Annotated in this window: 50 protein-coding genes and 2 tRNA genes (1 of these 52 cut by a window edge); 20 read left to right on the top strand and 32 right to left on the bottom strand. The window is 67.5% G+C overall.

The window, feature by feature from the left end; all coding sequences use genetic code 11:
• On the bottom strand, nt 1-56 hold the beginning of the coding sequence (locus DIE02_RS17975) for an AraC family transcriptional regulator (protein ID WP_044847827.1). It extends 889 nt beyond the left edge of the window; only the first 56 of its 945 coding nucleotides appear in the window; its start codon is at nt 54-56; its stop codon lies beyond the left edge, outside the window.
• 228 nt (nt 57-284) lie between these two features.
• Here DIE02_RS17975 and DIE02_RS17980 point away from each other — a divergent pair, with 228 nt between their 5' ends.
• Entirely contained in the window at nt 285-1,337 is a 1,053-nt protein-coding gene (locus DIE02_RS17980; RefSeq protein ID WP_124486697.1) for an NAD(P)-dependent alcohol dehydrogenase, read from the top strand.
• Nucleotides 1,338-1,441: 104 nt separating this feature from the next.
• On the opposite strand, the gene DIE02_RS17985 is transcribed toward DIE02_RS17980, so the two are convergent.
• The 5 genes from DIE02_RS17985 to gatC form a co-directional block, all read right to left on the bottom strand.
• Nucleotides 1,442-2,215: an exodeoxyribonuclease III gene (locus DIE02_RS17985; protein WP_044847825.1), complete on the bottom strand. Its 774-nt coding sequence runs from the start codon at nt 2,213-2,215 to the stop codon at nt 1,442-1,444.
• Between the two features lie 49 nt (nt 2,216-2,264).
• Nucleotides 2,265-3,104: a polyphosphate kinase 2 family protein gene (locus DIE02_RS17990; RefSeq protein WP_124486698.1), complete on the bottom strand. Its 840-nt coding sequence runs from the start codon at nt 3,102-3,104 to the stop codon at nt 2,265-2,267.
• 126 nt (nt 3,105-3,230) lie between these two features.
• Nucleotides 3,231-4,706, bottom strand: a complete 1,476-nt coding sequence (gatB, locus tag DIE02_RS17995) for an Asp-tRNA(Asn)/Glu-tRNA(Gln) amidotransferase subunit GatB (protein ID WP_044847823.1) — start codon at nt 4,704-4,706, stop codon at nt 3,231-3,233.
• Between the two features lie 3 nt (nt 4,707-4,709).
• A complete protein-coding gene (gene gatA, locus DIE02_RS18000) occupies nt 4,710-6,200 on the bottom strand; it encodes an Asp-tRNA(Asn)/Glu-tRNA(Gln) amidotransferase subunit GatA (RefSeq protein ID WP_124486699.1) in 1,491 nt (496 codons plus the stop codon).
• A gap of 69 nt (nt 6,201-6,269) precedes the next feature.
• Nucleotides 6,270-6,569, bottom strand: coding sequence for an Asp-tRNA(Asn)/Glu-tRNA(Gln) amidotransferase subunit GatC (gatC, locus tag DIE02_RS18005; protein WP_006407213.1), 300 nt, complete (start codon nt 6,567-6,569; stop codon nt 6,270-6,272).
• Between the two features lie 367 nt (nt 6,570-6,936).
• Here gatC and DIE02_RS18010 point away from each other — a divergent pair, with 367 nt between their 5' ends.
• From DIE02_RS18010 to rodA, 5 genes are all read left to right on the top strand, one after another.
• Entirely contained in the window at nt 6,937-7,980 is a 1,044-nt protein-coding gene (locus DIE02_RS18010; RefSeq protein WP_004189550.1) for a rod shape-determining protein, read from the top strand.
• A 128-nt stretch (nt 7,981-8,108) separates the two neighbouring features.
• Complete coding sequence (gene mreC, locus DIE02_RS18015) at nt 8,109-9,191, top strand: rod shape-determining protein MreC (RefSeq protein WP_124486700.1); 1,083 nt, start codon at nt 8,109-8,111, stop codon at nt 9,189-9,191.
• Entirely contained in the window at nt 9,188-9,700 is a 513-nt protein-coding gene (mreD, locus tag DIE02_RS18020) for a rod shape-determining protein MreD (RefSeq protein ID WP_009687274.1), read from the top strand. Before mreC ends, mreD begins: the two co-directional genes overlap by 4 nt.
• A gap of 109 nt (nt 9,701-9,809) precedes the next feature.
• On the top strand, nt 9,810-12,095 hold the full coding sequence (mrdA, locus tag DIE02_RS18025; protein ID WP_124486701.1) for a penicillin-binding protein 2: 2,286 nt from the start codon (nt 9,810-9,812) through the stop codon (nt 12,093-12,095).
• Between the two features lie 11 nt (nt 12,096-12,106).
• A complete protein-coding gene (rodA, locus tag DIE02_RS18030; protein WP_044847360.1) occupies nt 12,107-13,255 on the top strand; it encodes a rod shape-determining protein RodA in 1,149 nt (382 codons plus the stop codon).
• 101 nt (nt 13,256-13,356) lie between these two features.
• Here the strand turns inward: rodA and DIE02_RS18035 are convergent, their stop codons facing one another.
• From DIE02_RS18035 to def, 14 genes are all read right to left on the bottom strand, one after another.
• Entirely contained in the window at nt 13,357-14,136 is a 780-nt protein-coding gene (locus DIE02_RS18035; RefSeq protein ID WP_124486702.1) for a tetratricopeptide repeat protein, read from the bottom strand.
• Complete coding sequence (locus DIE02_RS18040) at nt 14,133-14,918, bottom strand: HpcH/HpaI aldolase/citrate lyase family protein (protein WP_044847358.1); 786 nt, start codon at nt 14,916-14,918, stop codon at nt 14,133-14,135. Before DIE02_RS18040 ends, DIE02_RS18035 begins: the two co-directional genes overlap by 4 nt.
• A gap of 306 nt (nt 14,919-15,224) precedes the next feature.
• The gene (queD, locus tag DIE02_RS18045) at nt 15,225-15,677 is read right to left on the bottom strand and encodes a 6-carboxytetrahydropterin synthase QueD (protein ID WP_044847357.1); all 453 of its coding nucleotides are present in this window, start codon (nt 15,675-15,677) and stop codon (nt 15,225-15,227) included.
• 18 nt (nt 15,678-15,695) lie between these two features.
• Nucleotides 15,696-16,328 (bottom strand): 7-carboxy-7-deazaguanine synthase, encoded by a 633-nt coding sequence (queE, locus tag DIE02_RS18050; protein WP_044847356.1) that lies wholly within the window; start codon nt 16,326-16,328, stop codon nt 15,696-15,698.
• A gap of 75 nt (nt 16,329-16,403) precedes the next feature.
• The gene (gene queC, locus DIE02_RS18055) at nt 16,404-17,138 is read right to left on the bottom strand and encodes a 7-cyano-7-deazaguanine synthase QueC (protein ID WP_044847355.1); all 735 of its coding nucleotides are present in this window, start codon (nt 17,136-17,138) and stop codon (nt 16,404-16,406) included.
• A 350-nt stretch (nt 17,139-17,488) separates the two neighbouring features.
• A tRNA-Phe gene (locus DIE02_RS18060) sits at nt 17,489-17,564 on the bottom strand.
• Nucleotides 17,565-17,624: 60 nt separating this feature from the next.
• On the bottom strand, nt 17,625-18,326 hold the full coding sequence (gene esaR, locus DIE02_RS18065) for a response regulator transcription factor EsaR (RefSeq protein WP_124486703.1): 702 nt from the start codon (nt 18,324-18,326) through the stop codon (nt 17,625-17,627).
• A complete protein-coding gene (esaS, locus tag DIE02_RS18070; protein ID WP_044847353.1) occupies nt 18,327-20,741 on the bottom strand; it encodes a sensor histidine kinase EsaS in 2,415 nt (804 codons plus the stop codon). It lies immediately after the preceding gene.
• Nucleotides 20,731-21,321 carry a DUF4390 domain-containing protein gene (locus DIE02_RS18075; protein WP_124486704.1) on the bottom strand — a complete coding sequence of 197 codons (591 nt, stop codon included), beginning with the start codon at nt 21,319-21,321 and terminating at the stop codon, nt 20,731-20,733. Before DIE02_RS18075 ends, esaS begins: the two co-directional genes overlap by 11 nt.
• Nucleotides 21,318-22,706: a 16S rRNA (cytosine(967)-C(5))-methyltransferase RsmB gene (gene rsmB, locus DIE02_RS18080; protein WP_124486705.1), complete on the bottom strand. Its 1,389-nt coding sequence runs from the start codon at nt 22,704-22,706 to the stop codon at nt 21,318-21,320. The genes DIE02_RS18075 and rsmB overlap by 4 nt, the downstream gene beginning before the upstream one ends.
• Before the next feature lie 175 nt (nt 22,707-22,881).
• Nucleotides 22,882-23,739 (bottom strand): zinc metalloprotease HtpX, encoded by an 858-nt coding sequence (gene htpX / locus DIE02_RS18085; protein WP_006485774.1) that lies wholly within the window; start codon nt 23,737-23,739, stop codon nt 22,882-22,884.
• Nucleotides 23,740-23,838: 99 nt separating this feature from the next.
• Entirely contained in the window at nt 23,839-24,480 is a 642-nt protein-coding gene (locus DIE02_RS18090) for a LysE family translocator (RefSeq protein ID WP_044847351.1), read from the bottom strand.
• A gap of 110 nt (nt 24,481-24,590) precedes the next feature.
• Nucleotides 24,591-25,583, bottom strand: a complete 993-nt coding sequence (gene fmt / locus DIE02_RS18095; protein WP_124486706.1) for a methionyl-tRNA formyltransferase — start codon at nt 25,581-25,583, stop codon at nt 24,591-24,593.
• A 34-nt stretch (nt 25,584-25,617) separates the two neighbouring features.
• Nucleotides 25,618-26,121: a peptide deformylase gene (def, locus tag DIE02_RS18100; protein ID WP_057924826.1), complete on the bottom strand. Its 504-nt coding sequence runs from the start codon at nt 26,119-26,121 to the stop codon at nt 25,618-25,620.
• Between the two features lie 185 nt (nt 26,122-26,306).
• Here def and dprA point away from each other — a divergent pair, with 185 nt between their 5' ends.
• From dprA to DIE02_RS18115, 3 genes are all read left to right on the top strand, one after another.
• The gene (gene dprA / locus DIE02_RS18105; protein ID WP_260427282.1) at nt 26,307-27,629 is read left to right on the top strand and encodes a DNA-processing protein DprA; all 1,323 of its coding nucleotides are present in this window, start codon (nt 26,307-26,309) and stop codon (nt 27,627-27,629) included.
• Between the two features lie 36 nt (nt 27,630-27,665).
• On the top strand, nt 27,666-28,046 hold the full coding sequence (locus tag DIE02_RS18110) for a thioredoxin family protein (protein WP_044847347.1): 381 nt from the start codon (nt 27,666-27,668) through the stop codon (nt 28,044-28,046).
• 203 nt (nt 28,047-28,249) lie between these two features.
• Nucleotides 28,250-30,847, top strand: a complete 2,598-nt coding sequence (locus tag DIE02_RS18115) for a DNA topoisomerase III (protein ID WP_124486708.1) — start codon at nt 28,250-28,252, stop codon at nt 30,845-30,847.
• A 135-nt stretch (nt 30,848-30,982) separates the two neighbouring features.
• Here DIE02_RS18115 and DIE02_RS18120 read toward each other — a convergent pair whose 3' ends face one another.
• On the bottom strand, nt 30,983-32,032 hold the full coding sequence (locus DIE02_RS18120; protein WP_044847345.1) for a LysR family transcriptional regulator: 1,050 nt from the start codon (nt 32,030-32,032) through the stop codon (nt 30,983-30,985).
• A 425-nt stretch (nt 32,033-32,457) separates the two neighbouring features.
• On the opposite strand from DIE02_RS18120, the gene DIE02_RS18125 reads away from it, so the two are divergent.
• On the top strand, nt 32,458-33,471 hold the full coding sequence (locus DIE02_RS18125) for a D-2-hydroxyacid dehydrogenase family protein (RefSeq protein ID WP_044847344.1): 1,014 nt from the start codon (nt 32,458-32,460) through the stop codon (nt 33,469-33,471).
• 79 nt (nt 33,472-33,550) lie between these two features.
• Here the strand turns inward: DIE02_RS18125 and DIE02_RS18130 are convergent, their stop codons facing one another.
• Both DIE02_RS18130 and DIE02_RS18135 read right to left on the bottom strand, forming a co-directional pair.
• A complete protein-coding gene (locus tag DIE02_RS18130) occupies nt 33,551-34,417 on the bottom strand; it encodes a patatin-like phospholipase family protein (protein ID WP_124486709.1) in 867 nt (288 codons plus the stop codon).
• 8 nt (nt 34,418-34,425) lie between these two features.
• Nucleotides 34,426-34,830, bottom strand: a complete 405-nt coding sequence (locus DIE02_RS18135; RefSeq protein ID WP_044847342.1) for a PaaI family thioesterase — start codon at nt 34,828-34,830, stop codon at nt 34,426-34,428.
• A gap of 191 nt (nt 34,831-35,021) precedes the next feature.
• Between DIE02_RS18135 and DIE02_RS18140 the strand changes: the two genes are divergently transcribed.
• Both DIE02_RS18140 and DIE02_RS18145 read left to right on the top strand, forming a co-directional pair.
• Nucleotides 35,022-35,097, top strand: a tRNA-Lys gene (locus tag DIE02_RS18140).
• A 190-nt stretch (nt 35,098-35,287) separates the two neighbouring features.
• Nucleotides 35,288-36,337 (top strand): DUF3592 domain-containing protein, encoded by a 1,050-nt coding sequence (locus tag DIE02_RS18145; RefSeq protein ID WP_124486710.1) that lies wholly within the window; start codon nt 35,288-35,290, stop codon nt 36,335-36,337.
• A 42-nt stretch (nt 36,338-36,379) separates the two neighbouring features.
• On the opposite strand, the gene DIE02_RS18150 is transcribed toward DIE02_RS18145, so the two are convergent.
• Complete coding sequence (locus DIE02_RS18150) at nt 36,380-36,994, bottom strand: CGNR zinc finger domain-containing protein (protein WP_124486711.1); 615 nt, start codon at nt 36,992-36,994, stop codon at nt 36,380-36,382.
• Nucleotides 36,995-37,075: 81 nt separating this feature from the next.
• Here DIE02_RS18150 and DIE02_RS18155 point away from each other — a divergent pair, with 81 nt between their 5' ends.
• The gene (locus DIE02_RS18155; protein WP_124486712.1) at nt 37,076-37,891 is read left to right on the top strand and encodes an alpha/beta fold hydrolase; all 816 of its coding nucleotides are present in this window, start codon (nt 37,076-37,078) and stop codon (nt 37,889-37,891) included.
• 29 nt (nt 37,892-37,920) lie between these two features.
• Here the strand turns inward: DIE02_RS18155 and DIE02_RS18160 are convergent, their stop codons facing one another.
• The 3 genes from DIE02_RS18160 to DIE02_RS18170 are packed head-to-tail and all read right to left on the bottom strand — an operon-like array spanning nt 37,921 to nt 40,153.
• Entirely contained in the window at nt 37,921-38,679 is a 759-nt protein-coding gene (locus tag DIE02_RS18160; protein ID WP_124486713.1) for an amino acid ABC transporter ATP-binding protein, read from the bottom strand.
• Nucleotides 38,676-39,356, bottom strand: a complete 681-nt coding sequence (locus tag DIE02_RS18165; RefSeq protein ID WP_059534893.1) for an amino acid ABC transporter permease — start codon at nt 39,354-39,356, stop codon at nt 38,676-38,678. Before DIE02_RS18165 ends, DIE02_RS18160 begins: the two co-directional genes overlap by 4 nt.
• 14 nt (nt 39,357-39,370) lie before the next feature.
• Nucleotides 39,371-40,153, bottom strand: coding sequence for an amino acid ABC transporter substrate-binding protein (locus DIE02_RS18170; protein ID WP_124486714.1), 783 nt, complete (start codon nt 40,151-40,153; stop codon nt 39,371-39,373).
• A 326-nt stretch (nt 40,154-40,479) separates the two neighbouring features.
• Between DIE02_RS18170 and DIE02_RS18175 the strand changes: the two genes are divergently transcribed.
• Nucleotides 40,480-40,755: a hypothetical protein gene (locus DIE02_RS18175; RefSeq protein ID WP_124486715.1), complete on the top strand. Its 276-nt coding sequence runs from the start codon at nt 40,480-40,482 to the stop codon at nt 40,753-40,755.
• A gap of 90 nt (nt 40,756-40,845) precedes the next feature.
• Here DIE02_RS18175 and phnY read toward each other — a convergent pair whose 3' ends face one another.
• Nucleotides 40,846-42,300: a phosphonoacetaldehyde dehydrogenase gene (gene phnY, locus DIE02_RS18180; RefSeq protein WP_124486716.1), complete on the bottom strand. Its 1,455-nt coding sequence runs from the start codon at nt 42,298-42,300 to the stop codon at nt 40,846-40,848.
• Between the two features lie 27 nt (nt 42,301-42,327).
• A complete protein-coding gene (gene phnA / locus DIE02_RS18185; RefSeq protein ID WP_124486717.1) occupies nt 42,328-43,566 on the bottom strand; it encodes a phosphonoacetate hydrolase in 1,239 nt (412 codons plus the stop codon).
• Between the two features lie 217 nt (nt 43,567-43,783).
• On the opposite strand from phnA, the gene DIE02_RS18190 reads away from it, so the two are divergent.
• The 5 genes from DIE02_RS18190 (at nt 43,784) to DIE02_RS18210 (ending at nt 50,467) form a co-directional block, all read left to right on the top strand.
• Nucleotides 43,784-44,839: a putative 2-aminoethylphosphonate ABC transporter substrate-binding protein gene (locus DIE02_RS18190; RefSeq protein ID WP_124486718.1), complete on the top strand. Its 1,056-nt coding sequence runs from the start codon at nt 43,784-43,786 to the stop codon at nt 44,837-44,839.
• A gap of 111 nt (nt 44,840-44,950) precedes the next feature.
• Nucleotides 44,951-46,042, top strand: a complete 1,092-nt coding sequence (locus DIE02_RS18195; RefSeq protein WP_124486719.1) for a putative 2-aminoethylphosphonate ABC transporter ATP-binding protein — start codon at nt 44,951-44,953, stop codon at nt 46,040-46,042.
• The gene (locus DIE02_RS18200) at nt 46,039-47,766 is read left to right on the top strand and encodes a putative 2-aminoethylphosphonate ABC transporter permease subunit (RefSeq protein ID WP_124486720.1); all 1,728 of its coding nucleotides are present in this window, start codon (nt 46,039-46,041) and stop codon (nt 47,764-47,766) included. The genes DIE02_RS18195 and DIE02_RS18200 overlap by 4 nt, the downstream gene beginning before the upstream one ends.
• A 48-nt stretch (nt 47,767-47,814) precedes the next feature.
• Nucleotides 47,815-48,945, top strand: a complete 1,131-nt coding sequence (locus DIE02_RS18205) for a 2-aminoethylphosphonate--pyruvate transaminase (protein ID WP_124486721.1) — start codon at nt 47,815-47,817, stop codon at nt 48,943-48,945.
• A gap of 133 nt (nt 48,946-49,078) precedes the next feature.
• A complete protein-coding gene (locus tag DIE02_RS18210; protein ID WP_124486722.1) occupies nt 49,079-50,467 on the top strand; it encodes an FAD-dependent oxidoreductase in 1,389 nt (462 codons plus the stop codon).
• A gap of 291 nt (nt 50,468-50,758) precedes the next feature.
• Here DIE02_RS18210 and DIE02_RS18215 read toward each other — a convergent pair whose 3' ends face one another.
• Both DIE02_RS18215 and DIE02_RS18220 read right to left on the bottom strand, forming a co-directional pair.
• The gene (locus tag DIE02_RS18215) at nt 50,759-51,484 is read right to left on the bottom strand and encodes a phosphonate utilization associated transcriptional regulator (RefSeq protein WP_124486723.1); all 726 of its coding nucleotides are present in this window, start codon (nt 51,482-51,484) and stop codon (nt 50,759-50,761) included.
• Between the two features lie 195 nt (nt 51,485-51,679).
• Nucleotides 51,680-53,851, bottom strand: coding sequence for a phosphocholine-specific phospholipase C (locus DIE02_RS18220; protein WP_124486724.1), 2,172 nt, complete (start codon nt 53,849-53,851; stop codon nt 51,680-51,682).
• Nucleotides 53,852-54,080: 229 nt separating this feature from the next.
• Here DIE02_RS18220 and DIE02_RS18225 point away from each other — a divergent pair, with 229 nt between their 5' ends.
• Nucleotides 54,081-54,989, top strand: a complete 909-nt coding sequence (locus tag DIE02_RS18225) for a LysR family transcriptional regulator (protein ID WP_124486725.1) — start codon at nt 54,081-54,083, stop codon at nt 54,987-54,989.
• Between the two features lie 233 nt (nt 54,990-55,222).
• Here the strand turns inward: DIE02_RS18225 and DIE02_RS18230 are convergent, their stop codons facing one another.
• Complete coding sequence (locus tag DIE02_RS18230; protein ID WP_124486726.1) at nt 55,223-56,863, bottom strand: L-lactate permease; 1,641 nt, start codon at nt 56,861-56,863, stop codon at nt 55,223-55,225.
• Nucleotides 56,864-56,988: the final 125 nt, after the last annotated feature.

Genomic DNA, 56,988 nt, shown 5'->3' on the forward strand with positions numbered 1-56,988 from the left:
ATCATGCGGCGCCGCACACGGTCGCCCGTGTCGTCGAAAAGGGGTTGGAAGCTCACGGGCGTCGTCATGTCCGGCAAGAGAATCAGGCTCGCAATGTAGCACCTTGAAAGCGTTTTGACGGCCGTTCGCGTGCACTTCGAGAGGAATAGGCAAATCTTCGAGACCTTCGTGTATTTCGCCGACGCGGCCCGCTCCTTACGATGGGCACCTGTCTCGCCGCGTCGCCACATGATGCGGCGGCAGTCTGATTCGCCGGACTTTTTGCCGGACAAGGAGCCCCCTGCATGAGCACAACCTACGCTTACGCGGCGACCGACGCGCGCTCGCCGCTCGCCCCGTTCGAATTCCAGCGCCGCGCGCTGCGCGACCTCGACGTCCAGATCGAGGTGCTCTACTGCGGCGTCTGCCACTCGGACCTGCACCAGGCCCGCAACGAATGGCGCAACACGATCTACCCGGTCGTGCCGGGCCATGAAATCGTCGGCCGCGTGACCGCGACCGGCCCGCAAGTGTCGCGCTTCAAGGTCGGCGAGCTGGTCGGCGTCGGCTGTCTCGTCGATTCGTGCCGCACCTGCCCGAGCTGCGCGGAAGGCCTCGAGCAGTATTGCGAGAACGGCTTCGTCGGCACCTACAACGGCCAGGACCGCGTGACCGGCGACATCACCTACGGCGGCTATTCGACGCAGCTCGTCGTCGACGAGGCATTCGTGCTGCGCGTGCCCGAGACACTCGACCCGGCCGGCGCCGCGCCGCTCTTGTGCGCGGGGATCACGACCTATTCGCCGCTGCGCCAGTGGAACGTCGGGCCCGGCAAGAAGGTCGGGATCGTCGGCCTCGGCGGCCTCGGTCACATGGGCGTGAAGCTCGCGCGCGCGATGGGCGCGCACGTCGTGCTGTTCACGACGTCGCCGTCGAAGATCGAGGACGGCAAGCGTCTCGGCGCGCATGAGGTCGTGATCTCGAAGGACGAAGCGCAGATGAACGCGCACCTGAACAGCTTCGACTTCATCCTGAACACGGTCGCCGCGCAGCACGACCTGAATCCGTTCCTGCACCTGCTGAAGCGCGACGGCACGATGACGCTCGTCGGCGCGCCGGAGCACGACCATCCGTCGCCGCAGGTGTTCAACCTGATCTTCAAGCGCCGCCGCCTCGCGGGCTCGCTGATCGGCGGGATCGCGGAAACGCAGGAAATGCTCGACTTCTGCGCGGAGCACGGCATTACGTCGGATATCGAAACGATTCCGATGCAGCAGATCAATGCCGCTTACGAGCGGATGCTGAAGAGCGACGTGAAGTACCGGTTCGTGATCGACATGGCGTCGATCAAGCAGTAAGCGACGCACCAAACGAAACGGGGCCGCATGTTCGACATGCGGCCCCGTTTTGCGTCCGGTGACCGGACGACTTGGCAGCGACGCGAAGCGCGTCGCGCCGACGCTCACTTCTTGTAGTCGTAATCGACCGTCAGCGGCGCGTGATCGCTGAACTTGATGTCCTTGAAGATCGACGTGCGCTTCGCGGTGCCGGCCACGCCCGGTGTCGCGATCTGGTAATCGATCCGCCACCCGACGTTCTTCGCGTACGCCTGGCCGCGATTGCTCCACCACGTGTACTGCTCGGGGCGCGGATCGAGCGTGCGGAACACGTCGACGTAGCCGACATCGTCGAACAGCTGCGTGAGCCACGCGCGCTCTTCCGGCAGGCAGCCCGAATTCTTCTGGTTGCTCTTCCAGTTCTTGATGTCGATTTCCTTGTGCACGATGTTCACGTCGCCGCACAGGATCACCTCGCGCTTCTTCTTCAGCTCGGCGAGGTGCGGCATGAACTCGTCCATGAAGCGGTACTTCGCCTGCTGGCGCTCTTCGCCGCTCGAGCCGGACGGCACATACACCGACACGACCGACAGCTTGCCGTAGCGCGCCTCGACGTAGCGCCCCTCGGAATCGAATTCGCTGCTGCCGAAGCCGATGATCACGTCATCGGGCTCGTGGCGGCTGTACACGCCCGCGCCGCTGTAGCCCTTCTTCTCGGCGTGATGGAAGTAGCTCCTGAAGCCGTGCGGCTCGACGAATTCGGCCGGCAGGTCGTCGGCCGATACCTTGATTTCCTGCACGCACACGCAGTCGGCATTCTGTTCGCCGAGCCATTCGAAGAAGCCCTTCTTCGCGGCGGAGCGGATGCCGTTCAGGTTGGCGGTAATCACTCGCATCATGTCGGGTTCCGTTGTTCAGTTCAGTTCGATGTGGTTGCAGGTTCGCAGCCTAGCGGATCTTCACGCCTTCGAGTTCCGGCTTCGGCGGCGGGAATTCGAGCTTCATGTCGGTCATCGTGCGCAGCAGCAGCTCGGCGATCATCACGTTGCGGTGCGTCTTCGAGTTCGCCGGGATCACGTACCACGGCGCATGCTCGGCCGACGTCGCGGCGAGCGCATCGCGGTACGCCGACTGGTACGCCTCCCAGTGCTTGCGCGCGTCGAGATCGGCGATGTCGAACTTCCAGTGCTTGGTCGGATCGTCGATGCGCGCCTGCAGCCGCTCGCGCTGCTCGTCCTTCGAGATGTGCAGGAAGCACTTGACGATCGTCGTGCCGTTCTCGAACAGCATCGTCTCGAAATCGCGGATCTGCCGGTAGCGGCGCTCGCATTCCTTGTCATCGATCGCGCCGATCACGCGCGGCACGAGCACGTCTTCGTAGTGGCTGCGGTTGAAGATCGCGAGCTCGCCCGCGGCCGGTACCTGCGCATGCACGCGCCAGAGGAAGTCGTGCGCGGCCTCGATCGGCGTCGGCGCCTTGAACGACACGACGCGCAGGCCGAGCGGATCGACCTCGCGGAACACGGCGCGCACGGTGCCGTCCTTGCCGCTGGTATCCATCCCCTGCAGCACGAGCAGCACGCGCTTCTTTTGCTGCGTGTGCAGGCGCTCCTGCTGGACGTCGAGCTCGGTCGACACGGCCGACAGCCGTTCGCGGTCGGCGTCCTTCGACCCCGACGAAAACGGCTTCGCGGCCGGATCGAACGCATCGAGCTTGAATGCGGCAGCTTCCTTCTCGCGCGTGCTGTACGGCACGCGGAAATCGTCGAGCGACGGTTGTTTCGCCATTCGTTCCTCCGTTGGACGGTGCGATGCACACGCGCACACGATAACGCATGCACCAAAACGACGGGCCGCCCCGAACAGGTTCGGCGGCGGCCCGTGGTCAGGCGCGGTTCAGGCGCGCGGCCATGCTCAGCCGAGTTTCTTCTTCAGCAGCTCATTGACCTGCTGCGGATTGGCCTTGCCCTTGGTCGCCTTCATCGCTTGGCCGATCAGCGCGTTGAACGCCTTTTCCTTGCCGGCGCGGAACTCCTCGACCGACTTCGCGTTCGCCGCCAGCACCTCGTCGATGATCGCTTCCAGCGCGCCGGTGTCGGAAATCTGCTTCAGGCCCTTCGCGTCGATGATGCGGTCGGCCGCGCCTTCGTCGGTCGCCTTCTCGTCCCAGATCGTCGCGAAGATTTCCTTCGCGATCTTGTTCGAGATCGTGCCGTCGGCGATGCGCTGCAGCACCAGCGCAAGCTGCGCGGCCGACACGGGAATCGCGTCGATCTCGATGCCGTCGCGGTTCAGCTGCGACGACACGTCGCCCATCAGCCAGTTCGCGGCGATCTTCGCGTTCGCCGCGCCGGCCTTCGCGACCACCGCCTCGAAGTACGCAGCCATCGCCTTGCTCGACGTCAGCACGCCCGCGTCGTACGCGGACACGCCGTACTGCTCGACGAAGCGCTGCTGCATCGCGGCCGGCAGCTCGGGCATGCCGGCCTGCACGCGCTCGACCCAGTCACGGCCGATCACGAGCGGCATCAGGTCGGGGTCGGGGAAGTAGCGGTAGTCGTGCGCGTCTTCCTTGCTGCGCATCGAACGCGTCTCGCGCTTGTCCGGATCGTAGAGGCGCGTTTCCTGCACGACTTCGCCGCCGTCCTCGATCAGCTCGATCTGGCGGCGCACTTCGTAGTTGATCGCCTCTTCAAGGAACCGGAACGAGTTCAGGTTCTTGATCTCGGCACGCGTGCCGAACTTTTCCTGGCCGACCGGGCGCACCGACACGTTCGCGTCGCAGCGGAACGAGCCTTCCTGCATGTTGCCGTCGCAGATGCCGAGCCACACGACGAGCGCGTGCAGCGCCTTCGCATACGCGACGGCCTCGGCCGCGCTGCGCATTTCCGGCTCGGTGACGATCTCGAGCAGCGGCGTGCCCGCGCGGTTCAGGTCGATCCCGGTCATCCCGGCGAAGTCTTCATGCAGCGACTTGCCCGCATCTTCCTCGAGGTGCGCGCGGGTCAGGTTGACGGTCTTCTCGTACGCTTCCTTGCCGGCCTTTTCGTTGGCGGGCACCTGGATCGTGATCTGGCCGCCCTGCACGACCGGAATCTCGTACTGGCTGATCTGATAGCCCTTCGGCAGATCGGGGTAGAAGTAATTCTTGCGCGCGAAGATGCTGCGCGGCGCGATGGTCGAGCCGATCGCGAGGCCGAAGCGGATCGCGCGCTCGACCGCGCCGCGGTTCAGCACCGGCAGCACGCCCGGCAGCGCCAGGTCGACCGGGCAAGCCTGCGTGTTCGGCTCCGCGCCGAACTGCGTCGACGCGCCCGAGAAAATCTTCGAGACGGTCGACAGTTGCGCGTGCGTCTCGAGACCGATGACGACTTCCCATTGCGTAGTCATTGCTTACACCCCTGCCGGAACTTGCTTGTGCCAGTCGGTCGCGCGCTGGAACGCGTCGGCGACCTGCAGCATCCGGGCTTCGTTGAAATAGTTGCCGATGATCTGCAGGCCGACCGGGCGCTTCGCGTTCGCGCCGGCGCCGAAGCCGCACGGCACGCTCATGCCGGGCAGACCGGCGAGGCTCACCGACAGCGTGTAGATATCCGCGAGATACATCTGCACCGGATCGTCGCCCTTCGCGCCGAGATCCCATGCGACCGTCGGCGACGCCGGGCCCATGATCACGTCGCACGACTTGAACGCTTCCTGGAAATCGTTCGCGATGATGCGGCGGATCTTCTGCGCCTGCAGGTAGTACGCGTCGTAGTAGCCGTGCGACAGCACGTAGGTGCCGACCAGGATCCGGCGCTTCACCTCGGGGCCGAAGCCTTCGGCGCGCGACTTCTTGTACATGTCGAGCAGGTCGCCGTACTGCGCGGCGCGGTGGCCGAAGCGCACGCCGTCGAAACGCGACAGGTTCGACGACGCCTCGGCCGGCGCGATCACGTAGTACACGGGGATCGACAGTTCCGTCTTCGGCAGCGACACCGGCACGAGGGTCGCGCCGAGCGCTTCATACTGCTTGAGCGCCGCGTCGATCGACGCGCGCACGTCGTCGGCCAGACCATCACCGAAATACTCGTTCGGCAGGCCGATGCGCAGCCCCGCGAGCGGCTTGCCCGCATCGTTGCCGGCCGCCCACGGCTGGCCGAGATGACGCGTGAAATCCTCGTCGTCGCGCTCGAGGCTCGTCGAGTCGCGCTCGTCGAAGCCGGCCATCGCGTTCAGCAGCAGCGCGCAGTCGGACGCGCTCTGCGCCATCGGGCCGCCCTGGTCGAGCGACGACGCGAACGCGATCATCCCGTAGCGCGACACGCGGCCGTAGGTCGGCTTGATGCCCGTTACGCCCGCGAACGACGCGGGCTGGCGGATCGAGCCGCCGGTGTCGGTGCCGGTCGCGGCCGGCGCGAGGCGCGCGGCGACGGCCGCCGAGCTGCCGCCCGAGCTGCCGCCCGGCACGGCGTTCGTGTCCCACGGGTTCTTCACCGCGCCGAACGCCGAGTTCTCGTTGGACGAGCCCATCGCGAACTCGTCCATGTTGGTCTTGCCGAGCGTGACCATGCCGGCCGCCTGCAGGCGGGCGACGACGGTCGCGTCGAACGGGCTTTCGTAGTTCGCGAGCATCTTCGAGCCGGCGGTCGAGCGCCAGCCGCGCGTGACGAACACGTCCTTGTGCGCGATCGGCAGGCCGGTCAGCGCGCCGCCCGCGCCGCGCGCGAGCTCGGCGTCGGCGGCCTTCGCCTGCGCAAGAGTGAGGTCGGCATCGACATGGACGAACGCGTTCAGGTCGCGTGCCGCGTCGATCCGTTTCAGGTAGAGCTGCGCGAGCTCGACGGCCGAGCATTCCTTGGCGGCGAGCGCGGCGCGCAGTTCGGTCAGGCTTTTTGCGTGCATTGAGTGGTTTTCCTGGGAATTCTGGGTGGCGCGCGGCGCAGGCCGGCCGGCGCGCTTCTCATCGAATGCTTACTCGATCACCTTCGGCACGAGATAGAGGCCGTCCTGGACGGCCGGCGCCGGACGCTGGTTGTCGTCGCGATTGACGACTTCCGTCACGGCGTCGTCGCGCAGGCGCTGCGCGACTTCCTGGATCTGTTCGATCGGGTGGGCGAGCGGCGCGATGCCGGCGGTGTCGACCGCCTGCATCTGCTCGACGAGGCCGAAGAATTCATTGAGCTGGCCGAGCGTATGCTCGGCGTCGGCGTCGGCCATTTCGAGTCGCGCGAGGTGCGCGATGCGTTTCACATCGGTCAGGGTCAGGGCCATGCGATCACCGGAAAAACAAGGCGGCGCAGCGCATTGAAAACCGCGCTGCGGCGGGGGTTGGAGGGTACGATCCCACCCTCAAAAATCAGGGCCGAAGCGGCAAAAATACCGTCCGTTTCGATTCAAATACCGCGAAATTATAAGGTATCATTACGCGTTCGACCCAAACCCGGCAGCCTTTTCCCGCACCGTTTCGCCCCGCTTCGGCAAGCCGTGCGTGCTTCGTGCGATTCCCGGTAGACATCACTCGCAGCTTCGTGCGCCGCGGCGGCCGCTTCCGCCACGCTTCCCGAGGCTGTTATTTTTTCCGCTGCCCGCCCTCAGCGTTCGCTATGCAGGGCCGGCCCAGAGCGAAACAGGATTCTGAATGTTCGGTTTTTTGCGCAGCTACTTCTCCAACGATCTGGCGATCGACCTCGGCACCGCAAACACCCTGATCTACATGCGCGGCAAGGGCATCGTGCTCGATGAGCCGTCGGTCGTGTCGATCCGCCAGGAAGGCGGCCCCAACGGCAAGAAGACGATCCAGGCAGTCGGCAAGGAAGCCAAGCAGATGCTCGGCAAGGTGCCGGGCAACATCGAGGCGATCCGCCCGATGAAGGACGGCGTGATCGCCGACTTCACCGTCACCGAGCAGATGATCAAGCAGTTCATCAAGACGGCGCACGAGTCGCGCATGTTCTCGCCGTCGCCGCGCATCATCATCTGCGTGCCGTGCGGCTCGACCCAGGTCGAGCGCCGCGCGATCAAGGAAGCCGCGCACGGCGCCGGCGCATCGCAGGTCTACCTGATCGAGGAGCCGATGGCGGCCGCGATCGGCGCCGGCCTGCCGGTGTCGGAAGCCACCGGCTCGATGGTCGTCGACATCGGCGGCGGCACCACGGAAGTCGGCGTGATCTCGCTCGGCGGCATCGTCTACAAAGGCTCGGTGCGCGTCGGCGGCGACAAGTTCGACGAAGCGATCGTCAACTACATCCGCCGCAACTACGGGATGCTGATCGGCGAACAAACCGCCGAGGCGATCAAGAAGGAAATCGGCTCCGCGTTCCCGGGCTCCGAAGTCAAGGAAATGGAAGTGAAGGGCCGCAACCTGTCGGAAGGCATTCCGCGCAGCTTCACGATCTCCAGCAACGAAATCCTCGAAGCGCTGACCGATCCGCTGAACCAGATCGTGTCGTCGGTGAAGATCGCCCTCGAGCAGACGCCGCCGGAACTCGGCGCCGACATCGCCGAGCGCGGGATGATGCTGACGGGCGGCGGCGCACTGCTGCGCGACCTCGACCGCCTGCTCGCGGAAGAAACCGGCCTGCCGGTGCTCGTCGCCGAAGATCCGCTCACCTGCGTCGTACGCGGTTCGGGCATGGCGCTCGAACGCATGGACAAGCTGGGCAGCATCTTCTCGTACGAGTGATCGCCTAAGCAGTCCCGTTTGATATGGCGCACCCGCGGCGTGGCCGGATCGCTCGTTCAGAACGAACCGCCACGCCGTTCGCGCGTCTGAGCATTATTTAACCGATCGCCACGCGCCCGGCGCCGACCATGGAATACAGTCCGCCGCCCCTCTTCAAGCAAGGTCCGCCCGCGCTCGCGCGGCTCATCTTCTTCGTCGCCCTCGCCATCGCGCTTCTCGTATCGGACGCGCGCTTCAGCACGCTCGAAATCGTCCGCGGCGTGCTCGGCACCGTGCTGTACCCGCTGCAGCGCGCGGCGCTCGTGCCGCGCGACCTGTTCATGGGCGCGGCCGACATCGCCGTCACCGGTGCGTCGCTGCGCCACGAGAACGACGCGCTGCGCAAGCGCAACCTGCAGCTGTCCACGCAGGCCAACCAGGCCGCGGTGCTCGCGCAGGAGAACACGCATCTGCGCGCGGTGCTCGAGCTGCGCCAGCACATCGCGACGCATTCGACGCCGGTCGAGATCCAGTACGACACCAGCGACCCGTTCACGCAGAAGATCGTGATCGGCCAGGGTTCGCAGCAGGGCATCCAGAACGGCGCGCCGGTCGTCAGCGAGGACGGCGTGATCGGCCAGGTCACGCGCGTGTTCCCGCTGCAGGCCGAAGTCACGCTGATCACCGACCGCGATCTCGCGATTCCCGTGCAGGTGCTGCGCACCGGCCTGCGCAGCGTGATCTACGGCACGCCGAAGGGCGATTCGCTCGACCTGCGCTTCGTGCCGACGAGCTCGGACCTCGTCGCGGGCGACGAGCTCGTCACGAGCGGCCTCGATGGCGTCTATCCGCCGGGCCTGCCGGTCGCGAAGGTCGCGAAGGTCGACAAGCTCGCCGATACCGCGTTCGCGCGCGTGACCTGCGCGCCGGTCGCCGCCGTGCGCGGCGCGCGGCAGATGCTCGTGCTGCATTACCAGAACGATGTCCCGCCGCGCCCGGCCGAGCCCGAGCCGGCCGACAAGAACGCGAAGGGCAAGAAGGGCGCGAAGGCCGCCGCGAAGAGCGACAAAGCCGACAAGGCCGAGAAGGCCGACGCGAACGCGAAGCCGGCCGCCGCGGCCGCACCCGGCGCGAAACCGGCGCCGGCTGCACCTGCCGCCCCCGCCGCTCCGGCCAAGCCCGCCGCCGCGCCCGCGAAGCCCGCGGCCGGGCAACCAGGAGCCCAGCGATGAACCGCCCGCAATACATCCTGCAGCCGGTCAACCCGTACTTCATCGTCTTCAGCCTCGCCGCCGCGTTCCTGCTGAACCTGATGCCGTGGGGCCGCCTGCCCGGCGTGCCCGACTTCGTCGCGCTCGTGCTGCTGTTCTGGAACATCCACCAGCCGCGCAAGGTCGGAATGGGCGTCGCGTTCGCGCTCGGCATCCTGATGGACGTGCATGACGCGGGGCTGCTCGGCGAGCATGCGCTCGCCTATACGCTGCTGTCGTACGGCGCGATCACGATCCACCGCCGCGTGCTGTGGATGCCGATCGGCGTGCAGGTGCTGTACGTCACGCCGCTGCTCGTCGTCGCGCAGCTGGTGCCGTTCGTGATCCGCCTCGTGATGGGCGCCGCGTTTCCCGGCTGGCGCTATCTGGTGGACGGCTTCGTCGAGGCCGCGCTGTGGCCGATCGCGAGCCACCTGCTGCTGATGCCGCAACGCCGTCCGGTCGACCCGGACGATACGCGCCCCATCTGAGCCGGACCGACCTTGAATACCCGCCGCCCCCACGCCCGCGCGCCGCGCTCCGGGGCGGCTCCTCGCCCGCGCGCGCTCGCCGCGCACGGGCCAGATCGATCGTAACCGCATGACCGAATTCAACGACACCCAACAGCAGCTCTCGAAGTTCCGCCTGCGCGTCGCGGCGGCGGGCGTGTTCGTGTTCGTCTGCTTCGGGCTGCTCGCGAGCCGCTTCTTCTACCTGCAGCTGATGCAGCACGGCAAATACGCGCTGCAGGCCGAGGAAAACCGCATCTCGGTCGCGCCGATCGTGCCGAACCGCGGGATCATCACCGACCGCAACGGCGTGGTCCTCGCGAAGAACTATTCGGCCTACACGCTCGAGATCACGCCGTCGAAGCTCGACGACACGCTCGACAACACGATCGACAAGCTGTCCGAGATCATCCCAATCGACGCGCGCGACCGCCGCCGCTTCAAGAAGCTGCAGGAAGACTCGAAGAACTTCGAGAGCCTGCCGATCCGCACGCGCCTCACCGACGCGGAAGTCGCGCGCTTCACCGCGCAGCGCTTCCGCTTTCCCGGCGTCGACGTGCGCGCGCGGCTGTTCCGCCAGTACCCGCTCGGCATGACGGCCGCGCACGTGATCGGCTACATCGGCCGGATCTCGAAGCGCGACCAGGATCGCATCGACGCGATGAGCGACGACAACGACAGCGACCAGGAACACTACGATCCGCGTCGCGACGCGAACAACTACAAGGGCACCGACTACATCGGCAAGATCGGCGTCGAGCAGAGCTACGAAACCGAGCTGCACGGCCTCACGGGCTTCGAGGAAGTCGAGGTGACGGCCGGCGGCCGGCCCGTGCGCACGTTGTCGCGCACGCAGGCGACGCCCGGCAACAACCTCGTGCTGTCGCTCGACATCGCGCTGCAGCAGGTCGCCGAGCAGGCGTTCGCCGGCAAGCGCGGCGCGCTCGTCGCGATCGAGCCGAAGACGGGCGACGTGCTCGCGTTCGTTTCGTCGCCAAGCTTCGACCCGAACTCGTTCGTCGACGGCATCGACCAGCAGACCTGGGACGAACTGAACAACTCGCCCGACAAGCCGCTCCTGAACCGCCCGCTGCACGGCACCTACCCGCCCGGCTCGACGTACAAGCCGTTCATGGCGCTGGCCGGCCTGACGCTCGGCAAGCGCACGCCGGGCTGGGGCTTCCAGGATCCCGGCTACTTCACGTTCGGCGGGCACACGTTCCGCAACGACGTGCGCTCGGGCCAGGGCTGGGTCGACATGAACAAGGCGATCATGGTGTCGAACGACACCTACTTCTACATGCTCGCGCGCGATCTCGGCGTGAACGCGATCGCGAACTTCATGAAGCCGTTCGGCTTCGGCCAGATCACCGGCATCGACATCCAGGGCGAGGCGCGCGGGATCCTGCCGTCGACCGACTGGAAGAAGAAGGCGTTCAAGAAGGCCGCGCAGCAGAAGTGGTTCGACGGCGAGACGATCAGCCTCGGGATCGGCCAGGGCTACAACTCGTACACGATCCTGCAGCTCGCGCATGCCACCGCGACGCTCGCGAACAACGGCGTCGTGATGAAGCCCCACCTCGTGAAGGAAGTCGAGGATCCGATCACGCGCGGGCGCCACCTGACCGTGCCGAAGGAAAGCGAAACGATCCCGCTCAAGCAGGCCGACATCGACGTCGTGAAGCGCGGGATGGAGAACGTGATCGAGAATCCGTCCGGCACCGCGTACAAGGTGTTCCGCGGCGCGTCGTACCTCGCGGCCGGCAAGACCGGTACCGCGCAGGTGTTCTCGCTGCAGGGCTCGAACTACAAGGGCCACCTGCTCGCCGAGCACCTGCGCGACCACGCTCTGTTCATCGCGTACGCGCCGGTCGACCATCCGCAGATCGCGCTCGCGCTGGTCGTCGAGAACGGCGGCTGGGGCGCGCAGGCCGCGGGCCCGATCGCGCGCCGCGTGCTCGACTTCTATCTCGTCGAGCGCCAGAAACCGGAGAACGAGGCGGCCGCCGTCGCCGCCGCCGCGTCGGCGACCGAGCCGATCAGCGCACCGGTGATCGGCGATGCCTCGAAGGCAGTGTCCGTCGCGGCCGGCTTCAAGGCGCTGCCGCAGCCCGTCGTGCCGGCCGCGGCCAGCGCGGCGGATGCGGCATCGGCCGCGTCGGCGCCCGATGCGTCGGGTGCGGCCGCGGCAAGCGCGGCGCAGCCCGCCGACGCGAGCGCCGCGGCGCCGAGGGCCGCGAGCCTGCCGCCGATCCGGCGCCCGCACCGGCCGCGCCGGCCCGCCAGCGACGCGCAGCCGCTCGCCGCCGCGCCGCGCGACGACAACTTCCGTGTCACGGCCTCCGCGAAAGCGGTGAACGCCGGCACCGCTCATTAACGGAGAAAGGCATGCAATTCGACAAGCGCGCCTGGCTCGACAAGATCAAGCAGATGTTCGCGGGCTTCGACCGCCCGCTCGCCCTCATCGTGTTCCTGCTGCTGTGCGTCGGCATCGTCACGCTGTACAGCGCGTCGATCGACATGCCGGGCCGCGTCGAGGATCAGCTGCGCAACATCCTGCTGACGTTCGTGCTGATGTGGGTGATCGCCAACATCCCGCCGACGACACTGATGCGCTTCGCGGTCCCGCTCTATACGTTCGGGGTCACGCTGCTGGTCGCCGTCGCGCTGTTCGGGATGACCAAGAAGGGCGCGAAGCGCTGGCTGAACGTCGGCGTCGTGATCCAGCCGTCGGAAATCCTCAAGATCGCGACACCGCTGATGCTCGCGTGGTACTACCAGCGCCGCGAAGGCGGGCTGCGCTGGTACGACTTCATCGCCGCGTTCGCGATCCTGCTGGTGCCGGTCGGCCTGATCGCGAAGCAGCCCGACCTCGGCACGGGCCTGCTCGTGTTCGCGGCCGGCTTCTTCGTGATCTACCTCGCGGGCCTGTCGTTCAAGCTGATCGTGCCGGTGCTCGTCGCGGGCGTGATCGCGGTCGGCTCGATCGCCGTGTTCGAAGAGCGCATCTGCCAGCCCGAAGTGCAGTGGCCGCTGATGCACGACTACCAGAAGCACCGCGTGTGCACGCTGCTCGATCCGACCTCCGACCCGCTCGGCAAGGGCTTCCACACGATCCAGGCCGTGATCGCGATCGGCTCGGGCGGCGCGCTCGGCAAGGGCTACCTGAAGGGCACCCAGGCCCACCTCGAATTCATTCCGGAGAAGCACACCGACTTCATCTTCGCGGTGTTCTCGGAAGAATGGGGGCTCGCCGGCGGCCTCGTGCTGCTGACGCTGTACATGGCGCTGATCGCACGCGGGCTCTATATCGCCGCGCAGGGCGCGACGCTGTTCGGCCGGCTGCTCGCGGGCTCGCTCACACTCGCGTTCTTCGTCTACGCATTCGTCAACATCGGGATGGTGAGCGGCGTGCTGCCCGTCGTCGGCGTGCCGTTGCCGTTCATGAGTTACGGCGGCACCGCACTCGCGACGCTCGGTGTCGCGATCGGCATGATCATGAGCGTCGGGCGACAGCGGCGGTTGATGAAGAGCTGACGGCGCGGCGCGACACGGCACGCAGTCGAAAGTAATGAAAAACGGCGCCTCGGCGCCGTTTTTTCGTTCTGCGCGTATCGCATGGCGCCGGCGCTGCCTACTCACTGCGGTGGCGTCGCGCGCGGGCTCCCATGATCCGCACCGGCGCCCGATGCAGGCTCCTGCGCCTTGAGCCGCGCGCTCAGTTCCTTGAATTTCAGCCCGGCCGTCTCGTCGCCCTGCGCGGCCGCGGCCGCGTAATACGCGCGCGCGATGTTCAGGTTCTGCGTGACGCCGTCGCCACCGCGCTCGTAGAACGACGCGGTCACGTACTGCGCGGTCGGCTCGCCCGCGTCGGCCGCCTGCTTGTACCACTCGAACGCCCGCCGGTTGTCGCGCGGCGTGCCGCGCCCGTCGAGGAACTGGTTCGCGAGCGACAGCTCGGCCTGCACGTGCCCCTGCTTCGCCGCGCGCAGGAACCAGCGGTGCGCTTCGGCCGGGTTGCGCGCAACGAACTCGCCGTCGTCGAACATGCGCCCGTACACGTACTGCGCATGCGACATGTTCGCGTCGGCCGCCCGCTTCAGCCAGCGCAGCCCTTCGTCGACGTTCGCGGTCACGCCGACACCCGTGAGCAGCATCATCGCGTAGTTGAACTGCGCGAGCCGGTCGCCGCGTTCGGCCGCGTCGTGGAACTGCACCAGCGCCGCGCGATAGTCGCCCGCGTTGTAGTCGGCCACTGCGGATTGCGTCTCGCGCGCCGGGTCCGGCTTCGCGTGCGGCGCATTCTGCGCAACCGCCGCGACGCATACGGCCCACAGCCCGAGCAGCGCGCCGATCCGCCCGCGTACACCGGCCGTAAGCCGCACACCTTCGTGCCCCGCGCCGTCGCCATCGTTCATGACCGCACCTCCTGCAATGCCTGGCGCGTCGCACGCAGCAGCCAGCTCACGTCGGCCGACAGCGTGATCATCCGGAAGCCGGCCTCGCGATACTGGCGCGCGGTTGCGGTATCGCTCGCGAAGATGCCGACCGCGACGCCGGCCTGCTTGCCGGCCGCGAGCACGCGCGCGATCGCGGTTTCGACGTCCGGATGGCGGCTGTCGCCGAGGTGCCCGAGGCTTGCCGCCAGATCGGCCGGGCCGACGAACAGGCAGTCGACGCCCGGCGTCGCGGCGATCCGCTCGACTTCGTCGATACCGCGCGCCGATTCGATCTGCACGATCACCGCGACCTGCGCGTTCGCCGTCTGCAGGTAATCGCGGCGCATGCCGAACGCCGCCGCACGCACCATGCCGGCCACGCCGCGCAACCCGTCGGGGGAATCCGGCGACGGGAAGCGCGTGAGCCGCACCGCGTGCGCGGCCTCGTCGGGCGTCTCGATGCACGGGAACATCAGCGTGCGCGCGCCGGCGTCGAGCGCGCGCTTCACGAGCCACGGCTCGCGCCCCGGCACACGCACGACGGGCTCGCTCGGCAGGTGCGCGGCGGCCAGCGCGCGCAGTTGCGACGCGACGTCGCGGCTGTCGTTCGGCGCATGCTCCATGTCGATGCAGAGCCAGTCGTAGCCGGCGTGGGCGAGCGCTTCCGCGGCCGAATCGCAGCCGAGCGACAGCCACAGGCCGTACAGCGGCTCGTCGCCGTCGTGCAGGCGTTGTTTGAGGGAATTGGTGAGCGTGCTCATCGATACGGGCTCCTGGACGGAACGGCAATCGAACGGGACAAGCAACGGGCGAAGCGGGCGCAATGCGCCGGGCCGCGATGCCCGGCGGCGCCGGACCGGGCCCTGGAACGTCAGTCGGTCGTGAGCAGCGGATCTGACAGCGCAGGCCGCGCGATGTCGCACGGATGCGTTTTCCGGTGCCACGCAACGATCATAGCGCGGCGTCACGCGGAATGTGGGAACAGGCGGGGAACGGCGCCGGGCGAGGCCGCGCGGCGCGGCGGCAGGCAGCCCGCGCCGGCTGGCGGGGCTGCCGGGAAGGCAGGATCAGCGGCCGGGCTGGCGCTCGACGTCGGCCCAGCAGTTCGGCGTTTCGTACAGGCGCACGCGCTCCAGGCGCAGGTTCACGCCGTAGTGCGCGTCGTACACGTTCGCGAGGATGTCGAACGCGATCGCCGCGAGGTTCTCGACGGTCGGGATCCGGTCGAGCACGACGGTCTTGTGGTCGGCCATCTGCTCGAGGAACGAGCGCACGACTTCGTCGCGCGCATAGACCAGGAACGCGTGATCCCACTTGTTGACGAGGTGCTCGACCGCGAGCGCCTTCACGTCGGCGAAGTCCATCACCATGCCGCGGTCGGGCGCCCCCTCGGTATCGACGAGATCGCCGCGCAGCGTGACTTCGAGCACGTAGCGATGGCCGTGCAGGTTGCGGCACTGGCTGCGGTGATCGGGAATGCGGTGGCCCGCGTCGAATTCGAGTTTTCGGGTAATCAGCACGATGTCAAAAGCCGTGGCTCAGGGAATGTTCAGATATTTGTGGGTCTGCATCGACAGCCGCCACTGCGGATGCCGCTTGCACCAGTCGATCGCGAGCTTCGTATTGAGGTCGCGCGACGGGCCGTCCATCGGCTGCACGAGAAAATACTCGAAATCGAGCTTCGCGTAATCGGCCAGCCGCTGGTTGTCCTGCGGGATCACGACCTTCAGTTCGTTGCCCTTCGTGACGACGAGCGGCGCGTCGGCCTTCGGGCTCACGCAGATCCAGTCGATCGTCTCGAGCACCGGCAGCGAGCCGTTGGTCTCGATCGCGATCTCGAAGCCCGCCGCGTGCAGCGCGTCGACGAGCGGCTGGTCGAGCTGCAGCATCGGCTCGCCGCCCGTGCAGACGACGAAGCGGTGCGCCTCGCCGTCCGGCCACAGGCCGGCGATCGTCGCGACGAGCGCGTCGGCGTCCTTGAACTTGCCGCCGTTCTCGCCGTCGGTGCCGACGAAGTCGGTATCGCAGAAGCGGCACACGGCGTCCGCCCGATCCTCTTCGCGACCCGACCACAGATTGCAGCCGGCGAACCGGCAGAACACGGCCGGACGGCCCGCGTTCGCGCCCTCGCCCTGCAACGTGTAGAAAATTTCCTTGACCGCGTAAGTCATCGTGCTTCGTCCGGCTCGCGCCGCTCGTTGTCGATCAGAATCCGTTATCCATCCGGCGCGGCCGGCGCACCCGCGTCACAGCGGTGCTTCGGTCACGCGCTCGCCCTTCAGGTAGGCCTCGTAGCCGCGCTTGCGCAGCTTGCAGGCCGGGCATTCGCCGCAGCCGAAGCCCCAGTCGTGCAGTTCCGCGCGCTCGCCCACGTAGCACGTGTGCGTCTCGACGCGGATCAGCTCGACGAGCGCCTCGCCGCCGAGCTGTTCGGCGAGTTGCCAGGTCTGTGCCTTGTCCAGCCACATCAGCGGCGTCTCGAGCACCATGCGCGTGTCCATGCCGAGGTTCAGCGCGACCTGCAGCGCCTTCATCGTATCGTCGCGGCAGTCCGGGTAGCCCGAGAAATCGGTCTCGCACATCCCGCCGACCAGCACGCGCAAGCCGCGGCGATAGGCGATCGCGGCCGCGATCGTCATGAACAGCAGGTTGCGGCCCGGCACGAACGTGTTCGGCAAGCCGTTCGCCGCGGTCTCGATCTCGATCGTGCGGGTCATCGCGGTATCGCTGATCGCGCCGAGCACCGACAGGTCGACCATGTGATCGTCGCCGAGGCGGTCCGCCCAGGCAGGAAACTGACGCTTCAGCGCGTCGCGCACGCCTTCGCGACATTCGAGTTCGACGCGGTGGCGCTGGCCGTAATCGAAGCCGAGCGTCTCGACCGTCTGGTAGCGTTCGAGGGCCCAGGCCACGCACGTGGCCGAGTCCTGCCCGCCGGAAAACAACACGAGCGCGCCGTCTTTAGCGTCTGTCCGAATCACCGTGATACTCCGTGAATGTGTAGGCTCGCGTCGCGCTGCGCCCCGGGGCCGGCTGCCGCCGGGCGGCCCGACGCGTGCCGGCCTGCGCCGGCTCGACCAGTATAGGCAGCGCGGTCGGCCGCGAACGCGGCGGAGCGCTTATACCGCCCATCGCGCGGCTTCGTTGCCGCACATCACGGCAGCGCCTGCGGGCAGCCTTGCCGTGCGCATGAAGCGATGCGCTAAGTCATTGAGCGGGCACGGATTTTATCACGCCCCGGCGAATGCTGCCGGGCGCACCGCCAATGCCGCGCGAACCCACCACAAACGAAAAACCCCAAGAACCTTCCGATTCTTGGGGTTGGAACTGCTGGTGGCCTGGGACGGAATCGAACCATCGACACGCGGATTTTCAATCCGCTGCTCTACCAACTGAGCTACCGGGCCAACGAAGAAACAAAGTATATCGAGCTTTATTGAGTCGCACAAGGGGTTTCGTGAAATTTCTTATACGGCCCCTTCCGACGGCTTCTTGCCGAGCTCGACGCCGAGCTGCTTGAGCTTGCGATACAGGTGCGTGCGCTCGAGGCCCGTCTTCTCCGCGACGCGCGTCATGCTGCCGTTCTCGCGCGCGAGGTGATATTCGAAGTACGCGCGTTCGAACGCGTCGCGCGCTTCGCGCAACGGGATGTCGAACGGAATCGCGGCCGTCTGGCCCGCGAGGCCGAGCGCCGCGGCCATGTCGTCGCCGAGCGTCGGCAGCGCGGCCGCGGACGCGACCGCCGCCGGGCCCGATGCCTGGCCGGCGCCCGCCTTCGCCGCCGCGTTGGCAGACACCGGTGCCGCGCCGCGCGCGAGACCGTGCTCGACGGACTTCAGCAGCTTCTGCAGTGCGATCGGCTTCTCGAGGAAATCGAGTGCGCCGATCTTCGTCGCCTCGACGGCGGTATCGATCGTCGCGTGCCCGGACATCATGATCACGGGCATCGTCAACAGGCCCTGCGCCGCCCATTCCTTGAGCAGCGTGACGCCGTCGGTATCGGGCATCCAGATATCGAGCAGCACGAGATCGGGCGCCTGATTCAGACGGTATTCCCGCGCGGCCTGCGCGTTTTCCGCCGCCTCGACGACATGTCCTTCATCGCTGAGGATCTCCGAGAGCAATTCCCGGATGCCCATTTCATCATCTACCACCAGGATGGTTGCCATTTACGCTGCCTTTGTCTGCACACTTGCTTTTGTCTTGGCGGGAGCCGCCCCGCCCTGCGCGCCGGATTCGACGCCTGGCGTATCGCTCGCCATCTGCAGGAACAGGATCGACACCTGCGCACCCTCGACGGTCTCGCCGTGCATGCGATTGCGCAGATCGATCCGCGCGCCGTGCTCATCGACGATTTTCTTGACCGTGGCCAATCCGAGCCCCGTGCCCTTCGCCTTCGTCGTCACGTAAGGCTCGAACGCACGTGTCAGGATGCGTGCCGGAAAACCGGGCCCGTTGTCGGACACGGTAAGACGTACCGCGACGCGCGTTTTGCCCTCGGCGTCGGGGTCGCCATATTCTACTGTCTTGGTTTCGATCAACACACGCGGATGCGCGACTTCCGCGACCGAATCCTGCGCGTTCTGCAGCAGGTTGTGAATCACCTGGCGCAGTTGCGTCGCGTCGCCGCGGATCACCGGCAGCGACGGCGCGAGTTCGGCGACGATCGCGCTCTTGCCTTCGCCGACACCATACAGCCCGAGCACCTCGCTCGCCAGTTCGTTCAGCTGCAGGTTGGCGAGCACCGCCGGCGGCGTGCGCGCATATTCGCGGAAGTCGTCCACCATCCGCTTCATCGCGGCCACCTGGTTGACGATCATCGTCGCGCCGCGCTTGAGCACGTCGGCATCGGGCGGCGCGAGCTTGTCGGACAGCTTCATCTGCAGCCGCTCGGCCGACAGCTGGATCGGCGTCAGCGGGTTCTTGATCTCGTGCGCGAGCCGCCGCGCGACCTCGCCCCATGCGACCGAACGCTGCGCGGAAATCACGTCGGAGATGTCGTCGAACACGACGACGTAGCCGGACGTTTGCGGATCGTCGGCCTCGCCCTCGACGGTCGATACGAGGCGCGTGCCGCGTACGAGCAAGGTCAGCGGATCGGCTTCGCCCGGCACTTCGATCGCGAACTGCTGCTGCCAGTGGCCGCGGTCGCCGCCGCCGTCGTCGGACGCCGCTTCGCGATCGGCGAACGCCTTGCGCACCATCGCGCCGAATTCCGCGACGACGCCGATCCGGTCGAGCGCCGTGCCGATCATCGCGCCGAACGGCTGGCGGAAAATTCGCTCGGCGCCGCGGTTGGCCGTCGTCAGCCGGAACTGGCGGTCGAGCACAAACACGCCGGCGGTCAGGTTCGCGAGGATGCTCTCGAGATAGGTCTTCGAATGCTCGAGCGCGACGCGGTTCTTCTCGACCGCGAGCCGCGCCTCGGACAGCTGGCGCGTCATCGCATTGAACGACTGCGTGAGGAAGCCGAGCTCGTCGCGCGACTTGATCTCGCGCTTCGGCGTGTAGTCGCCTTCCGTGATCTCCTTCGTGCCCTGCGCGAGCAGGAACAGCGGCCGCGCGAGCTGCTGGCCGAGCGCGAGCGCGAGCATCATCGCGATGAAGGTCGCGAGGAACAGCGCGAGCGTCAGCGTGCCGATGTACATCTTGCGCAAGCCCGTGCGGCCGAGCGATTTTTCCTGGTACTCGCGATACGCGCGCTGCACTGCGTCTGCATTGTGCGCGAGCGTGGGTGGCACCGGCTGCGTGAGCTGCAGGAACCGCTCCGCCGGCTGCAGCAGCGACGTCGTCGCATCGGGAATCGGCCGCACGACGCGCAGCCGCAGCGCGCCCTTCGCACCATGCGCGCGCGGGTCGCCGTCGACCTCGCCCTCGATCGCCGCATACGCGCCGTGTTCGCGCGCCTGGCTCAGCATCAGCGGCGTCGGCAGGTCGTCCGGAATCAGCGCGGCGAAATTGCCCGATGCCTGCGCGACGATGTGCAGGTCGGGCGCCGCGCCGGAGCCGCCGCGGCTCGGCTCGACGATCGTCGCATCCTGCACGCCGAACTGGTCGCGCAGGCGCAAGAGCGTGAGCGTCGTGCCGTTCGTGTTCGCATCGACGCTCGCGAGCTGGTCGGACATCAGCCGCGCCTTCGTCTGCAGGTCGGACAGCGACGCGTCGAGCATCCCGCGGCCGAGGTTCAGGCCGGCCGTCAGCGCGGTCTCGACGTTCACGTCGAACCACGACTCGATACTGCGCGACACGAACTGGTACGACACGATGTAGATGATCCCGCCCGGCACCACGCCGACGAGCGCGAAGAACACCGCGAGCTTCGCGAGCAGCCGCGTGCCGAACTTGCCCTTCCTCAGGCGCACGACGATCATCCCGATCAGCCCGAGCACCACGAGCAGGAACACGAGCGCGACGACGATGTTCGTCGCGTACAGCCACGAGTAGTAGCGGTCGAAGAATTCGGTATTCGCGCTCGCGGCCGCGAGCAGCACGAGCAGCAGCAATGCGGTGATCGCGACGGTCGAGACGATCACGCGAACGAGGAGGCTCTTCCCACTGGCCGCGCGGCGCACTTTATTTAGCACGTTCGGTCACCGTGAAGGTAAAGCGCTTCCAGTCCGACCCGAGCGTCCAGTCGCGGTTGTTCACCGCGTCGACCTGGAACGGCTTCGGCATCAGCGCCGTATCGAGCTGCATCCGCACCGAGGCCGTGTAGGTTTCGCCGGCACGCACCTGGTTGCGGTCGATCACGTGCCACGACGTGATGTGCCGGACGACCGCGAGCGCGTCCTTCAGCGACGGGAAGCCGAGTTGCAGGCCGCCCGTCGACACGCGGTACTCGCGCGTGAGCGGCTGGAACGACAGCCGGATCGTCTGCGACACCGACACCGGCTGCTCGTCGAACCAGTACCAGCGCGCGCGGCCCAGTTCGAAATCGGTCGTGAAGTAAAGCGGGATGCCCTTGTTGACGGCATCCTCGAGGTTCGGATTCAGCTCGAAATCGAAGCGGGCATCGAGGCTCCAGCCGCTTCCGTCAGCCTGCAGCGATGCACGCTGCACGGCGATCGACTCAGCGCGCGCCGGCCGAACGACCGTCATGCACAGCGTCAACGCGACCAGCAGGACGGCCGCAAGCCGAAGTGGAAAAAGGTGTTTGATCGTCACCGTTTCTGAAACCGCGCGTAGAAAAATCCGTCGTGATCGGTGTTCTGGTCGCGTGCGCCGGCCGCCCCGCCGTGCACGCCGCCCGGCAGCAGTTGGCCGGGCGCGTCCAATCGTACCGCATCTTCACAGGCCGCTTCAAACCAGCGCGCCTGCAATTCACCTTCCTCGGGGAAGATCGAACAGGTCACGTAGAGCAGTTCGCCGCCCGGTTTCACCAGCGGCCACAACGCGCTCAGGATGCGGCGCTGTTCCGCGACGAGCGCGGCGATGTCGGCTTCGCGGCGCAGCCAGCGGATGTCGGGATGACGGCGCACGATGCCGGACGCCGAGCACGGCACGTCGGCCAGGATGCGATCGAACGGACGGCCGTCGTACCACGCGTCCGGTGCGCCCGCGTCGCCGACGCGCACGTCCGCCGCGAGCGACAGGCGCGCGAGGTTCTCGCCGATGCGCGCCGCGCGGGTCGCGTCGCTTTCGAGCGCAACGACTTCCGCGTCGGCCAGTTCGAGGATATGCCCGGTCTTGCCGCCCGGTGCCGCGCACGCGTCGAGCACGCGCATGCCGTCGCGCGCACCGAGCCATTCGGCCGCGAGCTGCGCGCCGGCGTCCTGAACCGACACGACGCCATCGGCGAAGCCCGGAATGCGATCGACCGGCAGCGCCGACGCGAGCCGCACCGCGTGACGGCCGATCGCGGTCGCGTCGATCCCGCTCGCACGCAGCGTGTCGAGATACGCGTCGACGCTCGCGCGGCGCGCGTTCACACGCAGCGTCAGCGGCCCCTGGCGCTCGCCGGCCGCGAGGATCGCCTGCCATGCGTCGGGCCATGCGCGCTTCACCGCGTCGACCCACCAGGTGCGGTAATTCCAGCGCGCGACCGGATCGTCCTGCAGCGCCGCGACGAGCACGTCGCGCTCGCGCAGGAAACGCCGCAGCACCGCGTTGACCAGCCCCTTCGCGAACGCGTATTCGCGTCGCGCGCCGATTACAGTCACGGCCTGGTCGACGATCGTGAACGCCGGATATGCAGCCGTTTCCTCCGGATCGAGCAGCAGCGCGAATGCGCCGGCGAGCACCGCATGCACATGCGCGGGCGGCGCTTTGCTGACGAGCCGGCCGATCAGCCAATCGGCGCTCCCGAGACGACGCATCGTCCGGTATGCAACGTCCTGCGTCGCGCCACGCGCGAGCGCCTGCGTGCCGGCCGGCATCTGCGCGAACACCGCGGCCAGTGCCGCCGGCAGCGCGGTGCCGCGCCGCACCGCATCGACTGCCTGCGCGGCCGCGTCGAGCGCGAAGCCCAGCGAATCGGGCGCGAGATGCAGCGCGGACGGGCGCGCCGGGCGGCCGGAGGAAGACGGGGCGGAGGAACGGGTTCGTGTCATCGGAGCAAAATCGGCAAACGGGTGCCGCGAGCGGCGGGAACCCTGCGGCCGCATGGCCGCCGCGATTCCAAACCGCGCATTGTAGCGTGAGGTCATGCGGCCCCTTTACGGGGCGCACAAATGAAACACCCCGCAGCGCGGGGCATGCGGGGCGATGTGTCGAGCGCTGCGCGACTTAGTCGAAGCGGCCGGTACGGGCCATCTCCATCAGGCGCGCGATGCGTTCCTCGGTCGCCGGGTGCGTGGAGAACAGGTTCTGCAGGCCGCCGCCGTGCAGCGGGTTCATGATCATCATCTGCGCGGTGGCCGGATGCGCTTCGGCCGCCTGGAACGGGATGCCGGCCGCATAGCGATGGATCTTGTCGAGCGCGGTGGCGAGCGACTGCGGATCGCCGGAGATCTGCGCGCCGCCGCGGTCGGCCTCGAACTCGCGCGCCCGCGAGATCGCCATCTGGATCAGCGCACCGGCGATCGGCGCGAGCAGCGCGACCGCAATCCCCGCGATCGGGTTGGCCGGACGGCCGTTTTCGTCGCGGCCGCCGAAGAACATCGCGAAGTTGGCCAGCGCCGAAATCGCGCCCGCCATCGTCGCGGTGATCGTCGAGATCAGGATGTCGCGGTGCTTCACGTGCGCGAGCTCGTGCGCCATCACCCCGCGCATCTCGCGCTCGGACAGCACGCGCAGGATGCCCGTCGTCGCGGCGACTGCCGCGTGCTCGGGGTTGCGGCCCGTGGCGAACGCGTTCGGCGCGTCCTCGTTGATCAGATAGACGCGCGGCATCGGCAGGTTCGCGCGCGTGGCGAGCTCGCGCACCATCCGGTAGAACTGCGGCGCCGTGTTCTCGTCGACTTCCTGCGCGTTGTACATGCGCAGCACCATCTTGTCGGAGAACCAGTATGAGAAGAAATTCATGCCGAGCGCGAACAGCAGCGCGATCGTCATGCCGCGCGAGCCACCGATCATGCCGCCGATCACGATGAACAGGGCCGTGATCGCGGCCATCAGCATCGCCGTTTTGACCCAATTGAACATACCCACTCCTTATCCGTCAGGGGACCCGCCGACATCATAGTGCGCGGCGGAAAATTGTAAGCGATTTGTTAGATAAGGTCTTGCCGGAAAAATTCAATTTCAGCGTTGCGTCGCCGCGAGCCGCAGCCCGAGGCCGACGAAGGCGCTGCCCACCGTGCGATCCAGCCATTTCCTGACGCCCGGCTTGCCGGAAAAGCGCTGCGTGACGCTACCCGCGACCCACGCGACGATGCAGCTCCAGACGGTGCTCATCACGAGGAACACCGAGCCGAGGGCCAGGAACGCCAGCGCCTTGTGCGGGCTGTCGGCCGACACGAACTGCGGGAAGAACGACACGAAGAACAGCACGACCTTCGGATTCAGCACGTTGGTCCAGAAACCCTGCATGAACAGCTGGCGCAGCGGCTTCGCGGCCGTGGCCTGCGCCGCCTCGGCGCCTGCCGGCGCGGCGGCCTGCTTCGTGACGATCATGCGCACGCCGAGGTAGATCAGGTAAGCGGCACCGACCAGCTTGATCGCCGTGAACGCGGCCGCCGACGCCGCGAGCAGCGCGGTCAGGCCGAATGCGCACGCAAGCGTGTGCACACAGCAGCCGGCCGAGATGCCGAGCGCCGACATCAGCCCCGCGCCACGGCCCTGCGCGACGCTGCGGCCGACGATGTACGCCGTATCGGGGCCGGGCGTGACGTTCAGCAGGAAGACCGCGAGCACGAAGAAGCCGAAATGGGTGATGCCAAGCATGAGAACCTCGAAACCGGAATGCGCAGGGAAATTCTACGCGCGCCTGCCGCGCTGCGCGACTCGGCCATCCGGCCGATTGCGCGCGGACGCGATGCCGTGTCGAATGACGCTCAGGCCGCGTCAGGCAACGCGAAGCGCTGGCCCACGGCGAGCGGCGAGCCGGCCAGGAATTCGCGCGCGGGCAGCCGCTTGCCGCCCGGTTTCTGCAGTTGCGTGACGCGCAGCGCGCCGCTGCCGCAGGCGACGACCACGCCCTCCGGAGCAGCCTCGACGATCGTGCCGGGCGCCATGTCGACAGTCGTGCCGCGCGCCGCCACCGGCTCGGCCGCCCACAGCTTGATGGCCGCGCCATCGAGCGTGGCGACGCCGCCCGGGAACGGGTCGAACGCGCGCACCTGGCGCGCGAGCACGTCGGCCGGCTTGCGCCAGTCGAGCGCCGCTTCGTGCTTGCCGATCTTTTCCGCATAGGTCACGCCGTCGGCCGGCTGCGGCGTGGCGGGCAGCGTGCCGTCGCGCTCGAGCCGCACCAGCGCATCGACGATCAGCCGCGCGCCGTCGGCGGCGAGCCGGTCGTGCAGCGTGGCGGTCGTGTCGTCGGACGCGATCGCGACGCGCGCTTCCTCGATCATCGCGCCGGTGTCGAGGCCGACGTCCATCTGCATCAGCGTGACGCCCGTCTCGGCGTCACCGGCCTCGATCGCGCGGTGGATCGGCGCGGCGCCGCGCCAGCGCGGCAGCAGCGACGCGTGGATGTTGATGCAGCCGGCACGCGGAATGTCGAGCACTTCCTGCGGCAGCAGCAGGCCGTATGCGGCGACCACCATCACATCGTGCGGGGTCGCGCGCAGCAGCTCGATCGCGTCGGCCGCCTCCGCCGGGTACTTGCCCGCGCGGCGCAGCGACGGCGGCTGCGCGACGGGCATCCCGTGCTCGACGGCATAGCGCTTCACGGCGCTCGCCTGCAGTTTCATCCCGCGCCCGGCCGGGCGATCGGGCTGGGTGAGCACGAGCGGCACCGGAAAACCGGCCTCGTGGATCGCGGCGAGTGCGGCCGCGGCGAATTCCGGCGTGCCGGCAAAAATCACGCGCAACGTATGGGTCATGACAGCGTTCGGGATCGGGCTGGGCACACGCGCGTCACATCGCGCGTTCGAGTTTCTTCATCTTCGTCTTGATGCGGGTCTGCTTCAGCGGCGACAGATATTCGACGAACACGCGCCCCATCAGGTGATCCATCTCGTGCTGCACGCACACGGCCAGGAGGCCCTCGCAGTCGAGCTCGAAAGTCTCGCCGTGCTCGTTGAGCGCACGTACACGGACGTGGTCGGGACGCTCGACTTCGTCGTAGATCCCGGGCACCGACAGGCAGCCCTCCTCGTAGACCTGTTTCACGTCGCTCGACCAGATGATCTCGGGGTTGATGAACGCGCGCAGCTCGTTCTTCTCCTCGGAGACGTCGATCACGATCACGCGCTCGTGCACGTCGACCTGCGTCGCCGCGAGGCCGATGCCCGGCGCGGCGTACATGGTTTCGGCCATGTCGGCGACGAGCTTGCGGATCCGGTCGTCGACCTTGTCGACGGGCTTCGCGACCTTGTGCAGTCGCTTGTCGGGGTAATGAAGAATGTTCAGCAAAGCCATGGTGTTCGGTATTCGGTGGAGCGGCGTGCCGCATCGGCCATCCGGCCGGCTGGCGCCGCCGCCGGGATGCAATGAAGATGAGGCAGACGCGCGGCATATCAACGCCGCGGGTCATGCCTCCTGCAATTGGTCGGGCGCTCGTGCGCGCGGCCCTGTCGAGTATTTCGGATGATGAAAATTTTATCATGGCGCCACGCGCTCCGCTGGCCGCCGCGTTCGAGGGGAACCTCATGTCGCCGCAAGCGCTGACGACTTCCGCATTGCGCGCGTGGCTGCAGCTCGCGCATGCGCCGGGCATCTCACCCGCCGTGCTGCATGCGTTGCTCGACGCATTCGGCTCGCCGGCGGCGCTGCTCGCCGCGTCCGACCGGGCCATCGGCGCGGCGAGCAGCGCCGCCGCCGCGCGGGCGGTGCGCGCCAGCGAGCGGGACGACCTCGACGCCTGCACCGACGCCGCACTGGCATGGCTCGATACACCGGGCAACGCGATCGTCACGCTCAACGATCCCGTCTATCCGCCACGGCTGCGCGACCTGCACGACCCGCCGCCGCTGCTATATGTAAAGGGCAGGCTCGACCTGCTGCACGCACGCGGGCTCGCCGTGGTCGGCAGCCGCCATGCGACGCCGCAAGGGCTCGCCGACGCCACGCGCTTCGCCCATGCGCTGTCCGACGCGGGGCTCGCGATCGTCTCCGGCCTCGCGCTCGGCATCGACGGCGCCGCGCATCGCGGCGGGCTCGACGGCCGCGCCGGCACGGTCGCGGTGATCGCGACGGGCGCCGATCTCGTCTATCCGGCGCGGCACCGCACGCTCGCGCACGACATTGCCGCGCGCGGCGCGATCCTGTCCGAATGGCCGCTCGGCACGCCCGCGCGGGCGTCGCATTTCCCTCAGCGCAACCGGCTGATCGCCGCGCTCGCGCTCGGCGTGCTCGTCGTCGAAGCCGCGCCGCGCTCCGGCTCGCTGATCACCGCACGCCTCGCGAACGAGTTGGGCCGCGACGTGTTCGCGATGCCGGGCTCGATCCACGCGCCGCTCGCGCAGGGCTGCCACGCGCTGATCCGCGACGGCGCGAAGCTCACCGCGACACCGCTCGACGTGCTCGAGGAGTACGGGCTGGACGAACCGGCAGCGCACACCGCCCACGCCGCGGCGAATTCGGGTACGCGCCCCGATAACGGCGAAACATCCGGCACGCTGGGGCGACGCGCGGGCGAGCATGTCGGGAAACCGGATTGCGCCGTTCCATCCATCGCATCGGCCACAAACGAAGGCGTGCCGCCCGACAACCCGACCGAGCGATCCGTGCTCGCCGCACTGGGATACGGCCCCGTTACTTACGAGTGGCTCGCCGAGCACAGCGGCCTGTCGGATGACGCGCTGCACCGCGCGCTGCTCGCGCTCGAACTGGCCGGCCGCGTCGCGAGCGTGCCCGGCGGACGCTTCGCGCGGCTTGACGTGGCGCCCACTCCGCCCGCGTCCGGCGTGCTACAGTCCCCCGCATAGGGCGGCCCGTGCCGCCGACGCTACCCAAGGAATTCCATGCCCGCGCTGAATCTCGACACCGATGCCGATCGGATCGCCGAGCGCCTCGCCGATCCCGACACGCTGCTGGTCGCCTGCCTGTGCGCCGAGTGGTGCGGCACCTGCCGCGACTACCGGACGGCCTTCGACCAGCTCGCCGATACCCATCCCGACGCCTGCTTCGCGTGGATCGACATCGAAACCCATGCCGACCGGCTCGACGATCTCGACGTCGAGAATTTCCCGACGATCCTGATCGAGGACGCGAACACCGCGCGCTTCTTCGGCACGGTGCTGCCGCACGCGACGATCGTCGAACGGATGCTGTCCGACCTGAGCGCCGTGCCCGGCGCGCCGCACGCACCGAAATTGCGCAATATCCTGAACGTCGAGGCGTGAACCGCGCACCGGCCGGGCGGCTTTTCCGGGCTTTTCGCGCCGTTGCGCGTGCCGCCGCGCCGGGCGCGCTTGCCGCCGTTGCGCCCCCCCTCTATGATGAGCCGCTTTTTGCACGCCGAGCCGCCGTCGCTGCGGCGTGTGCTATAAAGCCGTCGTAAAAGGGACCCACGCCGGCGAACCCGGTCTACCAACACACATCTGTCATGTCCAAAGCTCTGATCATTGCGGAAAAGCCTTCTGTCGCGAACGACATCGCGCGCGCTTTGGGCGGCTTTACCAAGCATGACGAATACTTCGAGAGCGACGAATTCGTCCTGTCGTCCGCGGTCGGCCACCTGCTGGAAATCGCCGCCCCGGAAGAGTACGAGGTCAAGCGCGGGAAATGGAGCTTCGCTCATCTGCCCGTCATCCCCCCGCATTTCGACCTGAATCCGATCGCAAAAAGCGAGTCGCGCCTGAAAGTCCTGACCAAGCTGATGAAGCGCAAGGACGTCGATCGCCTGATCAACGCATGTGACGCGGGGCGCGAGGGCGAGCTGATTTTCCGCCTGATCGTGCAGCACGCGAAGGCGAAGCAGCCGGTCCAGCGCCTGTGGCTGCAGTCGATGACGCCGCAGGCGATTCGCGACGGTTTCGCGCACCTGCGCACCGACTCGGACATGCAGCCGCTCGCCGACGCCGCACGCTGCCGCTCGGAAGCCGACTGGCTGGTCGGGATCAACGGCACGCGCGCGATGACCGCGTTCAACAGCAAGGGCGGCGGCTTCTTCCTGACGACCGTCGGCCGCGTTCAGACGCCAACCTTGTCGATCGTCGTCGAACGTGAAGAGAAAATCCGCCGCTTCATCCCGCGCGACTACTGGGAAGTGAAGGCCGAGTTCGCATGCGCGGGCGGCTTCTACGAAGGCAAGTGGTTCGACCCGAAATTCAAGCGCGACGAATTCGATCCGGAAAAGCGCGACTCGCGCCTCTGGAGCCTGCCGGCCGCCGAAACGATCGTCGCCGCGTGCCGCGACCAGGTCGGCACGGTGTCCGAGGAATCGAAGCCGTCGACCCAGCTGTCGCCGCTGCTGTTCGACCTGACGAGCCTGCAGCGCGAAGCGAACAGCCGCTTCGGCTTCTCCGCGAAGAACACGCTCGGCCTCGCGCAGGCGCTGTATGAAAAGCACAAGGTACTCACGTACCCGCGTACCGACGCGCGCGCGCTGCCGGAAGACTACATTTCGACGGTGCAGTCCACGCTCGAGATGCTCAAGGAGAGCCACAACTACCTGCCGCATGCGAAGCAGGTGCTCGACAAGGGCTGGGTGAAGCCGAACAAGCGGATCTTCGACAACTCGAAGATCAGCGACCACTTCGCCATCATCCCGACGCTGCAGGCGCCGAAGTCGCTGTCCGAGCCGGAGCAGAAGCTGTACGACATGGTCGTGAAGCGCTTCCTCGCGGTGTTCTTCCCGGCGGCCGAGTTCCGCGTCACGACGCGGATCACCGAAGTCGCCGGCCATCACTTCAAGACCGAAGGCAAGGTGCTCGTCGAGCCGGGCTGGCTGCAGGTGTACGGCCGCGACGCCGAAGGCGCGGACGCGAACCTCGTGCCGGTGCAGAAGGACGAGAAGGTGAAGACGGACGAGATCGCCGCCGTCGCGCTCGTCACGAAGCCGCCCGCACGCTACTCGGAAGCGACACTGCTGTCCGCGATGGAAGGCGCGGGCAAGCTCGTCGAGGACGACGAGCTGCGCGAGGCGATGGCCGCGAAGGGCCTCGGCACGCCGGCGACGCGCGCGGCAATCATCGAAGGCCTGCTCGGCGAGAAGTATCTCGTGCGCGAAGGCCGCGAGCTGATCCCGACCGCGAAGGCATTCCAGCTGATGACGCTGCTGCGCGGGCTCGGCGTGAAGGAGCTGACCGCGCCCGAGCTCACCGGCGAATGGGAATACAAGCTGTCGCAGATGGAGCGCGGCAACCTCGGGCGCGACGCGTTCATGCAGGAAATCGCCCGCATGACGCAGCAGATCGTCAAGCGCGCGAAGGAATACGATTCCGACACGATCCCCGGCGATTACGCGACGCTCGAGACGCCGTGCCCGAACTGCGGCGGCCAGGTGAAGGAAAACTACCGCCGCTTCGCATGCACGAAGTGCGAGTTCTCGATCTCGAAGATTCCGGGCAGCCGGCAGTTCGAGATCGCGGAAGTCGAGGAGCTGCTGCGGGAAAAAACCATCGGCCCGCTGTCCGGCTTCCGCAGCAAGATGGGCCGCCCGTTCTCGGCGATCCTGAAGCTCTCGTTCGACGACGAAACGAAGAACTACAAGCTCGAGTTCGACTTCGGCCAGGACCAGGGCGGCGAGGAAGGCGAAGCGCCCGACTTCTCCGCGCAGGAACCGGTCGGCGCGTGCCCGAAGTGCAAGGGCCGCGTGTTCGAGCACGGGATGAGCTATGTGTGCGAACACTCGGTCGCGAATCCGAAGACCTGCGACTTCCGTTCGGGCAAGGTGATCCTGCAGCAGGAAATCACGCGCGAGCAGATGGCGAAACTGCTGGCCGACGGCCGCACGGATCTGCTGCCGAACTTCAAGTCGTCGCGCACGGGCCGCAACTTCAAGGCATTCCTCGTGAAGCAGCCGGACGGCAAGATCGGTTTCGAGTTCGAGAAGAAGGAACCGAAGGCCGCCGCCGCGAAGAAGACGGCAAAATCGGCGACGAAGGATGCCGAAACCGTGACGGAAGGCGCCGACGAGAAACCGGCACCGGCGCGCAAGACCGCCACCCGCAAGACGACGGCGCGCAAGACGGGCTCCTGACGCCCCGGGCGCCGGGGTTTCTCCGGCCCGTAGTACGCCGGTGAAGCGGCGACAAAAAAACGCGGATCGATCGCTCGATCCGCGTTTTTTCTTGGTGCCTGCTGCCGGCCGTGCCGGTGCGCGGCCGCCGCGCCGTTACAGCGGCGACGGCACCGCGACGCGCGCGCGCGGCGAACGCGCGAGCCGCGGCTGCAGGTTCGGGTCGGTCGACTCGGGCGGCTCGGCACGCATCTCGACGCCGATCGGCGCAGGCGCCGCGCTCTGTGCGGCCCACTGTTCGCCCATCATCGCGTCGGTCGAGTGGCTGAAATATTCGACGAGGTGGTCGATGAACGTGCGCACCTTCGCGGGCAGGTGGCGCCGGCTCGGATACGCGATGTTGATCTCGACCTGCGGCAGCCGGAAATCCGGCAGCAGCCGGACCAGCGCGCCGCGCGCGATGTCGCTGCCGATCAGGTAGCTGGGCAGGATCGCGACGCCCATCCCGAGCAGCGCGAACTGGCGCAGCATCGCGGTATTGTTCGCGACGATCACGTTGGTCGGGCGCACGCGCACTTCGCCGTCCGGCCCGGTGAACACGCGCTCGTCGCCCCAGTATTCGGTCGGCAGGCTCAGCGCCGGGTGTTCGGCGAGATGCTCCGGATGGGTCGGCACGCCGTGCTTTTCCAGGTAGCTCGGCGTCGCGCACACGGTCATGCAGCCCGTGGTCAGCCGACGCGTGACGATGCTCGCGCTGCGCATCTGGCGCGTCACGACGATGCCGACGTCGAAACCTTCCTCGACGAGATCGACCTGGCGGTCGACCAGCGTCAGATCCGGCACCACTTTCGGGAAATTCTCGGTGTACGACTGCAGGACGGGCGCAAGGTTGTGCAGGCCGAACACGACCGGCGCGACGATGCGCAACGTGCCGACCGGCTCGTGATTGCGCGCGACGACCATCTGCTCGACATCCTCGAGCTCATCGAGAATCTGGCGCGCCCGCTCCAGATAGACCTGGCCCGACTCCGTCAGCGAAAGGCTGCGCGTGGTGCGGTTCAGCAGGCGCGTGCCGAGCCGGCCTTCCAGATCGGCGACGTGACGCGTCGCGACCGCGTTGGAAATATCCATTGCACTCGCGGCCCGCGCGAAACTGCCGAGATCCGCAACCTTGACGAACACGCGCATCGACTGCAAATGATCCATAACGACTCCTGCCGCTGTTACAACTTCAAAAAGTTGAAGCAAATGCGTAATTCTCCTACGACAGCGGAAATGATGCAGAGTTGCTCAACAAGGGCCGCCTTGACGATAAAAATAGTCAAAAATCCTCACTCATCGCGAATGGATGATCCAATTATTCTGATTGAAGCAACAATTGGGTGAACCTCCTCCGGTAAGCTGCCGAATCAGAAAGGACGTGTCTGATGCGACACAACATCGCATCCCGACGCGTCCGAGGGGAGCGGCGCCGGCTCAGGCCGGCGCCGATTGCGGCGGAGCGTAACAACCTGTTAAAAAGACACCACGACGTGCGCCGACGTAGCATCATGTCGGCCCCGGCCGGGCGGGACGGGTGCGCGACCTGCGCCGCCGCCGCTGCCGCTTTCAACGCGCGACTCCCGCTGATCATGAAAATTGCCATCCTCGACGACTACCAGGACGCCGTCCGCAAGCTGAACTGCTTCGAGATGCTCGCCGAGCACGACGTGAAGGTCTTCAACAACACGGTACGCGGCCTGGGGCAACTCGCGAGCCGCCTGGCGGAAGTCGAGGCGCTCGTGCTGATTCGCGAGCGCACGCCGATTTCGTCGCAACTGCTCGCCAAGCTGCCGAACCTGCGCATGATCAGCCAGACCGGCCGCATCTCGAGCCACATCGACCTCGAAGCGTGTACCGACCGCGGCATCGCGGTGCTCGAAGGCACGGGTTCGCCGGTCGCGCCCGCCGAGCTGACCTGGGCGCTCGTGATGGCCGCCCAGCGCCGCATTCCGCAATACGTCGCGAACCTGAAGCAGGGTGCGTGGCAGCAGTCGGGCCTGAAGACGTCGGCGCTGCCGCCGAACTTCGGCCTCGGCCAGGTACTGCGCGGCCAGACGCTCGGCATCTGGGGCTACGGCAAGATCGGCCGGCTGGTCGCCGGCTACGGCAAGGCGTTCGGGATGAACGTGCTGATCTGGGGCCGCGAGCATTCGCTCGAGGCCGCGCGCGCCGACGGCTACACGGCCGCCGAGAGCCGCGAAGCGCTGTTCGAGCAGAGCGACGTGCTGTCGCTGCACCTGCGCATGCACGACGACACGCGCGGGATCGTCAAGCAGGAAGACCTGATGCGGATGAAGCCGACGTCGCTGCTCGTCAACACGAGCCGTGCCGAGCTGCTCGAGGAGAACGCGCTCGTCAACGCGCTGTCGCACAACCGTCCGGGGATGGTCGCGATCGACGTGTTCGAGAGCGAGCCGATCCTGCAGGGCTACAGCCTGCTGCGAATGGAAAACGTGATCTGCACGCCGCACATCGGCTACGTCGAGCGCGAAAGCTACGAGCTCTATTTCAGCGCGGCGTTCAAGAACATCCTCGCGTTCGACCAGGGCGATATGTCGAGCGTCGTCAATCCGGAAGCGCTGACGCCGCGCCGCGTGCGCTGACGGACTCCGACCGGTGCTGACCGGCACGGGCCGCGCTCGCCGCGCGGCTCTGCTGCCGGGCTTCCCGCCTTCCCCGCCTTCAGGCGGCCACGCGGCCGCCCGTCATCGCGTCGACGCGCGTGAGGAAATGCTCGCCGTCGCGCCGTCCGAGATCGTATGCATGCCGCATCTGCGACGGACTCGTGTAATCCCAGCTCGAAATCGGCACCTTGCTCGACGGCTGCACATACAGCCGCCGCTGGTCGCCGTGCGCGACCGTGAACATCTGCGGGCGCGGATACAGCCGCGTGACGAGCACCAGCACGTCGCCCGGCGACGTGTCGAGCGCGTCGACCGGCACGTTGTCGACCATCCCGCCGTCGAGTACCGGCCGGCCGCCGCGGCGCAGCACCGGCGTGAACGGCGGCGTGCACGACGACTGCAGGATCAGGTCGGCGAGTTCCTCGACACTCGCGCACGCCTGCGCGCGCACGAACTCGGGCCGGAAACCGAGCGTGCGCCCGAGCGTCGGGTGCAGCGTCTTGCGCAGGTACTTTTCGATGTTGTATGCGACGAGGCCCGCGGCGACCGCGCTGCGCGCGCCGAGCCAGCGCGGCACGTGCGACACGCCGATGCGGATCTCCGGCGCGTCGGCGAGCCGCGCGAACGGCTCGCCGTAGATGTCGAGCAGCGCCTGACGGTAGATCCGGTAATGCGGAAACACCGGCTCGCGGCCGAACAGGTTGCCCCAGTACGCGTTCTTGCGGTTGTGGCGCAGCGCTTCCTCGTAATAGCGCATCACCCACGCGGCGTCGCGTGTATACAGCATGCAGGCGGTCGCCGCGCCGGCGGAGATCCCCGCGATCACGCGCGGGCGCAAGCCGAGCGCCGGCTGCGCGACGTCCCAGAAGCCGGCCTGCCACCAGCAGCGATTGCCGCCGCCCGCGAAGACGATCTGGTCGAACATCGCGCCGCTCAGCTGACGAGCGCGTAGGTCGACGTCGCGTGAACGGCCATCTTGCCGTCCTCGTCGAACAGCTCGACTTCGCCGAATACCAGGTTGCGGCCCATCCGCAGCACGCGCGCGGTGACGAGCACGTCGCCCTTGCGCACCGGACGCATGAAGTTCGTGTTCAGCGAGACGGTGGTCATCGGCCGGAACTCGCCGAGCGCGGCCGAGATCGCGACCACCATCGCGGTGTCGGCGGCGGCCGTGAACACCTGGCCGCAGATGACCCCGCCCGAATGACGGAATTCGCCGGAAAACGGCAGGCGCATCGTGACGCTGTCGTCGCCGATCGATACGGGGACCAGACCGAGCGAGCGGACCCACGGGGCCAGCAGGCGATCCAGCAATTCGCGGACTGCGTTTTCGTCCATCTTCGAATGTCCAGAAAACGTTGCGCGACCGCCGCGCAACGGGTGTGGACGTCATCATACCGGGAGCGCGCCAACTGCGATGGCTCATTACCGCGGCGACGGCGGCCGTCGCCGCCACGAAATATTTTGAGGAAATTCGCAGAAAGGGCTTGCCAAGTCCGAAATACACGGGCATAATCTTTCTTCTGTTGGGGGCGTTAGCTCAGTTGGTAGAGCAGCGGACTCTTAATCCGTAGGTCGAGTGTTCGAGTCACTCACGCCCCACCAGGAATTCCAAAGGCCGGTCAGCGCAAGCTGACCGGCCTTTTTCCATTTCCGGCGCCGCCCGGCCTCGGCCCCTCCTCGCGACAGGCAATCACATTGATGCCTCGCCCAGGTACTTTCCGCTAGAATCGTCCGACAAAATATCACACGACCGGGACGGCGATCGCCGTATCGCCGCCGGCACTGAGAGAGCATGGGACGTCAGACATGGAATCATGTGAACGAGACGCGACCATTCAGAGGGCATGGTCACGCCGACAACGGCACGCACATCGTGTCGCCTCCTTCCCCCGATCGCATCCGGGCCCGTCGCGTGACGCGCACTACGGATCCGGCCATGCCGCGTAAGGACGCGCTCGTCGCACTCGCGCTCGGCGTTGCGCTGCTCGTGGTCGCAGCCATGCTCGCCGTCACCGCGAGCCATGCGGCCGGCGACCTGATCCGGACGCCGGGCACGGTCGTGCGCATCGTGCAGGACAGCGACGCGATGCGTGCATACCGCCCGATCGTCGCCTATTTGGCGAACGACGGCCGCCGCCGCGAAGTCGCCGGCAATACCGCATCGGTGGTCCCGGCGTACGACATCGGCGAAAGCGTGGACGTCCTGGTCGATCCGGCCCATCCGAACCGTCCCGCACTGATCGACGATTTCACGCAACGCTGGTTGCCCGTCGCGGTGCCGGCGCTGCTTGCAGTCGCATCGCTGGCGATCGGCAGCCTGCTGTACGTGAACGCGCGCCGCGGCCGGCAGGCCGACGCGCTGTCTGCGCCAGCCGCCCGCAAAGCGGTCCGGCGCCGCTGGAACATCGCGATCGTGCTGATTCCGATCGCGATCGGCACCGGCTTCCTGGCCGGCGCCGGCGCCGCCGGGCTGCGCCAGTGGCAGATCGCCCGCCATTACGCGCACTCGACCGGCCATGTCGTCGAGATCGCGGAAACCGCCCAGTCGTCCCGCACGCGCACGTCGCTCTATTCGGCGACCATCGCGTTCACGACCGACAGCGGCCGCCCCGTCACGTTCGCGCAAGGCTCGACCTCGTCGCGCCCAGGGCTGTACGAAGGCGAGGTGGTCGACGTGCTGTACGACCCCGTCACGCCCGAGCGCGCGGTCATCGACCGGTTCTGGGACCGGTGGGGGCTCACGGCCATCCTGTTCGCGATCGGCGCGCCGTTCCTCGTCGCCGGACTGTTCGTCGTCGGGGCGCTGTGGCCCGAGCCTCGGCCGCACGAACTCGCCGAATGACGAACGCGGAAAAACCGGGCCGCCAACGTCGCGACCACGGCTTCACCGCTCCCTGAACGCCTCCACCTTCGCTCGGTTGCCGCACGTGCGCATGTCGCACCAGCGGCGTCCGACGCCGCGGCCGCGATCGACGAAGAACCACGTACAGCGGCCGCACTGGCGCACGCGCGCGAAATCGTCGCCGCGCAGCAGATGCTCGAACCCGAGCGCGGCCGCGTCGATCCAGCGCGACGCGGCGCGCGCATCGGGCCGCCACGCGAAGCGGCCGTCGACCGCGTCGAATCTGCTGCGCCCGATCGCATCGCGAATCGCCTCGGCGAGCCGGTCCGCCGATCGCGCGCCGGCACTGCCGCCTTCGCCGGCGGTCAGGTGCGCGAGCGCCGCATACGCATCCTCGCGAAAACCGTGCAGCGCGGCGAGTTCGTCCGCGCCGTCCTGCCGGGGATGACGCAGAAACCGCGTCAGGTCGGCCTCCGCCAGCAACCCCGACTTCCCGGCCCAGGCACGCACGGCCGGCCAGTCGACGAGTTTGTCCTCATCGCGCGTCTTGCCCGTGTCGGCCACCGTGTTCAGGAAATCGAGCACCGGATGGCCGCCGACGAAATCGGCCGCGTGCCATGTATGCGCCGGTCGCGCAGGCTCGTGTCGAGTAACCATTTATTTTCACCTATCGGTTTCACATCCGAGTGAACAGGCGTAACCTGTTAACAACCAAAACAGGTTAGCACGGAGGCGCCGATGCTCGAGCTCGCCAATCGCTACAATTTTGAAGGTCACCGGATCGCATGGGGCACGCTCGGCGAAGGGCCGCCGCTCGTGCTCGTGCACGGGACGCCGTTCTCGTCGCAGGTGTGGCGCCGCATCGCGCCGTGGCTCGCACGGCGTCATCGCGTGTTCTTCTACGACCTGCTCGGCTACGGCCAGTCGGACATGCCCGACACGGACGTCTCGCTCGGCCGGCAGAACGTGCTGTTCGGCGCGCTGCTCGACGAATGGAAACTTTCACGCCCCCGCGTACTCGCGCACGACTACGGCGGCGCAACCGTGCTGCGCGCGCATTTCCTCGACGGCATCGCGTATTCGGACCTGACACTCGTGAACCCCGTCGCGATCGCGCCGCAAGGCTCACCGTTCGTGCGTCACGTCGCGCAGCACGAAGCCGCGTTCACCGGGCTGCCGGCGTATGCGCATCACGCACTCGTGTCGGCCTACATCGGCAATGCGGTCGCACGGCCGTTGAGCGACGACGTGCTGTCGATCTACCGCTCGCCGTGGCTCACGCCGGCCGGCCAGCCGGCGTTCTATCGGCAGATCGCGCAGATGCGCCAGCGCTATATCGAGGAAGCCGAGGCCCGTTATGCGCCGCCGGACTTTCCGGTGCGCATCGTGTGGGGCGAGGACGACGCGTGGATTCCGCGCGAACAGGGGCAGGCGCTCGCCGATCGCATCGCGGGCGGCACGCTGATCCGCGTGCCGCGCGCGGGGCACCTGGTCCAGGAGGATGCGCCCGAGGCGATCGTCGCCGCAGTGCTCGACGCACACGGACAGGAATGATCGCCCACGCAGCCGCGTGGCGTGGCCAATCAGAAGGCCGGCACGCCCTGCGCGAGCGTCGCGACGAACTTCGCGGTGCGCGGATCTCGCGGCCGCCCGAACAGCTCGCGCGACGCGCCGGCCTCGACCACGCGGCCATCCGCGAGAAACACCGCATCGTGCGCGACCGACGCAGCCAGGCGCAGGTCGTGCGTGGCCATCAGCATCGTCGTGCCTTCCCGCGCGAGCTGGCGCAACACTTCGACGACTTCGACGGACAATTCGGGATCGAGCGCGGACGTCGGCTCGTCGCACAGCAGCACCTGCGGCGACGGCGCGAGCGCGCGTGCGATGGCCACGCGCTGCTGCTGGCCGCCCGACAACGTCGCGGGCCATGCGTCGGCCTTGTCGGCGATACCGACCTTGTCCAGCAACGCGAGCGCCCGTTCGCGCGCCTGCTCGCGCGGCCAGCGCTGCACGGTCACGAGCCCTTCCATCACGTTCTGCACGACGCTCAGGTGCGGAAACAACTGGAAGTTCTGGAACACCATGCCGGTCTGACGGCGCACCGCGAACACGTGATCGCGCGACGGGCGGCGCCCCGCCGCGAAGTCGATGCGGGCGTCGCCGACCGTGAGCGCGCCCGCCTCCGGCACTTCGAGCAGGTTCACGCAGCGCAGCAGCGTGCTCTTGCCGCTGCCGGACGGCCCGATCAACGCGGTCACGCTGCCGGGCTGCAATGCGAGGTCGATGCCGGTCAGCACGCGCTGCGCGCCGAACGACTTGTCGATGCGTTCGAGACGGATCATCGCAACTCCGCGTGGAACAGCGCATGGCGCCCGAAGCGCAGCTCGAGCCGACGCTGCAGCGACGAGAGCACCGAGCTGAACAGCAGATAGATCAGCGCGGCTTCGGTATAGAGGATCAGCGGCTCGTAGGTGACGGCCGCGATGCGCTGCGCGGCCTGGAAGATCTCGGGCACCGTCAGCACGGCCGCGAGCGACGTGTCCTTTACCAGCGAGATGAACGAATTCGACAGCGCGGGCAGCGCGACGCGCGCGGCCTGCGGCAGGATCGCGCGGCGCAGCGCCTGCGCGCGCGTCATCGCCATCGAGTACGCGGCTTCCCACTGCCCTTTCGGGATCGATTCGATCACGCCGCGGATCACCTCGGCGTTGTACGCGCCGACGTTCAGCGAGAAGCCGATCACGGCGGCGGTCAGCGGATCGAGCACGATGCCGACGTTCGGCAGTCCGTAGAAGATCACGAACAGCTGCACGAGCAGCGGCGAGCCGCGAAACAGCCAGATGTAGAAACGCACGCCGGCCTGCGCCCAGCGCGGCCCGAACAGGCGCGCGAGCGCCGCGCCGAACGCGAGCAGCAGGCCGATCGCGAACGACGCGAGCGTGAGCGGAACCGTGAACACGAGCCCCGCCACCAGCAGGGGCCGCAGCGATTCCGCCATCAAGTGCAGCCAGGGCGGCATCGGTCAGCCTCGCGTCACGGCTGCGACACGTCGCGGCCGAAGTACTTCTGCGAGATCTTCGCGTAGGTGCCATCGGCCTTGAGGTCCGCGAGCGCCTTGTCGATCGCCGCCACCAGCGCGGGACTGCCCTTGCGCAGCAGCACGCCCGATGCATCGCCGGCGCCGCTCGTGTCGGTCGCCGCGATCTTCAGTTTCGCGTCGGGCTTGTGCTTGCGGAAATCGAGGTACGACAGCGAATCGTTGATCGTCGCGTCGACGCGTCCCGCGCTCAGCAGGTCGATCGATTCGTTGAAGCCCTGCACGGGCACCACGTCCGCGCCGTGCGCGGCCGCGAGCTTGCCGAAATTGCTGGTCAGCGTGTTCGCCGATTTCTTGCCCTTCAGGTCGTCGAACGAGCGGATCGACGTGTTGTCCGCACGCACGATCAGCACCGCGCGGGACGTGATGTACGGCGTCGAGAAATCGTATTTAGCCTTGCGCGCATCGGTGATCGACACTTCGTTGACGACCGCGTCGTAGCGGTTCACGTCGAGGCCCGCGATCAGCCCGTCCCACTTGCCTTCGACGAACTCCGCCTTCACGCCGAGCCGTTGCGCGATCGCGCTCGCGATGTCGACGTCGAAGCCGGTCAGCTTGCCCGACGCATCGTGATACGTGAACGGCGCGTACGTGCCTTCGGTGCCGACCCGGAACACACCGGCCGACTTGATCTGCGCGAGATCGTCGGCCGCCAGCGCGCTCGTGACGGCAGTGGCCTGCAGCAATGCGACGACCAGGATGGAGCGAAGGAATTTCATGGTGCGGACCCCGAACGATGGAAGGGAGTGGACCCGCCGGCCCGAACGGCCGCGCGAGAGGTCCGCGAATTCTACCGACGCGCCGATATCCGGCAAAAACGCAAATCCGCTAACGATATGAGCGCGTCGAATAACGCGCCGGCGAGCCGCGCCCATTCCGCAGACGAAATCCCACGCGATGCAGCGCGGCGATCGTCTGACGAATCGTTACCTGCGGTTACAGAAGCGACACTGCGGTATCACCCATTGGGCATGCGCTACGTACCATGAAGGCAGGTAAAACGATTGCTCGCGGGCCTGGTCCCCGCGGACGGAGTGAACGGCAAATGAGACGCATCCTGTTGTCCAGTGCCGTCGGCATCGCGGCCGCCTGCCTGTCGGCAAGTGCGTTCGCGCGTGCCGACGTCGGCGTGTATTTCGGCGTGCCGGGGCCCGTGATCGAGGCGCCGCCGCCTGTCTACTACGCGCCGCCGCCGCCCGTCGTGTACGAGCCGGCGCCGGTCTATTACGGCCCGTACTACGGCGAATACCGTTACCGCTACTACCGGCACGACAACGGCTGGCATCGCGGCTGGCGTCATCACCATCACGACGACGATTGACCGTCGCCTGGCGGCTGTCGCGGCCGCCTCCCGTCATGGGGAAATTGCGCGCGCCGGCCTTCGAGCCGGCGCGTGTGCATCACACACCGCTTACCACGGCAGCGAGTAGGTCTTCGTGTTCGTGAAGCTCTTCATCGCCTCCTGCACGCCTTCCTTGTAGCCGAGGCCCGAATCCTTCACGCCGCCGAACGGCGTCAGCTCGAGCCGGTAGCCCGGCACCTCGCGCACGTTCACGCTGCCGACTTCCAGCTCCGTGATGAAGCGCGTGATGCTGTCGAAGCGGTTCGTGCAGACCGACGACGACAACGCATAGTCGGTGCTGTTCGACATCCGGATCGCCTCGTCGATGTCACGAAAACGCATGATCGGCGACACGGGCCCGAATGTCTCGTACTTCACGAGCGGCATGTCGGGCGTCACGCGATCGACGACCGTCGGCGAATACAGCGCGCCGTCGCGCACGTTGCCGACCAGCAGCCGCGCACCGCGCGCAATCGCGTCGTTCACCTGCTGCTCGCAGAACTTCGCGGCCGCTTCGTCGATCACGGTGCCCATGTCGACCGACGGATCGGCCGGGTTCCCGTAGGCCCACGCGCGGGTTTTCTCGACGACCAGCTCGGTGAAGCGATCGGCCACCGCCTCGTGCACGAGCATCCGCTTGATCGCGGTGCAGCGCTGCCCCGAGTTCTTGTACGAACCCGACACCGCCAGTGTGCTCGCTTCGTCGAGATCGGCGTCCTCCATCACGATGATCGGATCGTTGCCGCCGAGTTCCAGCACCGCGCGCCGGTAGCCCATCCGCGACGCGATCGACTTGCCGATCGACACGCCGCCGGTGAACGTGATCAGGTCGATCGCCGGATTCGTGATCAGCTCGTCGGCGATCTCCTTCGGGTCGCCGGTGATCACCTGCAGCATCTGCGGCGGCAGGCCGGCTTCATACAGGATGTCCGCGAACAGGTAGCACGACAGCGGCACCTTCTCCGACGGCTTCACGACGATCCGGTTGTTGGTCGCGACCGACGGCACGACCTTGTGCGCGACCTGGTTCATCGGATGGTTGAACGGCGTGATCGCGGAAATCACGCCGAGCAGCGGTTCGCGCTGCGTGTACACGCGGCGCTTCTTGCCGTGCGGCGTCAGATCGCACGAGAAGATCTGTCCGTCGTCCTTCAGCACTTCGCCCGCGCCGAACGTGAGCACGTCGGCAACGCGCCCGGCTTCATACGTCGAATCCTTGATGCACAAGCCGGCCTCGGCCGTGATCAGCGCCGCGATGCCGGCGGTGCGCGCACGCACGATGTCGGCCGCGCGGCGCAGGATCGCCGCGCGTTCGTGGCGCGTGAGCGACGGCCGGTACGCACGCGCGACCGCGAATGCGCGCCGCACGTCGTCGAGCGTCGCCTTCGGCACGGTGCCGACGAGCGAGCCGTCGTACGGGTTGCGTACCTCGATCACCGCATCGCGCTGAATCCTTTCACCATCGATTCGCAGTGCTTCACGATGAACCGTGCGAACCTCCGTCGATGCTGCAATGGCGTTCATGAGTGTCTCCTGGCGGATGCGTCCGCGTCACTGCAGATGGTTGAGCGCGATGTCGATGATGTCGAAGTTGCGCAGCCGCGCGCGGCCCGCGACGTCGGTCGCGACCGGCTTGCTGAAGATCAGCGGCACGATCTGCTCGGAGATCCCGCCGTGCGAGCGCAGCGGCACGTCGAGGCCCGACAGGTCGTGCTTGATGCGGCGCGTGCCGAGCACGACGTCCTGCTTCGAGATCACGATCAGGTCGCCCATCCGCTCGGGCGGCAGCTCGAAGCGCGCGCAGCCTTCGGCGCCCGTCAGCACGACCTCGATGCCGTCCACCGCGGCGAGCCGCGCGCGCAGCGCGTCGGGATCGGCGTCGTCCGGCACGTAGACGGTCGCGAACGAGCCGAGCGCGCCGTGGTGCACGACGTACGGATCGGTGATCGGCAGGATCACGCGCGCCGCGTCGTGGCCGAGCCACGCGTCGAACAGCTCCTGCAGATAGATCACGTTCGGCTCGCCGGTCTCGCCGTCGTGCTTCGCGTTCATCCCGTGGTCGGCCGTGATCGCGACGATCGCGCCGAGTTCGTCGAGCCGCTTCAGGTACGCGTCCATCATCTGGTAGAACGCGTTCGCGCCGTCGGTGCCGGGCGCGCACTTGTGCTGCACGTAGTCGGTCGTCGACAGGTACATCAGGTCGATCGGGCGCGTCTCGAGCAGGCGCACGCCGGCCGCGAACACGAACTCCGACAGGTCCGCGCTGTACACGCTCGGCACCGGCTTGCCGACCAGCTCGAGCACGTTGTCGATGCCGTTTTCCTCGAGGCTCGCCTCGTCGGCCTTCTCCGACGAGAAGCAGATGCCCTTGAGCCCCTTGCCGAGCAGGCGGCGCAGCTTGTCCTTCGCGGTGACGACCGCGACGCGCGCGCCCTGTTCCGCGAAGGTCGCGAGCACGGTGGGCGCGACCAGGTACTTCGGATCGTTCATCAGCACCTCGGCGCCGGTGTCGCGATCGTAGAAGTAGTTGCCGCTTATCCCGTGGATCGCCGGCGGCACGCCGGTAACAATCGACAGGTTGTTCGGGTTCGTGAAGCTCGGCACCACGCACTCGCCCTTGAGCGCCGTGCCCGGCTTCAGCAGCGTGCGCAGGAACGGCGCGACGCCGGCCTCGGCCGCCATCTCGAGATACTCATAGGCGCAGCCGTCGACGCAGACCACCACCACGGGGCGGCGCATCCAGTTGTAGCGGCGGCCGTTCACTTCCACGGATACAGGCGTTTCAGTCATGACGTTCAGTCCTTTCGGTTCGAAGGGGTTGAGCTGTCGGCGCCCGCGCCGCGCCGAGGAGGTGTTTTCCATGCTTGACATTAAAATTGATGATTTGTAGATTGTCAACAACATGCAGAGAACAGAAAGCAAAAGACGGAAACACGAGGCAGTACGAAGAGGGCTGGTCTCCACTCATCCGCCGCATGCCGCGGCGCCACGGTCAAGGGGTCTGAAGATGAACGAAGTGCCGGTACAGAAGCGTTTCAATGCATGGGCGACGGGCGCGGCGCGCGTCGCGCTGGCCGCCGCGGTCGCGCTCGGCGCGGCGCAGGCGGCGCATGCGAAGACGTCGCTGCTCGTCTACACCGCGCTGGAGGACGAGGCGATGAAGCCCTACAAGGACGCCTTCGAGAAAGCGAACCCCGACATCGAGATCCGCTGGGTGCGCGACTCGACCGGCTCGGTCACCGCGAAGCTGCTCGCGGAGAAGAACAACCCGCGCGCGGACGTCATCCTCGGCCTCGCCGCATCGAGCCTCACGCTGCTCGACCTGCAGGGGATGCTGATGCCGTATGCGCCGAAGGGCTTCGACCAGCTCACGCGCAAGTACAGCGACGCGAACACGCCGCCGCACTGGGTCGGCATGGACGTGTGGGGCGCGACGATCTGCTACAACCGCGTCGCCGCGCAGGCGAAGAACATCCCGAAGCCGACGTCGTGGGAAGACCTGACGAAGCCGGTCTACAAAGGCGCGATCGTGATGCCGAGCCCGGTGTCGTCGGGCACCGGCTATCTCGACGTCACCGCTTGGCTGCAGACCTTCGGCGACGATCGCGGCTGGAAATTCATGGACGCACTCGACAAGAACGTCGCGCAGTACGTGCATTCGGGCTCGAAGCCGTGCACGCTCGCCGGCACCGGCGAATTCCCGATCGGCATCTCGTTCGAGTTCCGCGGTCATGAACTGCAGGCGCAGGGCGCGCCGATCGATCTCGTGTTCCCGAAGGAAGGGCTCGGCTGGGACATGGAAGGCACCGCGATCATGAAGACGACCAGGCAGCCCGACGCCGCGAAGAAGCTCGCGGACTTCATGGCGAGCAAGGACGCGAACGAGATCACCGCGCGCTGGTGGGCGATCGTCGCGTACCCGGGCGTCGCGCGCAAGCTGGCCGGCATCCCCGACAACTACGCGGACCTGCTCGTGAAGAACGACTTCGTGTGGTCGGCGAAGAACCGTCAGTCGATCCTCGATACCTGGCAGAAGCGCTACGGGGCGAAAGCGCAGCAATGACGCGGCGATAACGCCGCACCAGGCAGCGGGGCCGCGACACGCGCCGCCCCGCCTCCCTTCCGATCGTCGTATCCGGCCCGCATTCGGGCCGCCCGCAGCGTGGAGGCGTGCATGGCACCCTATCTGAGCGTAGAACGCATCGAAAAGCGGTACAACGACACACAGGTCCTCACCGACATCAACCTGAGCGTGATGAAGGGCGAGATGATCTGCTTCCTGGGGCCGTCCGGCTGCGGGAAAACCACGCTGCTGCGGATCATCGCGGGGCTCGAGGCGCAAAGCGCCGGCCACATCATGCAGGACGGCCGCGACATCTCGCGGCTGCCGCCGCAACTGCGCGACTACGGGATCGTGTTCCAGTCGTACGCGCTGTTTCCGAACCTCACCGTCTTCGACAACGTCGCGTACGGGCTCGTGAACCGCCGGATGAAGCGCGACGCGATCCACGAGCGCGTGCATACGCTGCTCGCGCTGGTCGGCCTGCCCGACAGTCATCGCAAGCATCCGGGCCAACTGTCCGGCGGCCAGCAGCAGCGCATCGCACTCGCGCGCGCGCTCGCGACGTCGCCCGGCCTGCTGCTGCTCGACGAGCCGCTGTCGGCACTCGATGCGCGCGTGCGCGTGCGGCTGCGCCAGGAGATCCGCGCGCTGCAGCAGCGGCTCGGTGTGACGACGATCATGGTCACGCACGACCAGGAAGAGGCGCTGTCGATGGCCGACCGCATCGTCGTGATGAATCACGGCGTGATCGAGCAGATCGGCACGCCGCTCGAAATCTACCGCCAGCCCGCGTCGCCGTTCGTCGCGGACTTCATCGGCCGCGTCAACACGATCCCCGCCGAAGTCGCGCAGGACGGCACGCTGCGTGCGGGCGGCGTCGGCTTCGACTGCCGGCATGGCGCGAACCGGCCGGCCCAGGGCGCGGCCGTGTCGGTCTACGTGCGGCCCGAGGATCTGCGCATCCGCATTCCGGGCGAGACCGCCGACAACGTGCTGGCCGGCCGCGTCGAGAAGCTCGAGTTCCTCGGCGCGTTCTGTCGCGTGAGCTTCCGGATCGACGGGCTCGACGGCCAGGAAATCGTCGCCGACCTGTCGTATCACGACGTCGACCGCACCGGCGTGCAGGCCGGCGCGCGCATCGACCTCGCGCTCGATCGCGAGCATGTCCGCGTGTTCCCGAGCGCGAAGGAGCGACTGCAATGAGCGCCGTCCTCACCGAACGCCGCCGCGGCACGGCCGCCTCCGCCGACGTGCGGCAGCTCACGCACTGGCACGACCGCATCGCACAGCTCGCGCTCGTCGCGATGGCCGCGCTGATGTCGCTGTTCCTGCTGCTGCCGCTCGCGCTCGTCGTGCAGAAATGCTTCGTCGATACGGACGGCCGTTTCGTCGGCGCACGCAACTTCGTCGAGTATCTCGAGGACAGCGGCGTGCTGCGCTCGATGCTCCATTCGCTGACGGTCGGCGCGCTCGTCACGATGATCGTCGTGCCGATGGCGTTCACGTTCGCGTATGCGCTGACGCGCTCGTGCATGCCGCTGAAGAACGCCGCACGCACGATCGCGCTGCTGCCGCTGCTCGCGCCGACGCTGCTGTCCGCCGTGTCGTTCATCTACTGGTTCGGCAACGCGGGGCTGCTCAAACCGCTGCTGCACGGTCACTCGATCTACGGACTGCCGGGGATCGTGCTGAGCATGGTGTACGCATCGTTCCCGCACGTGCTGATGATCCTCGTCACCGCGCTGTCGCTCGCGGACGGCCGGCTCTACGAAGCCGCCGACGCGATGGGCACGAGCCGCGTGCGCAAGTTCTTCACGATCACGCTGCCGGGCGCGAAGTACGGGCTGATCAGCGCGACGATGGTGGCCTTCACGATGTGCATCAACGACTTCGGCGTGCCGGTCGTGATCGGCGGCTCGTACAACGTGCTGTCGACCGACATCTACAAGCTGATCATCGGGCTGCAGGACTTCAACCGCAGCGCGGTCGTGAGCCTGATGCTGCTGTGCCCGGCGCTGGTCGCGTTCGGTGTCGACTTCTTCATCCGCCGCCGCCAGCAGTCGCAGCTCGGCGCGCGCTCGACGCCGTACCAGCCGAAGCCGTCACGCGGATTCGACGCCGCGATGCTCGCGTACTGCGCATTGGTGTGCGCGTTCTTCATCGCGGTGGTCGGCATCTCGGTGTTCGCGTCGTTCGTGAAGTTCTGGCCGTACCAGATGAGCGTCGGGCTCCAGCACTACGAGATGGGACTGATCGGCGCCGGCATCTTCGACGCGTACAAGAACAGCCTGCGGATGGCCGCGACCGTCGCGCTCGGCGGCACGATCGTCGTGTTCGGCGGCGCCTACCTGATCGAGAAGACCCGCGGCGCACGCTGGCTGCGCGGCTTCATCAGCCTGTGCGCGATCCTGCCGATGGGCGTGCCGGGCCTCGTGCTCGGCATCAGCTACATCTTCCTGTTCAACGCGCCCGGCAATCCGCTCAACGGGCTGTACGGGTCGCTGTGGCTGCTCGCGATCGTCACGGTCGTCCACTACTACGCGTCGAGCCACCTGACCGCCGTCACCGCGCTGCGGCAGATCGACAGCGAGTTCGAGGCCGTGTCCGCGTCGCTGAAGGTGCCGTTCTACAAGACCTTCCTGCGCGTGACCGTGCCCGTGTGCCTGCCCGCGATCCTGCTGATCGCGCGCTACCTGTTCGTCAACGGGATGACGACGGTCTCCGCCGTCGCGTTCCTGTACTCGCCGGACACGCAGCCCGCCTCCGTCGCGATCCTGAACCTCGACGACGCGGGCCAGATGGGCCCGGCCGCCGCGATGGCGACGCTCGTACTCGCGACCTCGTCGTTCGCGTGCGTGCTGTTCGCCTGCATCTCGCACCGCCTGTTGCGCCGCACGCAGGCCTGGCGCACCCCGCATCGCCGCTGATCCGTTCGCCGCATTCACGTGACGTCCCGACTTCACCAAGGAGACACCATGACGCTCGCCACCCAGCCCATCCTGCTCACCCCCGGCCCCCTGACGACCTCGGAGCGCACGCGCGACGCGATGCTGCGCGACTGGGGTTCGTGGGACAGCGACTTCAACGCGATCACCGCGCGGCTGCGCGAACGGCTGCTGCAGATCGTGCACGGCGAAGGCACGCACGAATGCGTGCCGCTGCAGGGTAGCGGCACGTTCTCGGTCGAGGCGGCGATCGGCACGCTCGTGCCGCGCGACGGCCACGTGCTGGTGCCGAACAACGGCGCGTACTGCCAGCGCCTCGCGAAGATCTGCCGCGTGCTCGGCCGCAAGCTCACGACGATCGACTACAGCGAGGACCGCCGCGTCGATCCGGCCGACGTCGAGCGCGCGCTCGCCGGCGATCCGACCATCACGCACGTCGCGCTCGTGCACTGCGAAACCGGCGCCGGCGTGCTGAACCCGCTGCACGAGGTCGCGCAGGTCGTCGCGAAACACGGCCGCGGGCTGATCGTCGACGCGATGAGCTCGTTCGGCGCGATCGACATCGATGCGCGCACGACGCCGTTCGACGCGGTGATCGCCGCGTCCGGCAAGTGTCTCGAAGGCGTGCCGGGGCTCGGCTTCGTGATCGCGAAGCGCACCGCGCTCGAACGCTGCGAAGGCAACAGCCATTCGCTCGCGATGGACCTGTACGACCAGTGGGTCTACATGCAGCGCACGACGCAATGGCGCTTCACGCCGCCCACGCACGTGGTTGCGGCGCTCGATGCGGCCGTCGCGCAATACGTCGACGAAGGCGGGCTCGCCGCACGAGGTGGCCGCTACCAGCGCAACACGCGCGCGCTGATCGACGGAATGCGCGCGCTCGGGTTCCGGCCGTTCCTCGATTCCGCGATCCAGGCGCCGATCATCGTCACGTTCCATGCGCCGGACGATCCGAACTACGACTTCAAGCGGTTTTATCAGGAGGTCAAAAAGCGCGGCTACATTCTGTATCCGGGCAAGCTGACCGAGGTCGACACGTTCCGCGTCGGCTGCATCGGCCACTTCGGCGAGGCCGGCATTCCGGGCGCGGTCGCCGCGATCGCCGACACGCTGAAGGCGATGGGCGTGCGGCGCGTGTCGGCCGAAGCGGCGGCCTGACGCGAGGCATCCGCCGTACCGCGGCGCGCGGCCGGTCGCCGTGCGTTGCGGTGCGGCGGGTTCGCTTTCGTTTTGCGTTTTACCGCCGTGTGCGGCACGGCAATTCTCTCGACCCTTACCGGCACGACATCCGATGCGACCCTTCTGGATCGAACAAGCACTGTTCAACGACGGCGATCTCGCCCCCGCGCTGCAGGGCGCGATAGAGGCCGACGTCTGCATCGTCGGCGGCGGCTTCACGGGGCTCTGGACCGCGATCCAGGCGAAGCAGCAGAACCCGGCGCTCGACATCGCGATACTCGAGGCCGACCTGTGCGGCGCCGGCGCGAGCGGGCGCAACGGCGGGTGCCTGCTCACGTGGTCAGCCAAATTCCTGACGCTGCGGCGCCTGTTCGGCGAAGCGGAGGCGATCCGGCTCGTGAAGGCGTCGGAGGCGGCCGTCCAGCACATCGCCGACTTCTGCCGCACGCATCGCATCGATGCCGAACTGCGGCTCGACGGCACGCTGTACACCGCGACGTCGCGCGCGCAGGTCGGCACGCTCGCGCCGGTGCTCGACGCGCTCGCCGCGTGCGGTATCCACAGCTACGAGCCGCTGCCGGCCGCTGAAGTCGCGCGCCGCTCGGGATCCGCCCGCAATCTCGACGGCGTGTACTCGCCGATCGCCGCGACCGTGCATCCGGGCAAGCTCGTGCGCGGGCTGCGCCGCGTCGCGCTCGAGATGGGGATCCGGATCTACGAGCGCACGCCGCTCGTCGACTTCACGCCAGGGCAGCCGGCCGTCGTTCGGACGCCGTCCGGCAGCGTGCGCGCCGGCAAGCTGGTGTTCGCGATCAACGCGTGGATGGCGAGCCGCTTCCCGCAGTTCGAGCGCACGATCGCGGTCGTGTCGAGCGACATGGTCATCACCGAGAAATGCCCGGAACTGCTGGAACGGACCGGGCTCGTCGACGGCGTGTCGGTGCTCGATTCGCGGATCTTCGTGTACTACTACCGCACGACCGCCGACGGCCGGCTGATGCTCGGCAAGGGCGGCAACACGTTCTCGTGGCGCAGCCGCATCGCGCCGGTGTTCGACCGGCGCTCGCCGTACGAGGCGCAGCTCACGCAGAGCCTGCGCGAATTCTTTCCGTCGCTCGCGGGCGTGCCGGTCACCGCGAGCTGGAACGGCCCGTCGGATCGCTCGGTGACGGGCTTCCCGTTCTTCGGTCGCCTCGATGGCGCGCCGAACGTGTTCTACGGCTTCGGCTATTCAGGCAACGGCGTCGGGCCGACCTACATGGGCGGGCAGATCCTGTCGTCGCTGGTGCTCGGGCTCGACAACGCGTGGACGCGCAGCCCGATCGTGCGCGGCCCGCTCGGCCATTTCCCGCCGGAGCCGATCCGCTATGTGGGCGCGCACGTGGTGCGCAATGCGATTCGTCGCAAGGAGCGTGCGGAGGATGAGAGCCGGAGGCCGGCGATGGTCGATACGTGGCTCGCGAAGTTCGCGAGCGCGGCGGGGAAGGCGGACAAGGCGTGATGGCGGGCGCCATGCAATAAAGGGGCCTACACACAGGTGCGCTGCGAGACTGGCACCGGCTGGGTCCTGGACGATCTCTTCGATAAACGGAGCGGCAAATGATCAACGCGCCGACGATCACCACCATCGACTCGGATCTCGTCTCCTTCGGCGGAAACTGAACCAGTCAGACGCGACGAACATCACGCACCGCAAGTAACCGCGCCAGCGATGCAAAAAACAAAAGGCGCTGACCGATCGGTTCAGCGCCCTGTCGCCATCGACGCGCGGTGAAACCCGCGCCGCACCCGCTCACGCGCCGGCTTTCTCCCGCGCCGCCTTCCCCGCCGCAGGCAACCCCTGCTCGTGCATGCGGCGCATCCGCGCGAGGCCGTGCGCGACATGCTCGCGCACCAGTGCGACCGCCTTCTCCTCGTCGCCGCTCGCGAGCGCCTGCACGATCTTGTCGTGCTCGGCCGCCGACACCGCGATCGCATCCTCCTCGGCCTCGATCGCGGCCTGGCGCAGCAGCCCGAGCTGGCGCACGAGCCGGCGATAGGTGTCGGTGAGATGCGTATTGCCGACGCCGACCACCATCGCGTCGTGGAACTGCACGTTCAGCTCGGTATAGCGCGTGACGTCGTGCGTCTTCGCGGCATCCTTCATCGACTGGATGATGCCCTTCAGCACCTTCAGCGTGTCGGGCGAAATGCGTTTCGCGAGCGCGCGCGCGACCGACTCGTCGAGCATCGCGCGCACTTCGTAGATCTCTTCGGCCTCGCGCAGCGGCACGACGCGCACCGTCACGCCGCGGTTCTTCTCGTTGCGCAGCAGCCCGGCCTGCTCGAGCGCGCGGAATGCTTCGCGCACGGGGCCGCGCGACACGTTCAGCTTGGTCGCGATATCGACTTCGTTGAGCTTCTCGCCCGGCGCATATTCGCCGGACACGATCGCGCGCTCGAGCATGTCCTGGACAATCATCGCGAGCGACTGGCTTTGCAGGAGTTCGATGGCGTTGAGCGCGTTCGGGGCAGTCATGGTCGGGCAGGCAGCGACGCTGCGGAAGAAAAACGAGGGCGCCATGTCGGCGAATGATCGTTATATACCCTCGGCCCGATACATTGTCAACAGTTTTCAGTTTCCAAAAACCGGTTCCGCGTGCCGGAATGCAACCGGCACGCGGCATCGTGCGGCCGGCGTGAGCACGCCGAACCGCTCGATGCGGGCCTGCCGTCAGGCCGTCTGCTTCACCGGCCCCGGGTCGCTCTGGCTCGGCCGCCCCGTCTCGACGTGGCCCGCGAAGCGGCGCACGACCTTGTCGTCGCCACCGCGCAGCGTGGTCGCGGTGATCGTCAGATCGTACCAGCCGTGGCTCGACGACAGCTCGAAGTGATCCTCAATGCGCTCGCCCGGCTCCAGCGTGTAGCTGCGCGCATGCGCATGGCTGTACGCGTTGTCGACGACCACGCGGCACGCCGCGCCGCCGCTGTTGCGCAGCTGCAGGTACACGTGGCGGTTGCGCACGTCGTAGCCGACCTTCGCTTCCGGGTTCGCGTGGCGGCCGTCCGCGGCCAGCCGCGTGTTGCCCTGGAATTCGCACAGATAGCCGTTCGGGCCATAGGCGGCGAGATGGTAGTCGCCGCGCGCGGCCGACGTGCTCCAGGTATCGGCGAAGCGGTCGTGCGAGGACACCGCGTAACGGCGCGGCGGCGTCGCCGGATTGCGGCGGTCGTACACGTAGAATGCGGCGCCCGCGTCACCCGAATTCGCGAAATCGAGCGACACGCTGTCGTCGCGGCCGTTCACGCGGGCATGCACGAACAGCTCGTACGGCAGCGCCCGCGCCGGACGCGTGCCGGGCTCCTGCGCCGGCATCGACTGCTGCGCGGGCACCCGGTACGCCTGGCCGGCCGTCTGGATGTGCTGCGGCACCGTGAAGCTCACCGTGCGCGTATCGGGTCGCGCGGAGAAATCGAATGCCGACGTGAGGTCGCCGCAGACCGAGCGGCGCCACGCGCTGATGTTCGGCTCCTGCACGCCGAAGCGCGCTTCGAGGAAACGCAGCACCGACGTGTGGTCGAACGTCTCCGAGCAGACCCAGCCGCCCTTCGTCCACGGCGAGATGATGATCAGCGGCACGCGCGGCCCGAGGCCGATCGGCTGGATGCCCCCCGGGTCCGCACCCGGCACGAGCGGGCTCATCTCGCCCGGGTACTTGTTCAGGTCGAGCAGTTCGTCGCCGAGGTTCGACAGCAGGTTCGACGACACGATGCCCTGGCCGCCCACGCCGCTCGTGACCGGCGGCACCGGCGGCACGACGTGGTCGAACAGCCCGTCGTTTTCGTCGTAATTGAGGATGAACACCGTCTTCGCCCACACCTCGGGGTTCGACGTCAGCGCCTCGAGCACCATGTTGATGTAGAACGCGCCGTCGGTCGGCGACGCCTGCGGGTGTTCGCTGTACTTGTACGGCGACACGATCCACGACACCTGCGGCAGCCGGTTCGCCTGCACGTCGGCCTTCAGCTCGGCGAGCGTGTGGTCCGACGCGCCCTTGTCGACCAGCGGGCCGCTCGCGCCTTCCTTCACCTGGAAGCGCTTGAAGAACATCAGCGAGTTGTCGGTGTAGTTGTCCGTCGGGTCGCCCGGGATGCCCGTGCCGCCCTGGTACAGCTTCCAGCTGATCTTCGCGTTCTCGAGGCGTTCCGCGTAGGTCGTCCACGTGTAGCCGTTCGTGTTGTTGCGCTCGCCGATGCCGGGGCCGTTCGGCTGCGTGCCGTACACGTTGCGCGAATCGATCGTGCCGGTCCACAGGTAGATGCGGTTCGGCGCCGTGTCGGCGTGCGCGGAGCAGAAGTACGAATCGCAGATCGTGAACGCGTCGGCGAGCGCGTAGTGGTACGTGAGGTCCTGGCGCTTCAGGTAGCCCATCGTCAGCACGTCCTGCTTCTGGTTCACCCACTGGTCCCACTGGCCGTTGTTCCAGGACAGGTGGCCGCTGCTCCAGCCGTGGTTGGTGCCCGGCTGGAATTCGGTCGTCTGCTTCGGGTCGAGGTAGAACGGCAGCACGTACGGCGCGGACGGGTCGAGCCCGCGCGAGTGGTAGTTCTTCGTGAACACCGACGCCGGCGGCTGCTGCCACACCGGCGCGCCGTTGGGCAGCAGGTGCGGGCGCGGGTCGTTGAAGCCGCGCACGCCGCGCAGCCCGCCGAAGTAATGATCGAACGAGCGGTTTTCCTGCATGAAGATCACGACGTGTTCGACGTCGCGGATCGTGCCGGTGCGATAGGCGGCCGGCATCGCGAGCGCCTTGCGGATCGCCGGCGGGAAGCCGGCGTAGGCGGCCATCGCGCCGGCCGACTGGGCGGCGAGGCGCAGGAAATCGCGTCGATTGGTGGCGGACATGAGGAGGATCCTGTGGGTCGGTAAGGGTGGCGCCGGTCGAGCGGGGCCGGCGGTCGGTGCGTTGCCGCTATTACTCCGCACCGGCATGTCCCGGCCGTGACCGGTTCCAGCAGGTTTCTTGCGGTCACCCCCAGCTTTTTTTCGAAGCGGCGCACGACGCACCTTTCACGTGGCCGACACACGCATGCGCTACGCTGACGCGCGATGAAGAGGGGGGAGAAGCCGAGTCGTGTTCGATCAGCTGAAGGCGTTCCACGCGACCGTCCGGCAGGGCAGCATCACGCGCGCCGCGCGCCACCTGGGCGTGAGCCAGCCGACGATCGCCGGGCAGATCCGGCAGGTCGAGCAGCTGTACGGCGTCGAGCTGTTCTATCGCAGCGGCCGCAAGCTCGAGGTCACCGAGACCGGCATCGAGCTGCTGCCGCTCGTCGAGAAGATGATCGCGCTCGAGGCGCAGGCCGACATCATGCTGCGCAACGTCGGCGGCCTGTTCGAAGGCCATCTGCGGATCGGCGCGACCGGGCCGTACTACATCATGGACGCGGTCGGCCGCTTCTCGCACGCGCATCCGTCGATCGCGCTCACGTGCCGGATCGGCAATTCCGAGGAAATCCTGCAGGCGCTGCACGAATTCCGCATCGACCTCGCGGTGTCGTCGCAGCGCAATGACGCGGACGGCCTCGAACGCAAGGTGATCTCGACCGATCCGCTCGTGCTCGTCGTGCATCGCGACCATCCGCTCGCACGCTTCGACGCGATCGACGCCGCGCAGCTCGCCGACGTGCGGCTCCTGATTCGCGAGGAAGGGTCGGTCACGCGTCGCTGCACGGAGACGATCCTCGCGGCGGCCGGGGTCGCGGCCACGTCGGTCGCCGAGATCGGCAGCCGCGAAGCGATCCGCGAGGCGATCCTGCATGGCGTGGGCGGGAGCCTGTTTCCGCGCGGCGAGGCCGAGCGTCACCCGGACCTGCGCGTCGTCGCGCTGCGCGGCATCGACACGACGATCGACGAATACGTGTACTACCTGAAGGCGCGCCGCCAAAGCCCGGCGATCGATGCGTTCCTCGCGTGCATCGTACCGGCGCAGACCGCGACCCGCGACGCAACGCACGCGACGCGGCCGGTGAACGCGCGCTGAGCCGCCGCGCGTTCGTCGGCTTCGCGTTTTTCCCTTCGCGCTTCCCGGCGCTTTTCCGGGCGCGTTTCCCGCGTTGTTCCCGCGTTGTTCCCGCGTTGTTCCTGCGTTGTTCCTGCGTTGTTCCTGCGTTGTTCCTGCGTTGTTCCTGCGTTGTTCCTGCGTTGTTCCTGCGTTGTTCCCGCGCCTTCCGTCGTTGCGCTCCTCGTGCCTTCCTTGCCGCTTCCCGCCGCGCGTCACTTCGGCAGCGCGGGGATCATCCACGTCAGCACGTGCTGCTGCAGGAACACGAGCACGCCGAGCAGCAGTGTGAGGATCACGCTGTGCCAGAAGGTGCGCGCGAACACGATGCCTTCCTGCCCCTTCAGGTCGGTCGTCGAGACGCCCGTCGCGATGTTCTGCGGCGAGATCATCTTGCCCATCACGCCACCCGACGAGTTGGTCGCGGCCATCAGTACCGGATCGAGGCCGAGTTGCCGCGCGGCGACCACCTGCAGGTTGCCGAACAGCGCGTTGCCGGACGTGTCGCTGCCGGACAGGAACACCGCGATCCAGCCGAGCGACGCCGACACGAGCGGGAACAGCGCACCGGTCGACGCGACACCGGTGCCGAGCGTGTAGCTGATTCCCGAGTAGTTCAGCAGGTACGCAAGCCCGACGATCATCATCACCGTGATGATCGCGATCCACGTCTGCCGCCACGTCTTGACCACGCATTCGAGGAACGCGCCGGCGCCGGTGCGCGTCAGCACGGCCGTGATGATCGCCGACAGGAGGATCGCGGTGCCGGTGCCGAGCGGCTGGAAGTCCCAGATCGCCGCATACGGCTTGTGGTACAGCGAAACGAAGACCGCGTTGTGCAGGCCCGGCCACTTGATCTTCACGTCGCCGATCGCCGCGATGTTCGCGTGCACCCAGACGATCACGACCACCGACACGACGATCCACGGCAGCCAGCCGCCGAAGCCCGCGCGCGCGGCGCCGGCCGTGGCGGGCACGCTGCGCGCGAGCGCGTATTGCGGATCGGGCTGCGGCTTCCACACCTGCAGGAAGCCGATCGTGACGATCAGCGACGTGAGCGACGACAGCACGTCGGTGAGTTGGTAGCCGAGGAAATTCGACGTGACGAACTGCGCGATCGCGAAGCTCGCGCCCGACACGAGCAGCGCGGGCCACAGTTTCGAGATCGAGCGCAGGCCGCCGTACGCGCCGACCACGTAGAACGGCAGCAGCAGCGCGAAGAACGGCAGTTGCCGGCCGACCATCGCGCCGAGCGTCGCGGGCGGCAGCGACGTGACCGCGCCGAGCACGGTGATCGGCACGCCGAGCGCGCCGAACGCGACTGGCGCCGTGTTGAACAGCAGCGTATAGGTGAGCGCTTCGAGCGCGGGGAAGCCGAGCGCGATCAAGAGTGCGCTGGTGATCGCGACCGGCGTGCCGAACCCGGAGATCCCTTCGAGCAGGCAGCCGAAAGAGAACGCGACGACGAGCAGCACGAGGCGGCGGTCGTCGGGCAGGTGGTCGAGCATCCACTGCCGGAACTGGTCGAAGCGGCCCGACTTCACCGCGATGTTGTACAGCAGCAAGGCGTTGAACACGATCCACATCACCGGCACGACGGCGAGCGCCATGCCGGCGCCGACCGCGTTGAACGCGAGGCCGGCCGGCATGCCCCACGCGCCGATCGCGACCGCGAGGCCGGTGACGAGGCCGGCGAGCGACGCCTGCCATGCCGGCCGGCGCAGCACGCCGAGCGCGATCAGCGCGACCGCGATCGGGATCACCGCGACGAGGAACGACAGGAACAGCGAGTTGGCGACGGGCGTCAACGGCTGCGCGAACAGGATGCCGGGCGGCAGGGTTGCGGTGGGATTCATCGTGTCTCCGTGTCGACAGGAGTTAGCGCTTTAGCGCTTACTCCTGTCCCATGCTTCGCGGTCGACAGGAGTTGGCGCTTTAGCGCTTGCTCCTGTCCCGAATCAAACGTGCGTTCCACGGCGGC

It is taken from the genome of Burkholderia sp. Bp8991 (assembly GCF_003853795.1).
In the GTDB taxonomy this organism is placed as follows: domain Bacteria; phylum Pseudomonadota; class Gammaproteobacteria; order Burkholderiales; family Burkholderiaceae; genus Burkholderia.

Excerpts from the sequence above, each read along its gene's own strand:
- DIE02_RS17980 (WP_124486697.1), top strand. The coding sequence starts at position 285 with ATGAGCACAACCTACGCTTACGCGGCGACCGACGCGCGCTCGCCGCTC.
- DIE02_RS17985 (WP_044847825.1), bottom strand. The coding sequence starts at position 2,215 with ATGATGCGAGTGATTACCGCCAACCTGAACGGCATCCGCTCCGCCGCG.
- DIE02_RS17990 (WP_124486698.1), bottom strand. The coding sequence starts at position 3,104 with ATGGCGAAACAACCGTCGCTCGACGATTTCCGCGTGCCGTACAGCACG.
- gatB (WP_044847823.1), bottom strand. The coding sequence starts at position 4,706 with ATGACTACGCAATGGGAAGTCGTCATCGGTCTCGAGACGCACGCGCAA.
- gatA (WP_124486699.1), bottom strand. The coding sequence starts at position 6,200 with ATGCACGCAAAAAGCCTGACCGAACTGCGCGCCGCGCTCGCCGCCAAG.
- gatC (WP_006407213.1), bottom strand. The coding sequence starts at position 6,569 with ATGGCCCTGACCCTGACCGATGTGAAACGCATCGCGCACCTCGCGCGA.
- DIE02_RS18010 (WP_004189550.1), top strand. The coding sequence starts at position 6,937 with ATGTTCGGTTTTTTGCGCAGCTACTTCTCCAACGATCTGGCGATCGAC.
- mreC (WP_124486700.1), top strand. The coding sequence starts at position 8,109 with ATGGAATACAGTCCGCCGCCCCTCTTCAAGCAAGGTCCGCCCGCGCTC.
- mreD (WP_009687274.1), top strand. The coding sequence starts at position 9,188 with ATGAACCGCCCGCAATACATCCTGCAGCCGGTCAACCCGTACTTCATC.
- mrdA (WP_124486701.1), top strand. The coding sequence starts at position 9,810 with ATGACCGAATTCAACGACACCCAACAGCAGCTCTCGAAGTTCCGCCTG.
- rodA (WP_044847360.1), top strand. The coding sequence starts at position 12,107 with ATGCAATTCGACAAGCGCGCCTGGCTCGACAAGATCAAGCAGATGTTC.
- DIE02_RS18035 (WP_124486702.1), bottom strand. The coding sequence starts at position 14,136 with ATGAACGATGGCGACGGCGCGGGGCACGAAGGTGTGCGGCTTACGGCC.
- DIE02_RS18040 (WP_044847358.1), bottom strand. The coding sequence starts at position 14,918 with ATGAGCACGCTCACCAATTCCCTCAAACAACGCCTGCACGACGGCGAC.
- queE (WP_044847356.1), bottom strand. The coding sequence starts at position 16,328 with ATGACTTACGCGGTCAAGGAAATTTTCTACACGTTGCAGGGCGAGGGC.
- esaR (WP_124486703.1), bottom strand. The coding sequence starts at position 18,326 with ATGGCAACCATCCTGGTGGTAGATGATGAAATGGGCATCCGGGAATTG.
- rsmB (WP_124486705.1), bottom strand. The coding sequence starts at position 22,706 with ATGACACGAACCCGTTCCTCCGCCCCGTCTTCCTCCGGCCGCCCGGCG.
- htpX (WP_006485774.1), bottom strand. The coding sequence starts at position 23,739 with ATGTTCAATTGGGTCAAAACGGCGATGCTGATGGCCGCGATCACGGCC.
- DIE02_RS18090 (WP_044847351.1), bottom strand. The coding sequence starts at position 24,480 with ATGCTTGGCATCACCCATTTCGGCTTCTTCGTGCTCGCGGTCTTCCTG.
- fmt (WP_124486706.1), bottom strand. The coding sequence starts at position 25,583 with ATGACCCATACGTTGCGCGTGATTTTTGCCGGCACGCCGGAATTCGCC.
- def (WP_057924826.1), bottom strand. The coding sequence starts at position 26,121 with ATGGCTTTGCTGAACATTCTTCATTACCCCGACAAGCGACTGCACAAG.
- dprA (WP_260427282.1), top strand. The coding sequence starts at position 26,307 with ATGGCGCCACGCGCTCCGCTGGCCGCCGCGTTCGAGGGGAACCTCATG.
- DIE02_RS18110 (WP_044847347.1), top strand. The coding sequence starts at position 27,666 with ATGCCCGCGCTGAATCTCGACACCGATGCCGATCGGATCGCCGAGCGC.
- DIE02_RS18115 (WP_124486708.1), top strand. The coding sequence starts at position 28,250 with ATGTCCAAAGCTCTGATCATTGCGGAAAAGCCTTCTGTCGCGAACGAC.
- DIE02_RS18120 (WP_044847345.1), bottom strand. The coding sequence starts at position 32,032 with ATGGATCATTTGCAGTCGATGCGCGTGTTCGTCAAGGTTGCGGATCTC.
- DIE02_RS18125 (WP_044847344.1), top strand. The coding sequence starts at position 32,458 with ATGAAAATTGCCATCCTCGACGACTACCAGGACGCCGTCCGCAAGCTG.
- DIE02_RS18130 (WP_124486709.1), bottom strand. The coding sequence starts at position 34,417 with ATGTTCGACCAGATCGTCTTCGCGGGCGGCGGCAATCGCTGCTGGTGG.
- DIE02_RS18135 (WP_044847342.1), bottom strand. The coding sequence starts at position 34,830 with ATGGACGAAAACGCAGTCCGCGAATTGCTGGATCGCCTGCTGGCCCCG.
- DIE02_RS18145 (WP_124486710.1), top strand. The coding sequence starts at position 35,288 with ATGGGACGTCAGACATGGAATCATGTGAACGAGACGCGACCATTCAGA.
- DIE02_RS18150 (WP_124486711.1), bottom strand. The coding sequence starts at position 36,994 with ATGGTTACTCGACACGAGCCTGCGCGACCGGCGCATACATGGCACGCG.
- DIE02_RS18155 (WP_124486712.1), top strand. The coding sequence starts at position 37,076 with ATGCTCGAGCTCGCCAATCGCTACAATTTTGAAGGTCACCGGATCGCA.
- DIE02_RS18160 (WP_124486713.1), bottom strand. The coding sequence starts at position 38,679 with ATGATCCGTCTCGAACGCATCGACAAGTCGTTCGGCGCGCAGCGCGTG.
- DIE02_RS18165 (WP_059534893.1), bottom strand. The coding sequence starts at position 39,356 with ATGCCGCCCTGGCTGCACTTGATGGCGGAATCGCTGCGGCCCCTGCTG.
- DIE02_RS18170 (WP_124486714.1), bottom strand. The coding sequence starts at position 40,153 with ATGAAATTCCTTCGCTCCATCCTGGTCGTCGCATTGCTGCAGGCCACT.
- DIE02_RS18175 (WP_124486715.1), top strand. The coding sequence starts at position 40,480 with ATGAGACGCATCCTGTTGTCCAGTGCCGTCGGCATCGCGGCCGCCTGC.
- phnY (WP_124486716.1), bottom strand. The coding sequence starts at position 42,300 with ATGAACGCCATTGCAGCATCGACGGAGGTTCGCACGGTTCATCGTGAA.
- phnA (WP_124486717.1), bottom strand. The coding sequence starts at position 43,566 with ATGACTGAAACGCCTGTATCCGTGGAAGTGAACGGCCGCCGCTACAAC.
- DIE02_RS18190 (WP_124486718.1), top strand. The coding sequence starts at position 43,784 with ATGAACGAAGTGCCGGTACAGAAGCGTTTCAATGCATGGGCGACGGGC.
- DIE02_RS18195 (WP_124486719.1), top strand. The coding sequence starts at position 44,951 with ATGGCACCCTATCTGAGCGTAGAACGCATCGAAAAGCGGTACAACGAC.
- DIE02_RS18200 (WP_124486720.1), top strand. The coding sequence starts at position 46,039 with ATGAGCGCCGTCCTCACCGAACGCCGCCGCGGCACGGCCGCCTCCGCC.
- DIE02_RS18205 (WP_124486721.1), top strand. The coding sequence starts at position 47,815 with ATGACGCTCGCCACCCAGCCCATCCTGCTCACCCCCGGCCCCCTGACG.
- DIE02_RS18210 (WP_124486722.1), top strand. The coding sequence starts at position 49,079 with ATGCGACCCTTCTGGATCGAACAAGCACTGTTCAACGACGGCGATCTC.
- DIE02_RS18215 (WP_124486723.1), bottom strand. The coding sequence starts at position 51,484 with ATGACTGCCCCGAACGCGCTCAACGCCATCGAACTCCTGCAAAGCCAG.
- DIE02_RS18220 (WP_124486724.1), bottom strand. The coding sequence starts at position 53,851 with ATGTCCGCCACCAATCGACGCGATTTCCTGCGCCTCGCCGCCCAGTCG.
- DIE02_RS18230 (WP_124486726.1), bottom strand. The coding sequence starts at position 56,863 with ATGAATCCCACCGCAACCCTGCCGCCCGGCATCCTGTTCGCGCAGCCG.